Source organism: Pseudomonas sp. H9, assembly GCF_004353925.1.
In the GTDB taxonomy this organism is placed as follows: domain Bacteria; phylum Pseudomonadota; class Gammaproteobacteria; order Pseudomonadales; family Pseudomonadaceae; genus Aquipseudomonas.
The window spans coordinates 1-55,589 of the sequence record NZ_SMOK01000009.1 but is presented as its reverse complement, the minus strand read 5'-3'; the positions used below and the strand labels follow the sequence as shown (position 1 = coordinate 55,589).

The window sequence follows — 55,589 nt, the reverse complement described above, 5'->3', positions numbered from 1 at the left end:
TCAGCGAAACATCGCGCTGATCGATTCTTCGTTGCTGATGCGGCGAACCGCTTCAGCGACAACCGGTGCGATATCCAGTTGACGGATACGGTCACAGGCTTGTGCAGCTGCGGACAACGGGATGGTATTGGTAACCACCAGTTCGTCCAGCACGGAGTTCTCGATATTCTCGATCGCCCGACCCGACAGGACAGGGTGCGTGCAGTAGGCGTAAACCTTGGCAGCGCCGTGTTCTTTCAGGGCCTTTGCCGCGTGGCACAGGGTGCCGGCGGTATCGACCATGTCGTCGACGAGAATACAGGTACGTCCTTCGACGTCGCCGATGATATGCATCACTTCGGAGTGATTAGCCTTTTCACGGCGTTTGTCGATGATACCCAGATCGACGCCCAGGGACTTGGCAACAGCACGTGCACGCACGACGCCGCCGATGTCCGGGGACACGATCATGAGGTTCTCGAAACGCTGGTCTTCGATGTCATCCACCAGAACGGGGGAGCCGTAGATGTTATCTACCGGAATATCGAAGAAACCCTGGATTTGGTCAGCGTGCAGGTCGACGGTGAGAACACGGTCGATACCTACGACGGTGAGCATGTCAGCGACGACTTTGGCGCTGATAGCTACACGCGCCGAACGCGGACGGCGATCCTGGCGGGCATATCCGAAGTAAGGAATCACGGCGGTGATTCGGGACGCAGAGGAGCGGCGGAAGGCGTCAGCCATCACAACCAGTTCCATCAGATTATCGTTGGTTGGCGCGCAAGTCGGCTGAATAATGAAAACATCTTTACCACGAACATTTTCATTGATCTCAGTGCTGATTTCGCCGTCGGAGAATTTACCGACAGAGACGTCACCGAGAGGGATATGCAGCTGACGTACGACACGCCGAGCCAGATCGGGGTTAGCGTTCCCCGTAAAGACCATCATCTTGGACACGCGCAGTACCTGAAGGCTGAGGGTATACCTGGATGAGTATAGGAAAATGGCAGGGGCGGCTGGATTCGAACCAACGCATGGCAGGATCAAAACCTGCTGCCTTACCGCTTGGCGACGCCCCTGTATCTGTTGCTGCGAGTACCCAGTACTCGATTCCTAGAGCAGACTTTGCAGCTTGCGATGCAACATCGAGATGTTGCTTCCTTTTGCTACAAACCCTGATTGGGTATCTGCAAGAAGGGCCAAAACTTTATCAGCTTCAGCTTTGCTTGGGAAGGCCCCAAACACACAACTTCCAGTTCCGGTTAGCCTAGCGTCAGTGAATTTGTTTAGCAAATTCAGTGAGTTACGTACTTCTGGGTAACTCTGCTCTACTACCGGTTGGCAGTCATTTCGACTGTTTCCCTTGGGAACGGGGCGCATCTTAAGGGGCAAAGAATCACGTGTCAACTGCGGATGCGAAAAAATTTCTGCTGTACTAACAGATACTTGCGGGACCAGCACGACATACCAGGGTTCTTCGGGGTCTGCCGGGGTGAGGATTTCGCCTACGCCCTCGGCAAATGCCGCATGGCCGCGAACGAACACCGGGACGTCTGCGCCCAGGCTCAAGCCCAGCTCAGCCAGTTGGTCTTCGCTGCAGCCCAGTTGCCACAGATGGTTAAGGCCGAGCAGGGTAGTGGCGGCATCCGAACTGCCGCCGCCAATGCCGCCACCCATGGGCAAGACTTTCTTCAACCAGATGTCGGCGCCTTGCTTGCAGCCGGTCAGGGCTTGCAGTTTGCGGGCGGCTTTGACGATCAGGTTGCTGTCATGGGGGACGCTTTCGATCTCGGTATGCAGGCGGATTTCACCGTCTTGGCGTACGGCGAAAGACAGCTCGTCGCCGTAGTCGAGAAACTGGAACAAGGTTTCCAGCAGGTGGTAGCCGTCTGCGCGGCGGCCGAGAATATGCAGCATCAAATTGAGTTTGGCTGGAGCCGGCAGGGTCAACGTACTCATCTCAGTGCCCCAGCTGGCGTGGCTGCCAGTCTTTGACCACCAGGGTCACGTCAATGTTCTGCCCGTGCAGTTTCAGACGTTCCGGCAACCAATAGCCATTCTGCTCGGTATAACTCAAGTACTGTACGTCCCAGCCATCTTGCTTGAGGCTGGCCAGGCGGCTGTCGCTGCCCAGGGTCAGTTGGCTCTTGCTGTCGGGGGCCGGCAGGCCGCGGACCCACCAGACCAGATGCGAAACCGGCAACTCCCAGCCCAGTTGCTCTTCCAGCAGGGCTTCGGGGTTTTTCGCCTCGTAGCGGCCCTGATTGGCGACCTCCAGCACGACACCTCCCGGGCGACCGGTCAGGCGAGCAGCGCCACGGCCCAACGGCCCGGCCAGGCGAATATCGTAGTAGTCCTGACGTTGCAGCCAGAAGAGCGTGCCGCTGCCCGAATCTTTAGGGGCGCGGATTCCTACTTTGCCGTTGATCTGCCAGCCATCAAGGCTGCTCAACTGTTGTTTGTGTGCCCGCCACAGTTGTGGGCTGCCCTCGCCCTGAAGGGCTTCACGGGAGCCAAAGCCGGCGCAACCGGCAAGCAGGGCGATCAGGGTGAAGGTGATGCAGTGGCGCAAAAACATAGGCTTAAAGAGTCTCGGATCCGGTCAGGCGCAATACGGTGTTGCGCAGGATGGGGCTGTCAGGTTGCGCTTCGATGGCCTTGGCCCAGATCTGGCGGGCCTCGCGGCGCTTGCCATTGGCCCACAGCACTTCGCCCAGGTGAGCGGCGACTTCATGGTCGGGGAAGCGCTCCAGGGCCTGGCGCAGCAGGCGCTCAGCTTCGTCGAGATTACCCAGGCGGAAGTTCACCCAGCCCAGGCTGTCGAGCACGGCAGGGTCGTCGGGGTTGATCTGGTGAGCCCTTTCGATCAGATCCTTGGCTTCGGCATAGCGCGTGGTGCGGTCGGCCAGGGTGTAGCCCAGGGCGTTGAGGGCCATGGCGTTTTCCGGCTCGCGGGCGATGATGCTGCGCAGATCTTTTTCCATCTGGGCCAGGTCATTGCGCTTTTCGGCAAGCATGGCACGGGTGTACAGCAGGTTGTTGTCGTCGGGGTATTGCTTGAGGGCCTGCTCCAGCACTTGCAGGGCTTGCGCATCTTTATCGTTGTTGCTCAGCGCTTCGGCTTCGATCAGGTACAGCTGAATGGCGTAGTCGGGCTGAGTGTCGCGGGCCAGCGCCAGGCGCCGGGAGGCTTCGGCGCTGCGGCCATTGGCAACGAGGATATCGGCCTGGCGCAATTGTGCAGGCAGGTATTCATTGCCCGGGCCGACCAGGGCGTATTCCTCCAGGGCTGCCTGTGGCTGGTTGCGTTCTTCAAGAATGCGGCCCAGGTTCAGGTGCGCGGCGTCGACGTGGCTGTCACGCTCGATGAGTTCCTGCAGGTAACCGGTCGCTTCGTCCCAGTTCTTGGTTTCCAGGCAGATCAGCGCCAGGGAATAACGCAGTTCGTCGTCATCCGGGTACTGCTCAAGCAAGGTGGAAAACTCGATTTTGGCCTCGTCGAGACGATCTTGCTCCACCAGGGTGCGGGCGTAGGTCAAGCGCAGGCGCTTGTCGTCCGGGTTCTGGCGGATGGTTTTCTGTAATAGGGGCAGGGCTTCTTCGCCGCGGCCGACGCTTTGCAACAAGCGAGCGCGCAACAGCACCGGGGCAATTTCGCCTTCTTCAGGCGGATGCTGTTCCAGTAGCGTCAACGCGGCGTTGGCATCGCCATCCTGCTGCAGGAGCAGCGCTTTGCCGAACACCAGCTGGTTGTTGTTCGGGTACTTCTTCAGCAGTCGATCGAAGCTCTTCTGTAAGCCGTCGCGGGTGTCCTGGTCGGTTTCGGCGGCCGACAGGGCAAGGAAATCGAAATGGGTGTCGCCCTTACCCTGGAGCACTTTCTCCATGTAGACCATCGACTCATCGTAGCGGCCACCGCGAGCCAGCTGGATGGCCGCAGCGCGCTGGGCGTCGAGGTTGTCGGGGTCGTTCTTTGCCCAGATCAGCGCGGTGTCCAGGGCCGGTTGATCGGCGCCCAGGTACTCGGCAATGCGGTAGGCACGTTCGGAAACGCCGGCATCCTGGGTTTTGATCGCCTCGGTGACGTAGTTGTCCAGGGCGATATCGAAGCGGTTGCGCTGGCCGGCCAGTTCAGCGCTCAACAGGTTGAACACGGTTTCCTGGCTGAATGATCCATAGACCACAGGCTTTTCCGGCTGCTTTTGTGCAGCATCGAGCGCAGGCGTCTGGGCATCCGTTGAGTCGGGGGCCAAGGTCTGGCAGCCCTGGAGCAGGGCCAAGGCAAGGAACAACGCGTAGGATCTATTCATAATCAGGATTTGGGCGGCTTACCAGCGGTCGGATCATCATGACACAAGCGCCGGGGCAAACCCATAAGCGAAGGTCTCGGTAGAGGAAGACTATAGAGACAATAGCGAGCGGTGGTTGTTCTGAAACCTGTGAAGTAGGACAATTATCGGCTTCTCGTCATAATCAGCGATCTTGCATGGCCTTTCTTGCCCTCGGTATCAACCATAAGACTGCCTCGGTAGACGTACGCGAGCGCGTGGCGTTTACCCCAGAGCAGCTGGTAGACGCCTTGCAGCAGCTCTGCCGACTGACCGCCAGCCGTGAGGCGGCGATCCTTTCGACCTGTAACCGCAGTGAACTCTATATAGAGCAGGACCACCTGGCAGCGGAGTCCATTCTGCGCTGGCTGGCTGAGTATCATCAGTTGAGCCTGGATGAGCTGCGTGCCAGTGCCTACATCCACGAAGACCACGACGCGGTTCGGCACATGATGCGCGTAGCCTCAGGGCTCGACTCGCTGGTGCTCGGTGAGCCGCAGATCCTCGGGCAGATGAAGTCTGCCTACGCCGTGGCGCGCGAAGCCGGCACCATAGGCCCGCTGCTTGGTCGTCTGTTCCAGGCGACCTTCAGTGCCGCCAAGCAGGTGCGCACAGATACTGCCATCGGCGAAAACCCAGTGTCGGTGGCGTTTGCGGCGGTCAGCCTGGCCAAGCAGATCTTCAGCGATCTGGGCCGTAGTCAGGCCTTGCTGATCGGCGCTGGTGAAACCATTACCTTGGTAGCGCGGCACCTGCACGAGCAGGGGGTTCGGCGTATTGTGGTGGCCAACCGCACGCTGGAGCGGGCCAGCACCCTGGCTGAACAATTTGGCGCTCATGCGGTGTTGTTGGCTGACATTCCGCAGGAACTGGTCAACAGCGATATCGTCATCAGTTCCACGGCCAGCCAGTTGCCGATCCTCGGCAAGGGCGCTGTGGAGAGTGCGCTGAAGCAACGCCGCCACAAACCGATTTTCATGGTCGATATCGCCGTACCCCGGGACATCGAGCCCGAGGTCGGCGAGTTGGACGACGTGTACCTTTATACCGTCGACGACCTGCACGATGTCGTGGCAGAAAACCTCAAGAGTCGTCAGGGCGCAGCCCAGGCGGCTGAAGAGTTGGTGTCGGTAGGCGCCGAAGACTTCATGCAGCGCCTGCGTGAGCTGGCGGCGGTGGATGTGCTCAAGGCCTATCGCCAACAGAGCGAGCGCCTGCGCGACGAAGAGTTGCAAAAGGCCCAGCGGCTGCTGGCCAACGGTAATAGCGCTGAAGAGGTGCTGGTACAACTGGCTCGCGGGCTGACCAACAAATTGCTTCACGCACCCAGTGTGCAACTGAAAAAGCTCTCTGCCGAAGGCCGCCTCGATGCGCTGGCCATGGCTCAGGAACTCTTTGCCCTCAATGAGGGTTCGACGGATAAAACCCCGCAATGAAAGCGTCGCTGCTCAATAAGCTGGACACCCTCCAGGACCGATTCGAGGAATTGACCGCCCTTTTGGGGGATGCCGAAGTCATTTCCGACCAGACTCGCTTCCGTGCCTATTCCCGTGAATATGCCGAGGTCGAGCCCGTTGCTGCGGCTTACGCCCAGTGGCGCAAAGTGCAGGACGACCTGGCAGGCGCCCAGGCGCTGCTCAAAGACAGCGATCCTGATCTGCGCGAAATGGCCGTCGAGGAAGTGCGCGAAGCCAAAGAACAGTTGGCCGAGATGGAGAACCAGCTGCAGCGCATGCTGCTGCCGAAAGATCCCAACGACGGGCGTAACGTGTTCCTGGAGATCCGTGCCGGCACCGGTGGTGACGAGGCAGCGATTTTCTCCGGCGACCTGTTTCGCATGTACTCGCGTTATGCCGAGCGACGCGGCTGGCGCCTGGAAATCCTCTCGGAAAACGAAGGTGAGCATGGCGGCTACAAGGAGATCATCGCCCGGGTCGAGGGTGATCATGTCTATGGCAAGCTGAAGTTCGAGTCGGGCGCCCACCGTGTCCAGCGCGTGCCGGAAACCGAATCGCAGGGGCGTATCCATACCTCGGCCTGTACTGTTGCGGTACTGCCCGAGCCTGATGAACAGGTGGCCATCGAGATCAACCCGGCAGACCTGCGTGTGGATACTTACCGTGCCTCTGGTGCCGGTGGTCAGCACGTCAACAAAACCGACTCGGCCATCCGCATTACCCACTTGCCTACCGGTATCGTGGTGGAGTGCCAGGAAGAGCGTTCCCAGCACAAGAACCGCGCCCGGGCGATGTCCTGGCTGTCGGCCAAGCTTAACGACATGCAAACCAGTGCCGCGCAGAATGCAATGGCCAGCGAGCGCAAGCTGCTGGTGGGGTCGGGTGACCGCTCCGAGCGGATTCGCACCTACAACTATCCACAGGGGCGGGTGACCGATCACCGTATCAACCTGACCTTGTATTCCCTGGATGATGTGCTGGCCGGTGGTGTCGATGCGGTGATCGAGCCGCTGCTGGCCGAGTATCAGGCTGACCAACTGGCTGCACTGGGTGAGTAAATGACGATTATCGCCAGCCTGCTTCGCGCTGCGGAGCTACCGGATTCGCCCACGGCACGCCTGGACGTGGAGCTGCTTCTGGCGGCCGCCATCGGTAAGTCGCGCAGTTACCTGCACACCTGGCCTGAGCGCATTGTCAGCAGCGAGGCGGCGTTGGTCTTCGCCGAGTACCTGCAACGGCGCCGTAGCGGTGAACCGGTGGCCTACATTCTGGGGCAGCAAGGTTTCTGGAAGCTGGACCTGGAAGTGGCACCGCATACACTGATTCCGCGCCCGGACACGGAGCTGCTGGTTGAAACTGCCCTGGAATTATTGCAGCCCGGCCCGGCCCGCGTGCTGGACCTGGGCACCGGAACCGGAGCGATCGCCTTGGCGTTGGCCAGTGAGCGGCCCCAGTGGCAGGTCATGGCGGTGGATCGCGTGCTTGAAGCGGTAGCCTTGGCCGAGCGCAATCGCCAGCGCCTGCAACTGGAAAACGTTCAGGTGCGCAGCAGTCACTGGTTCGATTCGCTCAAGGGCGAGCGTTACGAGCTGATTATCAGTAATCCGCCGTACATCGCCGCCGAAGACCCTCACCTGGTGGCCGGTGATGTGCGCTTTGAGCCCAGCAGCGCCTTGGTGGCCGGTGCCGATGGTCTCGACGACCTGCGTACTATCATCCGCCAGGCACCTGAGCATCTACAGCCCGGCGGCTGGTTGCTGCTTGAGCATGGCTATGATCAGGCTGAAGCAGTGCGGGCATTGCTGACGCAGAGCGCTTTCGAGCAGGTCGAGAGCCGCATCGATCTGGGTGGTCATGAACGTATCAGCCTGGGGCGACTGCCGTGCTAAGTGATCAGGAACTGTTGCGCTACAGCCGGCAGATTCTGCTGGCTCAGGTCGATATCGATGGTCAACTGCGGCTCAAAGACAGCCGCGTATTGATCGTCGGGCTTGGTGGCCTCGGTTCGCCGGTAGCCTTGTACCTGGCGGCAGCTGGGGTGGGTGAGTTGCATCTGGCAGACTTCGATACCGTCGACCTGACCAACCTGCAGCGACAGGTGTTGCATGACACCGCTTCAGTTGGCCTGAGCAAGGTCGACTCGGCATTGGCTCGCTTGCAGGCGATCAACCCTGAGGTTCGCTTGCTGGCCCACCGCAGTGCCCTGGATGAAGACTCCCTGGCTGCCGCTGTGCAGGCGGTGGATTTGGTGCTCGACTGTACTGACAATTTCGCCACCCGCGAGGCGGTCAATGCCGCTTGCGTGGCGCTGGGCAAACCCTTGGTCAGTGGTGCGGCGATCCGCCTGGAAGGGCAGTTGTCAGTGTTTGATCCGCGTCGGCCGGAAAGTCCGTGTTACCACTGCCTGTATGGTCATGGCAGTGAAGCCGAGCTGACCTGCAGCGAAGCAGGTGTTGTCGGGCCTCTGGTGGGTTTGGTGGGCAGCTTGCAGGCACTGGAAGCGCTTAAGTTGCTGGCCGGCTTTGGTGAGCCACTGGTCGGGCGCTTGTTGCTGATTGATGCGTTGGGCAGCCGCTTTCGAGAATTGCGCGTCAAGCGTGACCCAGGCTGCGACGTCTGTGGAGGGCGGGATGACTGATCGCGCGGCAGCGCCGATCGGCGTGTTTGATTCCGGCGTGGGTGGTTTGTCGGTGTTGGCAGAGATTCAGCGCTTGTTGCCCAATGAATCGCTGCTGTATTTCGGCGACTGCGGGCATATCCCCTACGGCGAGAAAACCCCAGCGTTCATCCGTCAGCGTTGCCGCCAGGTTGCCGAGTTTTTCCGTGAGCAAGGCGCCAAGGCCATGGTGCTGGCGTGCAACACTGCAACGGTCGCAGCGGTTGCTGATCTGCGTGAACAGTATCCGGAGTGGCCCCTGGTCGGCATGGAGCCTGCGGTAAAGCCGGCTGCTGCTGCGACACGCAGTGGCGTGGTCGGCGTACTGGCGACCACCGGTACACTGCAGAGTGCCAAATTCGCGGCGTTGCTCGACCGTTTTGCCAGCGACGTCAGCGTCGTGACGCAGCCGTGTCCTGGGCTTGTCGAGTGCATCGAAGCGGGTGATCTGGGCAGTCCGACCCTGCAAGCGTTGCTTGAGGGGTATGTGAAGCCTCTGCTGGACGCCGGTTGTGACACCTTGATTCTGGGCTGCACGCATTACCCTTTCCTCAAGCCGCTGTTGGCACAAATGGTGCCGCCGTCGATCGCCATCATTGATACCGGCGCAGCGGTCGCCCGGCAGTTGCAACGGCTGTTGAGTGAGCGCGATCTACTGTCTTCTGGCCCAGCACGCGAAGCACAATTTTGGACGAGTGCCAGTCCCGATCATTTGCGAAAGATACTTCCAATGTTGTGGAATAAATCTGACAGTGTGCGAAGCTTCACAGAGTAGTCCGTGTAATAAACACGCACATCCTGATGAACTTACACGGTTGCACAGATTTCTATAATTCTGTCCAATGAGGCAGAAGAACCAACATTAGCATTAGGAAAAAGGACGTTTCTCATGAAGAAACTGCTTTGTTTGGCTGCTGTTGCAGCCGTGACCCTGGGGCAATCTTTCGCAACTCAAGCAGCCGATGTCTCTTTTTCTGTCGGTCAGACCAGTGACTCGACCATGACCTATCGTTTAGGTTTGCAATCAAACTGGGATGTCAGTTGGTGGCAAACTAGCACCGGCCGGCTTACCGGTTATTGGGATGCGGGTTACACCTATTGGGACGGTGACGATACGGCAAGTAACCACAGCCTTTCCTTTGCTCCGGTATTTGTCTACGAATTTGCCGGAGAGTCGGTCAAGCCCTATATCGAGGCGGGTATCGGAGTCGCGGCGTTTTCTAGCACCGAGCTTGAAGACAACGACTTGGGATCATCTTTCCAATTTGAAGACCGGATTGGTTTCGGTCTGCGTTTTGCCGGTGGGCATGAAGTCGGCGTACGTGCCATCCATTATTCCAATGCCGGTTTGCAAACGCCTAACGACGGCGCAGAAAGTTACGCTATTCATTACCGCATGCCGTTGTAAACCTGTCCGGCCCTGCATCGATTGCAGGGCCGGGTGATCAACTGGGCAAAGGCCAGAGCAAGTTCAGGTGCATCGCCTCGAGTAGCAGGTGGGGAGGGCGTGCAGGCAGGTGATCGAGAATGACCTCTGCCGCAGTGTGTGCGCTCCAGTACTCCAGAATGACCGTTTCCTGCACGAGCGGGTCGTTCAGGCGCTGAGGGGCAACAATCGTCAGGTCGATTGCATCGGTAGCGAGTGTGGCGCGCTGGTATTCGAACAGCTTCATCAGGCTGTTGTCCGCCGTCTCCGGCTGATTGGGCTTGAACAATTGCAGCGAAGAATAGCGACTGAGCACTGCAAGTACTTGCGGTGAACTACCGCGCTGCAAGAGCGGTATGGCAGTTTCAAGGCAGTTGCGTGAAATGCTGAGATTAGTGCGGGCAATACCTTCAAAAACAGCGCTGGCCGACGAATCGGATGGCAGGTAGTCACATGCCCCGGCATTTATGATCAGGTAGTCAATTGCGCCCCAATGTTCTGTGACTTGTCTGGCTGCTTCCACTGCTTGCAGTGGATCGGTCAGATCACCGTCGAGCACTTTTAATCTTGGGTGATATTGCTGGTACAGACTGAGAAGTGCATCACAGTTTCGGCCGCTGGCGGTTACCAGTGCGCCTTGCTCCAGCAATTGTTCAACAAACGCCAACCCTAGACCGCTGCTAGCCCCGGTAATCCATATGCGTTTGGCGGTGAAGATGTTCAAGTGGCGAATCCTTAAGCTGCCGCGAGGACAAATTCTTAAAGGCAATCAAGGCGCGTTCGCGACTGCTGCCGAGGTCCACAATAGGTTGTGGATAATTACTTGTAGCAAAAAGATCTCCGGTTGGCATAGGGCCGTGAACAGTTTTTTTATCAAATGCCGCTAATTCTGGCAGCCAAGTCTTGATAAAGCGGCCTTCGGCGTCAAAGCGTCGCGACTGACTTATTGGGTTGAATAGCCTGAAATAGGGGACGGCGTCGGTGCCGGTGGAGGCGCTCCACTGCCAGCCACCGTTGTTGGCTGCCAGATCTCCATCTATCAGGTGGCGCATGAAAAAGCGCTCGCCTTCACGCCAGTCAATCAGCAGGTTCTTGGTTAAGAACATTGCCACGACCATCCGTAGCCGATTGTGCATCCAGCCAGTGGCCAGTAGTTGACGCATTGCCGCGTCGATAATGGGAAAGCCGGTTCGGCCCTCTTGCCAGGCTTTGAGCTCTTCAGGGGCGTAGCGCCAGGGCAGTGCCTCGGTCTCCTGACGGAAGGCGCGGTGCTGCGATACGCGCGGGTAGCCGTTGAGTATGTGTTTGTAGAACTCCCGCCAGAGCAGTTCGTTGATCCAGGTAACTAGCCCGGCGCTGCCACTGTCGAACTCGCCATGGTTGTGCGCCAAGGCCCGGTGCAGGCACTGGCGTGGGGAAAGCACGCCTGCTGCGAGGTAGGGGGAGAGCTGGCTGGTGCCCGCGGTGGCAGGAATGTCTCGTTGCTGCTGATAGTCATCCACGGCTTCATCGATAAAGCGCTGCAGGCGCGCGTGGGCCTCGTCTTCACCGGCCGGCCATAGCTCACGCAGGCTGTCGGTGGGAGGCGCGAAACCAGGCACATGGCTGGGAATCTCGTCGCTGCGAATGGCCAGCGATGCCTGAGGGGCCGGTGTGCGTTGCAGGCTTGGCAGGCCGAGGTGCAAGCGCTCGTAACACACTTTGCGAAATTGACTGAAAACCTGAAAGTAGCCCCCGCTGCGGGTCAGGATGCTGCCCGGTTTGAACAGCAGCTGATCCAGGTAGCAATGCACGGCAATGCCTGCCTGCGTCAGCGCATCGCTGACGGCGTGGTCGCGGCGCTGTTCGTTGACGCCGTATTCTTCGTTCAGGTGCAGTGCCTGCACCTGATACTCACGGCAAATGTGCATCAGTACCTCGGGTGCCTGGTCCCAGGTGTCGGCCTCTCGAATCAGCAGAGGAATTTTGAGTGTGGCAAGTTGCGCCTTCAGGGCGTTCAGGTTGCGTAACCAGAAATCGATTTTGCATGGGGCGTCATCATGGCTGCGCCATTGGCTTGCGCTCACCAGCCAGACAGCCAGGGTTGGCCCTTGCTCGCAGGCAGCAGTCAGCGCGGTATTGTCGTGTACACGCAGGTCGCTGCGCAGCCAGATCAGTTGCATGGTGTTCCCCAGTCAAACAACGCTAATGTTTATGGCGGCCGCGTTTACAGCAGATGCAAACGCTGTAGGCCGTTGAGCACATCAACCGGGGAGTCGAACAGATACAGGTCAGCGTGTGATCCTGCTTCGAGTGCGTCCCGGTGAATGCTGACGGCGTTGCCACTCACGAGCTTCGGAATATCAATACTGGCCAGGCTTAGCTGCAGCTGGCGCAGGTTGACGGTTTGGCCAAGGCACAGCAGCAACGCCCGTGGTTGTATGCGTGCCACCGCGATCGACAGCTCATTGGCCGCCGGTACCCAGTCCAGCACTTGCACTTGGCAACCGCCATCGCTCACCAGCCAGGCACAGAGCCATAGTTGCGGGTCGAAGGCCATTTGTGTGCCGTTCACCACCAGCAGCGGTGCGCCGTTGAGCTGGTGATTGTTGTGATAAACCCTGGCGCCAAGCTTGCTGCGTAGCCAGGAATAGAAAAACACCCGTTCCAGATGCGCCGCGAACTGCTGCTGCCAGCGCCGCTCCAGATCATTCAGCAGTGGCATCAGCAATTGGTCACAGAGGGTGGCTGCAGGGTAGAGCGCCATAGCCTGGTTGAGCTTCTGTTCGAGCCTGGCTTCGGCAAGGTTGGCGATGGCGTCGATCAAGTGTCGGCGTGCCATCGACCATTCGTTGTCGGTTGATACAGTGGTTTCGCAGGGGGCGTTATCGAGCAATCCCTTGACCTGGCCCACTGCAACGCCGAGGTTCAGCCAGTGCAGGATGTTTCGAATGCGCTGAACGTCGGCGGGGCTGTACAGGCGGTGGCCCTTGCCGGTGCGCTGCGGGACGATGAGGCCATAGCGCCGCTCCCAGGCGCGCAGGGTGACCGGGTTGACGCCAGTCTGCTGTGTCACCTCACGAATCGGTATCAACTGCTCAGATTGCATTGCGCAGGCTCAGGCTTTCAGGGTGCGGCTGCAGGTAGACCTGTTGCAGCACGTAGGCATCCGGGTGGCTGCGCAAATGGTGTTTGAGCAGCGTCAGTGGCACTACCAGAGGCACGATACCCGCGTGGTACTGATTGATCAGTTGGCGGATTTCCTGCCGGTCTTCGTCGCTCAGGGCATTACGCAAGTAACCGCTCAGGTGCAGCAGCACATTGCTGTGGTTGCCGCGGCTGGCGCAGCGCCGCAGGGCGGCCATCAGCTGGCTGAAGTAGCGTGGGCCAAGCGTTTGTGGATCGTCGTCACGGGTCATGCCGCCCAAGAGTTTGCCTAGCACGCGGTACTGCTGTGGGTTGTTGGCCATCAATTGATACTTGTAGCGGGCATGGAAGGCGATCAGCGCGCCGCGGCTGAGGCCTTCAGTCAATAGCCGTTGCCAGTCGGTATAGGCATAGACGCGCGTAATGAAGTTTTCCCGCAGTACCGGGTCGCATAGGCGGCCTTCTTCTTCGACTGGCAAGTCGGGGCGTTGCTGGCAAAAGGCTGCGGCGTACAGGCCGCGGCCGCCTTCGTGGGCGGGGTAGCCGTTGGCCTGGTAGACCTTGACCCGCTCCAGCCCGCAAGAGGGTGACTTTTGCATGAAGATATAGCCGCTGATGTCTTGAAGGTCTGCGGCCATCTGCTGCCCGTAAGCGCGTAGTGGGCCGGACAGGTCCAGTGCCGGGTCATGAGTGCCAACTGCATGCGGTGCGGCGGGGTCGCCGATCAGGCGGATGGGCGCACGTGGGACCCCAAGGCCAATGGCGACTTCCGGGCACACTGGGACAAAGTCGACGTGCTGACTGAGTAGTTCGTTACACAGGCGGGAGGCCTTGTGCCCGCCGTTGTAGCGGACCTCGGCGCCGATCAGGCAGGCGCTGACTGCAATTCTGGGCTTGCGGATGGCGGCAGAGGTGTCCATGGCGAGCTCCAAATAATCTTGTACAAAGAAAAATAAATGTACATGACTATCATAGGGCTCATCTTGTACAAGTCAATTGGCTTGTACAGGTTGTGGGGTAATCATTCCAGATGTTCAAGCAATCGCCGCGCTGCTTCCTGGCCACTGAGCCAGGCGCCTTCGACGCGTCCGGACAGGCACCAGTCGCCACAGGCATAGAGACCCAGATCGGCGTCTGCCAGTGCGCCCCACTCATGGTTGCTGGCGGGGCGGGCATACAGCCAACGATGGGCGAGGGAAAAATTCGGTGCGGGCACGACGCAGCCGACCAGCTCGGCGAAGTCGCCCCAGAGCTGCTCGATCACTGCCTCTTTGGGCAGGTCGATGTGCTGCTTGCTCCAGCTGGACGTGGCATGCAGTACCCAAGTGTCCATGTGCTCATCGCGCCCTGGCTTGCTACGGTTGCACGCCAGCCAGTCGAGCGAACTGTCCTGCACAAAACAGCCTTGCATGGGTGTGTCCAGTGGCGTGTCAAAGGCCAGGGCAATGGCCCAGGTAGGGTCCATCTGTACACTCGCTGCGGTGGCTGCAAGTTTGGGGGTGGCGGCCAGCAATTGCGTGGCCTGGGGCGCCGGTACCGCGACAATCACCCGGCTGTAGGGGCCGTGGCTGCAGCCTTCGGTGTCTTGCAGGTGCCAGTAGTGTTTGCCGCGAAACACTTCGGCGATCCTGCAGGTGAAATTGACGGTCAGATCTTTGAGCAGGCCGCGGGTGATGGCACTCATGCGTGGTACGCCGACCCAACGGGTTTGCTCGTCAGGTGATGGGCTCAGTACGCCGTTCTGGTAGTTGTACAGCTGTGGTTTCCACTCTGCCACCCAGCCAGCGGTGACCCATTGCTGAACCTGGTCGACGAAGCGTCGGTCTCGGGCGGTGAAGTATTGGGCACCCAGATCCAGGGCGCCGGCATCACTGCGTTTACTGGCCATGCGACCACCGCTGCCGTGCCCTTTGTCGAACAAATGCACGGCCTGCCCGGCTTTTTGCAACGCCTGAGCCGCTGACAGGCCGGCGATGCCGGCACCGATGATTGCGATAGGTACAGTCATGATGGCCTCTTCGAACCTGGCTGATTACAGACTACGCTGTCAGTCAAACCTATACAACTTGTTAGTTGCGTATAAGATGCTTCCGTTAGCTGCTGTAGGTTGACCTATGTTTATCCGAGAGCGTTCGGTCAAAAAAGTGCCTTGATCTTAAAAATAGACCAGGGTGAGCCATGTGAGGACACAGCCATGCATATATTGCTGACCGGCGGTACGGGTTTGATAGGCCAACACCTTTGTCAGCATTGGTTGGCGCAAGGCCATCGTCTGACCGTCTGGAGTCGACGGCCTGAGCAGGTGGGTAAACTGTGTGGCGCTGGCGTTCGTGGGGTCGCTCGTCTTGAGTCGCTGAGTGAGGACGAGCCGGTCGATGCGGTGATCAACCTCGCGGGTGCACCTATTGCAGATCGTCCCTGGAGCAGTCGGCGTCGGGCGGTGCTGTGGAGCAGTCGGATTACGCTCACCGAGCAACTGCTGGCATGGCTTGAAAGCCGTCAGCAGCGGCCTGAAGTGCTGATCTCCGGGTCAGCAGTTGGCTGGTACGGTGACGGTGGTGAGCGCGAGCTGACCGAGGCCTCGCAGCCAGTCAAAGAAGACTTCGCCAGCCAGCTGTGCATTGCCTGGGAAGAAACCGCTCAACAAGCACAAGCCTTGGGGATTCGTGTGGTACTGGTGCGCACGGGGTTGGTGCTTTCCAGTGAGGGCGGCTTTTTGTCGCGCCTGCGTTTGCCTTTCAAACTGGGCCTGGGCGGGCCGATTGGCGATGGTCGGCAATGGATGCCGTGGGTCCATATAGAGGACGAGATCGCCCTGATTGATTTTCTCTTGCAGCACAAGGACGCCAGCGGTCCTTATAATGCCTGCGCCCCGGAGCCGGTGCGCAACCGTGAGTTTGCCAGGCACCTGGGGCGCGCCCTGCATCGTCCTGCATTCATGCCGCTGCCGGCATTGGTGCTCAAGACCGGCCTGGGCGAGTTGTCGACCCTGTTGTTGGGGGGCCAGCGGGCACGCCCGGTGCGCTTGCTTGCTGCGGGTTTCACCTTCCGCTTCAATGATCTGCAATCGGCGCTGGATGACTTATCCAGGCGCCTCTGAAATAGGACGTTGCATGACCGATCACGCTCTGCTGCTGGTCAACCTGGGTTCGCCGGCCTCCACCTCGGTGGCCGATGTACGCCGTTACCTGAATCAGTTTCTGATGGATCCTTACGTGATCGACTTGCCATGGCCGGTGCGCCGCTTGTTGGTGTCGTTGATTCTGATCAAGCGTCCTGAGCAGTCGGCCCATGCCTATGCCTCGATCTGGTGGGATGAAGGCTCGCCGCTGGTGGTGCTGACCCGGCGCTTGCAGGCAGCCATGCGTGAGCATTGGCAACACGGGCCAGTGGAAATCGCCATGCGCTACGGTGAGCCGTCATTGCCGACGGTGCTACAGCGCCTGGCCGCACAGGGTGTACGTAAAGTCACGTTGGCGCCGCTTTATCCACAGTTCGCCGACAGCACGGTGACCACGGTAGTCGAGCAAGCCCGACAGGTGCTGGCTGAGCAGAAGCTGCCCCTGGAGCTGGCGGTATTGCAGCCATTCTATGACCGGCCGGAGTACATCGATGCTCTGGTGGAAAGCGCCCGGCCTTACCTTGAGCAGGACTACGACCATCTTTTGCTGAGTTTCCACGGTTTGCCCGAGCGGCATCTGAAGAAGCTCGACCCTACCGGCAACCATGATTTTCAGGCCAATGACTGCTGTCGGGATGCTTCGCCCGAAATGCTTGCGGTGTGTTATCGCGGCCAATGCTTGCGCACGGCTCAAGCCTTCGCGAAAAAAATGGGCATACCCGATGGCAAGTGGTCGGTGTCGTTCCAGTCGCGGCTGGGGCGGGCAAAATGGATTGAGCCTTATACCGAAACCCGCCTGGACGAGCTTGGCCAATCCGGTGTGAAGAAGCTGCTGGTGATGTGCCCGGCGTTTGTCGCCGACTGCATCGAGACGCTGGAAGAGATCGGTGATCGTGGGCGTGAGCAGTTTGTGGCGGCAGGCGGAGAGGAGCTGGTGCTGGTGCCGTGCCTGAATGATCACCCGCAGTGGGTGCAGGCGTTGAAGGGCATGTGCGAGCAGGTTTGAAGCATTGATCGCGGGGCAAGTCCGCTCCCACAGATAGTCACTGTGGGAGCGGACTTGCCCCGCGATGCATTCAGTCCTGAGCCTTATGCTTCCAGCTGTCGTTACCCGGTAGCAGCAAGTTCAAGGCAATCGCAACGATGGCGCACAGCGCGATACCCTTCAGGCCCCAATCGTCTGGACCCGTGCCGGTACCAACCAGCACACCGCCGATACCGAATACCAGCGTTACCGAGACAATCACCAGGTTGCGCGCTTCGCCCAGGTCGATCTTGTGGCGGATCATGGTGTTCATGCCCACCGCTGCAATCGAGCCAAACAGCAAGCACAGAATGCCGCCCATGACCGGTACAGGAATGCTCTGTAGCAATGCCCCGAACTTGCCGATGAAAGCCAGGGTAATGGCAAAAATCGCCGCCCAGGTCATGATCTTCGGGTTGTAGTTCTTGGTCAGCATCACCGCGCCCGTCACTTCGGCGTACGTGGTGTTGGGTGGGCCACCAAACAGGCCAGCTGTGGTCGTGGCGATACCATCTCCGAGCAGGGTGCGATGCAGGCCTGGTTTTTTCAGGTAGTCCCGACCGGTCACGCTACCGACCGCGATGACGCCACCGATATGTTCGATAGCGGGCGCCAGGGCGACAGGCACGATGAACAGGATCGCTTGCCAGTTAAATGCCGGTGCCGTGAAGTGCGGCAGGGCCAACCAGGGCGCGGCGGCAATTTTGGCGGTATCGACCACGCCAAAGTAGAACGACAGGCCAAACCCGACCAGCACACCGGCAATGATCGGTACCAGGCGGAAGATGCCTTTACCGAACACCGCGACGACCAGGGTAGTGATCAGCGCGGGCATGGAGATCATCATCGCGGTGCTGTAAGGCAGTAGCTCGGTGCCGTCACCGGCCTTGCCCATCGCCATGTTGGCGGCAATGGGGGCCATCGCCAGACCGATGGAAATGATCACCGGGCCGATCACCACCGGGGGCAGCAAACGGTCGATAAAACCGGTGCCCTTGATCTTCACGGCAAGGCCGAGGAAGGTGTAGACGAAGCCGGCGGCCATCACCCCGCCCATGGTCTCGGCCAGGCCGAACTGGCCTTTGGCGAGAATGATCGGGGTAATGAAGGCGAAGCTCGAAGCGAGGAACACCGGTACCTGGCGACCGGTCACGACCTGGAACAGCAGAGTTCCCAAGCCCGCGGTGAACAGCGCGACATTCGGGTCGAGGCCGGTGATCAACGGCATCAGCACCAGCGCGCCAAAGGCTACAAAGAGCATCTGCGCGCCGGAGACGACCTGACGCCAAAGCGGGTCGTTGAACTCATCCTGCATGTTCAGGCGTCCTTCTGTTTGGTGCCGAAAATTTTATCGCCGGCATCGCCCAGGCCTGGAATGATGTAACCGTGCTCGTTCAGGCACTGGTCAATCGAGGCGGTGTAGATCTGCACATCCGGGTGCGCTTTCTCGACCACGGCAATGCCTTCTGGTGCGGCAACCAGGACCATCGCGCGAATATCTTTACAGCCGGCTTTCTTGAGCAGATCAATGGTGGCTACCATCGAGCCGCCGGTGGCCAGCATCGGGTCGATGATCAGCGCCAGGCGCTCGTCGATTTCCGGGGCGAGTTTTTCCAGGTAGGTATGGGCTTCGAGGGTTTCCTCGTTGCGGGCAACACCGACGGCGCTGACCTTGGCGCCCGGGATCAGGCTGAGCACGCCGTCGAGCATGCCGATACCGGCACGCAGAATCGGGACTACAGTAATCTTCTTACCGGCGATTTTCTCGACCTGGACCTTGCCGCACCAGCCGTCGATCTCGTAAGTTTCGAGCGGCAGGTCTTTAGTGGCCTCGTAGGTCAGGAGCGTGCCGACTTCTTGGGCGAGTTCGCGGAAATTCTTGGTGCTGATATCGGCGCGGCGCATCAGGCCGAGCTTGTGACGGATCAGCGGATGGCGGATCTCACGGGTAGGCATAGGGAAAGCTCCGGGGGCGGGCAAAAAAACCGCGGTAGATTAATCTATTCAGCCGTGTGTGTCCTATAGGCATTCTGGACGTTAGTCCATAAATGCTTGATCTGACGCCTTCGGATGCGTACCTTTGCCCGCTTTTCTAATTTGCAGCCCCCTGGAGAGCGCCATGTCCGCTGATCTCGAGCATATCCGTCAAGTCATGCGAGAGGCTGACTGCCTGTACAACGAAGCCGAAGTAGAGGCCGCCATTGCCCGTGTTGGTGCACAAATCAGCGAAGTTCTCGCCGAGCGCAACCCGGTGGTGTTCTGTGTGATGAACGGTGGTCTGATTTTCGCCGGCAAGCTGCTCACCCACCTGCAATTCCCGCTGGAGTCCTCTTACCTGCATGCGACCCGTTACCGCAATCAGACCAGCGGCGGCGATCTGTTCTGGAAAGCCAAGCCGGAAGTTTCGTTCATCGACCGCGATGTGTTGATCATTGACGACATTCTCGACGAAGGCCACACCCTCAGCGCCATCATCGACTTCTGCAAGCACGCAGGTGCTCGCGCTGTGCACACCGCCGTGTTGATCGACAAAGACCACGACCGCAAGGCCAGTGCAGAGCTGAAGGCCGACTTCTGTGGCCTGAGCTGTGTTGACCGCTATGTGTTTGGTTATGGCATGGATTACAAGGGCTACTGGCGCAATGCCAATGGCATCTTTGCCGTCAAAGGGCTTTAAGTTTATGCGCCAGCCCGGATTTCTCGACCAATCGTTGTTTACCGAGCTGGCCAGCAAGGCAGCAGCCAACCCGCGCGGCCGCCAGCACCATAACTTCCATGACATGGAAGAGCCTTGTCACCGCATGGCGGTGGGGCTCCAGCCGTCTACCTACATCCCGCCGCACCGGCATTTGTCGGCTGACAAAGCCGAGTGCCTGATCGTACTGCGTGGAAAGCTGGGGCTGCTGATCTTTGATGAGGCTGGCGCGGTAGTCGACAAGCGCGTGCTGGAAGCCGGGGGCGATTGCCTGGGCGTGGACCTGGCACCGGGGATTTTTCATGGCCTGGTGGTACTGGAAGCGGACAGCATGATGTTCGAGTGTAAATCCGGCCCGTATCGCCCGGTGGGCGAGGGGGAGTTGGCCAACTGGGCGCCGCGCGAAGGTGAGGCAGGGGTAGCCGACTATCAAGCCTGGATGCGCGCGCAGTTCGACGACTGCGAATAACCCCTTACCTGTGGGAGCGGCGGTGCGGCGATCCGACTTGCCCCGCGATCGCAATCTCACTGACAGACCGTAATCGCGGGGCAAGCCCGCTCCCACAGAGTGCGCCGTGCTAAAGTGCCAGGTCGCCTCAAGGAGCCTGTCATGCGCGCCATTGTTCCCCTTCTTTTGCTATTGAGCATGCCCTTGGCTGCTGCGCCGTTGCACAGTCAATTCCTGCCCCCCGATGACCTGTCATTGCGCCAGGAAGCCCCTGAGGGCCAGCAGTTGTTGCAGGTCACCGATTATTCCGTGGTGGTGGGTAACCAGCGTCAATCCAATCAACAGCCGATTCCGGTGACCTCACCCTTGCTGCTGCGCCTGAAAGGCAAGCCCTTGAGCAAAGGGGCAACCATCAGCCAAGTGGTGATCAGTTTCGATGCCGAGAGCAAGAGCCTGAAAAAACCGGTCTACGACGACAAGCGCAAGGTGTTGAGCCTGAACTACCCGAGCAGTCAGTACCCGGTGATTCTCGACCTGCTGCGCAACAACACCGTTTATGTGCAATTCCTCAGCTACGGCAATGGCCATATCTGGGCCGATCTGCACACCGGGACCGTACGCGCGCGTTGAGCGTCGGTGCTGGGCGGGGGTAAACTGCCCGCCCGTGAAAATGTCCGTGATGGTTCAGTTGGAGTCGGCAATGCGTAAAGACAAGAAGCAAGTGATTGGGGATGAGATCAGTGACGAGTACGTCAAATCTTTCCTGCAGTTCGAACCGGCGGATGCCACTTCACCTTCGCTGCATAAGCTGATCAAAGCTTATCGTGGCCTGCGCATCGATGACTTCGAGCGTTTTGTCGGTTTCTTCGTTGAGGCCGGGCTGGACGTCGACGGTAAAGATGAACACGGCAAAACCTTTGTCGACCAGATTCGTGACCAGCGCAATGCGGCTGAGTACATCGAGATCATCGACAAAGCGCGTGGCTGATTCACAGCACACATAAAAAAACGCCCCGAAGGGCGTTTTTTTTTGCCGGTGCGTTACGCGTAGTGCTGCGCCGGGCTGCTTTCGACCAGGCCCAGGACCTCGTCATTGTGCACGCTGATCTTGTGATACAGCGCAGCATCGGCCGCCAGGACCTTTTCCCGGGCCGGGAAAATTTCCTTGAGCTTGGCAGCCCAGGCACCCTTGGTTTGCTCTGGGAAGCAGCGCTCGATCAGCTCAAGCATGATCGACACCGTGACCGAAGCACCAGGGGAGGCGCCCAGCAGGGCGGCCAGGGTACCGTCTTTGGCAGCTACCAGTTCGGTACCGAACTGCAGCACGCCACCTTTTTTCGGGTCTTTCTTGATGATCTGTACGCGCTGGCCCGCTACTTCCAGGCGCCAGTCTTCGGCTTTCGCCTCAGGGTAGAAGCGACGCAGGGACTCGAGGCGCTGCTCCATCGACTGCATCACTTCGCTGACCAGGTACTTGGTCAGGTCCATGTTGTCGCGGGCCACGGCGAGCATCGGGCCGAGGTTGCCCATGCGCACCGACAGCGGCAGGTCGAGGAACGAGCCATGCTTGAGGAACTTGGTGGTGAAACCAGCGTATGGGCCGAACAGCAGCGAGGTTTTGCCATCGACAACGCGGGTGTCCAGGTGCGGCACCGACATCGGTGGCGAACCTACCGCGGCCTGGCTGTAGACCTTGGCCTGGTGCTTTTTCACCACTTCAGGGTTGTCGCAACGCAGCCACTGCCCGCTGACCGGGAAGCCACCAAAGCCTTTGCTCTCTTCGATACCCGATTGCTGCAGCAGCGGCAGTGCCGCGCCACCAGCGCCGAGGAATACGAAGCGGGCGTTGACTTCACGGCTGCTGCCGCTGTTGACGTCCTTGATGCTGACGGTCCAGCCGCTGCCGTTACGGCGCAGGCCAGTTACGCGCTTGCAGTACTTGACCTGGGCATCCGGCGCGCTGGCCAAATGCTTGAGCAGTTTGTTGGTCAGGGCACCAAAGTTAACGTCGGTACCTTTCAAAACGCGGGTGGCGGCGATTTTCTGGTCGGCAGGGCGACCGGGCATCATCAGCGGCATCCACTCGTTCATCACCGACTTGTCTTCGGTGTATTCCATCTCGGCGAAGGCGTGGTGCTGCTTGAGCAGCTCGAAACGCTTCTTCAGGAAGTCGACGCCTTTTTCGCCTTCAACATAGCTCAGGTGCGGCACAGGGTTGATGAACGCCCGTGGCGAGCTGAGCGCACCTTTTTTGCTCAGGTAAGCCCAGAACTGCCGGGATACCTCGAACTGAGTGTTGATGTGGACCGCTTTTTTGATGTCGATGCTGCCGTCGGCGGCCTGCGGCGTGTAGTTCAGTTCACACAGCCCGGCATGGCCGGTCCCGGCGTTGTTCCACGGGTTGGAACTTTCCGCGGCACCCGAATCCATCAACTCGACGACTTCCAGCTTGATTGCCGGGTCGAGTTCCTTGAGCAGTACGGCCAGGGTGGCACTCATGATGCCTGCCCCTACCAGTACTACATCGACTGCTTCGTTCTGCGCCATTAACGCGTCTCCAAAATCTACAGCACCAAATTGACAGCATAGGATCCCTGGCTTGGCCAGGATCGCCATGTCCGATATTTCGCAGTTTTTGCAACTTCAGCGGACACCGCCAACCGGGCTTTGCGTTGCCTATGAACGCATTTTAAGGCCGATGCGGCAATTCGACTTATGGTCAAGGTGTCCGTCGTGCGTTATGGACCGGCCTCAGGCACTCATCCTGGATGAGCACAGTTGCCAGCTGTTCAGGGCTGTTCGGGACACTTTTGGTGCTTTTGCACATGCCAGACTGTTCATTGCTCGCCACACTCTCGTGAAGTTGTGAAAACCCGTTTTTTCACGCTCTTTTGGAGTCGTGAACCTCAAAATGGACTGCGCGATGGCAGACCGGCAGGTTCAGGCAGAGCAGAGGGCCGAGAATTACTGGCACGCTTGCTGGTGCAAGACCTGTGTGGAAGGCTCTCTGTGGGCGGTGCGGGGGATGCCGATGGTGAACATTGGCGGTGCTGCGAGGCCCGATCAGGAGACGTCCTTATAATCGGGGGGAGATTATAACGATGTCTCGGGCAGAAATGATCTTTATTAACGACTTTTATTGATGCACGGTTCAGGCGGTCAGGCTGCGCTGCACCCAGTTATTGCGGGGGAGTGGGCAAACACGGGCGTTGGCGGGCAGCGGGCGATTGAGCCAGGCCAGGCGTATTTCGTTGATTTCCACCCAGTTGCCAGCTTCGGGTTTGTTGGCGCATTGCTTGAAAGCCAGGCAATGGCCCTGGGTGTCGAGCCGTGCGAAGTGACGTGTGGGGCGGCGGGTGAACAGTGAAGTCCAGAACCAGGACATGGCGTGTTCCTCATTGGGTGTTCTGGGCGCCAGCATAGCCTCAAGGTGATGAAACCATTGTGACAGCGAACCGACAGCGCTCGCGCCTGTCTTATTCGCTAATGGCACGGCGATGGCTGGGCTGCGTACTGCTGGTTATACTGGCGGCCTTTGCTGCCTATTCTGGAGAGATGAGCATGTTGCAACGTTTGTTGTTCGGTTTGATCGCGGTGACCAGCCTGACGCTGGTCGGTTGTGCCCACAGCCCGCAACAACTCAGCCCGCAACCAAAACTCACCGCCCAGCTGGCTCCGGTGGGGCATGGCCAGCCGGTAGTGGTCCGGGTGGTTGATGGTCGTGCTTCGCAAACCCTGGGCACCCGCGGTGGCCTGTACCCTGAAACCAGCGCTATCACCGTTACTGGCAACGACATCATGCCCAAGGTGCAAGCTCAGGCTGAAGCCGCAGTACGCCTGCTGGGCTTCACCCCGACGCCAAACGCCTATAACGCGCCTCAGCTGACGGTGACCCTGGCCGAGCTGAAGTACCAGTCGCCCAAAGAAGGCATGTACGTGACTGAAGCCACCATTGGTGCGACTTTCAAAGCAGACGTGTCCAACGCCAACCGCCGTTACAGCGGTCGTTATGGTGCCTCGCTGGACCAGCGCTTCGGCATGGCGCCGAACCAGGAAACCAACACCAAGCTGGTGAGTGATGTGCTGAGCGACGCCCTGACCCGTCTGTTCAAAGACCAGGCGATCGGCCAGATCCTCGGCGAGTAATCCCTGCTGCCCCACGATTGCGGTCTGTCTGACACATCGCATCGCGGGGCAAGCCCGCTCCTACATTTGGTCGAAAAGGGCAGGACTTGCAGCGCTGCTTGGGTAGAATGCCCGCAGTCATGACTTAGAGGTTCTGTAATGTCGCTGCAAATGCTCTGGGGGCTGATCGCCGCCCATCCGGCCAAGCTGATCAACCTGTTGGCCTTGGTGATTACCTGTCCCGGTGGTCTGCTGTTGCACAGTGCCCGGCGGCGTGAAGCGCAGGCGTTGGCGGGGGCGCCAAGCGATGAAGCGGTGGTCGATGGGATGACCCAGCGTATCAACCGGTTTTACTACATTCTCGGTTTTGCCTTCCTGGCGCTGGCCTTGCTGTTGTCCTGGTTCAGTACCTGGGTTTGATTCCAGTCGCGGGGCAAGCCCGCTCCCACCGCTGGGAGCGGGCTTGCCCCGCGATGCTTTAAAGCGCCAACCCCGCCTTGACCCGATACTGATTGCGCACTGGCGTCGCATACTGCTGCACCAGGTAAGGGCGCTGTTCGACCGGGCAGGCATCCAGGCGACGTTGCCATTCAGCCTGGGCCTTGGCCAGCTCGTCGGCCGGGAATACCTTGGCCGCCGCTGGCACGTCCAACGCAGGGTCTGCATCAGCCCATTGCGCATAGGCCAGGTAGTGCACCGGGAACAGCCGGTAGCCCGCCAGAATCTGCCGATCGATCTCCGCCGCCAGTTGCTTGGTGTCTTCGAAGAACGCCGTTACCGGCGGGGCGAAGTTGATGTGCACCCGACCTTTATAGCCAGTGATGCCCTGGGCGATGCTGATGTCGTCTTCACCGGGCGCTTTGGTGTAGCTGCCGGTGGTGGCGCGGATATACAACTCGCGGGCCTTGGCCTGATCGCACGGGTCGTACTCATAGCTGATCGACACCGGGCTCAGGTGCAGTGACTGGATCACCGCACCGAAAGGCTCGTCTTTGCGGCTCATGTGGAACATTTTCAGGATCGCCGAATCGGTGCGATCGTCACCATCTTTGGCGCGGCCTTCAGCCTGGGCAATCCAGATGGACTGACCGTCGTTGCGGATCGAATGGTTGATGTAGGCCGAGAGCAGTTGGTAGGCCGCAAGCTTCTCGCGTCGACCGCTGATTGAGCGGTGAACAATGAAGCTCTTGTTCAGGCGCATCATGTCGCTGACGAACGGTTTTTGCAGCAGGTTGTCGCCAATGGCGATCCGCGGCGTCGGCAGGCCGGCGTGGTAGACCGCGTAGTTGACGAACGCCGGGTCCATGACGATGTCACGGTGGTTGGCCAGAAACAGGTAGGCGGTGCCGGACTTGAGCAACTCGACGCCGGTGTAGGTCACACCGTCGGTGGCGCGCTCAATGGTATGGTCGACGTAGTACTCGACTTTGTCCTGCAGAGTCGAAACGCAGCTGACACCAGCAAACTCTTTGCGTAGGCGCCGGGCGATCAGGGGCTTCAACAGCCAGCCAAAGGCTCCGGCCATGCGCGGGAAACGGAAGTGGGTGAGGATATCGAGGAATGCCGGGTCGCTGAGCAGGCGTGCCAGAACGGCAGGGACCTCAGCGTCGTCGTACGGTCGGATGGCATCGAATTCGCCCATCATGCTCTCTTGTTGGAAACGGCTAGGGTAATAGGTAGGGCCGGGTTTCGAAAAACGGCTCGAACACGCTCAGGTCCTGTAAATAGACCGGCAATTATACGCATAAGTCACTCCGGAGGCCGCGATGCTGGAAACTGCGATCTACGATTGCCCTTACTGTGGTGAAGAAGTCGAGACGACAGTAGACCTGTCTGCAGGCGATCAGGAATACATCGAAGACTGTCAGGTCTGCTGCAAGCCCATCAGGTTTGTGCTGCAGGTGCATGGTGACGAATGGATGCTGGACGTTTATGGCGAGAATGACTGATGCAGCGTATCTATGAACCGGAAAGCCTGCTGGAGGCCGAAATGCTGATGGGCATGCTCGACAGCGAAGGTATTCAGGTTCATCTAATTGGCCGAGACCTGATGGGGGCGATCGGCGACTTGCCGATGCAGGGCCTGTTGGGCTTGGCGGTTGCCGATGAACAGGCTGAGTACGCACGCCAGCTGATCGCCGCGTACAATGCAGCCCAGCCCTTGGCTGGCGACGAACCGGAGCACATTCCGGGCACCCTGATTTGCTAGGTTTTTATCCCCCATGTGTGGACGTTACGCGCTGTTTCGCTGGTCTCCGGCCTTTGCTGCATTACCGGGATTCCCGGCTGATCAGCAGGCTCAATGGAATATTTCGCCTGGTGCGTCGGTCCTGATCCAGCGTCAGGAACAGGGGCAACTGACGTTGGCGCGGGCCCGCTGGGGGTTGACCCCGGCCTGGCTGACTGACTTGTCACGCACACCGGCCCATGCCCGCGCTGAAACGCTGGCCGAGCAACCGATGTTTCGGGAAGCGTTGCGCCTGCGGCGTTGCCTGATGCCGGCCAACGGTTTCTACGAATGGCGCGGTAGCGTGCGCAAACGCCCTTACTGGCTGACGCCGGGAGAGGGTTCGTCGTTGTTCTTTGCTGCCATCTGGGAAGCCTATCCGGTGCAGGATCAGGTCTGGTTGAGTACCGCAGTGGTAACTCAGGCGGCGATGAACCAGCGCAGGCCGCTGATTTTAGACGCTGCAGGCCAAGAGGCTTGGCTTAACCCCGAAACCCCCATGGCTCAACTGTATGAGCTGCTGGCCAGCAGTCAGGCGACGTTGCGCGAGCGGGTGCTGGCCAATTTCGTCAATGATCCGAAACTCAATGGGCCGGAGTGTTTGACTCCGGCGTGAATGCATCGCGGGGCAAGCCCGCTCCCACCGATGGTCACTGTGGGAGCGGGCTTGCCCCGCGATTAATTCATCACACCCTGAACTGATTGATCAGACGCCGCTGTTGCTCAGCAAGCTTGGTCAATTCCGCACTGGCAGTACTCGACTCATCTGCACCGCCTGCCACTTCGTTGGCCACCTGACCAATGTTGATTACATTGCGGTTGATGTCTTCGGCAACGGCACTTTGCTCTTCGGCAGCGCTGGCGATCTGGGTGTTCATGTCGTTGATCACCGATACCGCCTGAGTGATGCTTTCCAGTGCCTCGGCGGCGCGAGCGGCCTGTTGCACGCTGTCGTCAGTCTTGCCCTGGCTGTCTTCCATGACCCGCACCACATCGCGGGTGCCCTGTTGCAGTTGCTGGATCATCTGCTGAATTTCTTCGGTCGCCTGCTGGGTCTTTTGCGCCAGGTTGCGCACTTCGTCGGCCACCACGGCAAAGCCTCGGCCTTGTTCGCCAGCACGTGCGGCTTCAATAGCGGCATTGAGTGCCAGTAGGTTGGTTTGCTCGGCGATGGCGCGAATGGCAATCAGGATCGCATTGATGTTCTCGCTGTCGCGGGCCAGGTTTTGTACCACGCCGACCGCCCGGCCAATCTCTTCGGCCAGGGCGCTGATCGAATCGGACGTGTTGCGTACGATCTGCAGGCCTTGATGGGCGGCCTGATCGGCGTTGTTGGCCGCCTGCGCGGCATGGGTGGCATTGCGCGCCACGTCTTGCGCGGTGGCGGTCATTTCGTGCACAGCGGTGGCCACCAGGTCGATCTCGGCCATTTGCTTGTGCACACCCTGGTTGGTACGAATCGCGATGTCGGCGGTATGCTCCGAGGAGTCGCTGACTTTTTGCACCGAGGCCACCACCTGGCTGATCATTGCCTGTAGTTTGGCCAGGAAGGTGTTGAAGCCTTTGGCGATCGAGCCCAGCTCATCGGCACGGTCACTGCTCAGGCGGCGGGTCAGGTCGCCTTCACCCTGAGCGATATCATCGAGCATGGCCACCATCTGGCGCAGCGGGCGGGCGATACCGTGAGCCAGCAACCAGATCACCAGCAGGCCGAGGGCGGCGATGGCCAGGCCCATGAGCGTCATGCCGGTGAGGTCGGTGCTGCGTTGCGCGCTGAGTTCGTTTTGCAGTTGGTTGACGTCGGCCATCACCGCGCTCAGTGGCAACTCCAGCAACAAGGTCCAGCGGGCATCGGTGTTACCGATTTTGAACGGCAGGTACAGCTCGATGCGCCCGGCGTCGTTGTTAACTTGATAACGCAGGTTTTCGCCGCTGAGCTGGCTCAGGGTGGTGGCAACGCCGCCATCCAGAACGTCGCTGGCTTTCTCGCCAAACTTACTCGGGTCTTTGGTGAAAGCAACCAGGCGGCCATTGCCGGAGACCAGCGCCAGCTCGCCCGCGCCTTCGTAGAGTTGCTGGTCGGCAGTGTTGAGCAGTTCCTGAATGAAGTTTACCGACAGGTCGGCACCGGCGATCCCCTGAAACTGGCCATCGATCAGGATCGGCTCAACGAAAGAGGCGAGCATCACCACCTTGTCGCCCACCTTGTAAGGCGCGGGATCGATCACACAGGCTTTTTTCGATTCGCGTGAGCACAGGTAGTACTCGCTGGCGCGCACGCCGGTGGCGAGGATGGTCTGGTCATTGACGTCGGCGAGTTTATCCAGGCCGAGGCTGCCGTCGTCGTTACGGAACCACCAGGGCAGGAAGCGCCCGTTGGCGCTGTCGATACCGGTGATGGAGGAGCCGACGAAGTGGCTGTCATCGTGGTCCAGCGCGTTGGCTTCCCAGCCCAGGTAGGTACCGAGGATCAACGGGTTGGTCACGGCGGTTTGTTTGAGCAAGGCGATCAGTTGTTCGCGCTCGATCTTGAGCAATGGATTGCCGTTGGCGTCTTGCATGCCCAGCATCGCATTGCTGGTGGCCAGTCCGCGAGCGATCAGCAATGGCGCTTCCAGGCCTCTCTGGATTTCACTGACCTGAGTGCGGGCGAGGGCGGTCAGGCGTTGTTCGATCACGGCCTCGAACTGTTGCTGGGTGCGGGTTTGCACCAGTTCCTGGGTCCGCTGGCCGGAATACACAGCGTAGAGCACCAGGGCGGCAACTATACTCAGGACAATGGCCCCGGCCAGGGCTGCAACGGAAAACTGGATCGACCTGAACTTCATGAAGGGCTCCAAGCACAATAAACGTCATCTGCCATGCGTTATCGGCTCGGGCGCGGCAAAGCATGAGCGCCGTCTGGATAAATCTTCGTTCAGGGTGTAGCGGGCTCAACCGAGTCGGCCTAGGATACCCGGCATGTTCGAATGGAGTGTTTTCATGCGTAAGTTATTTGTTGTCAGCGCCCTCAGTGCCAGCATTCTGCTAGCCGGTTGCCAGGCAGTGAACACCACCAGCGGCGGTGCCGTGGGTGTCGAGCGTAAGCAATATATGTTCAGCATGTTGTCGAGCGACGAAGTCAACCAGATGTACGCTCAGTCGTATCAGCAAACCGTGGGCGAAGCGTCGAGCAAAGGTGTGCTCGACAAGACCAGTGCTGATGCCAAGCGGGTACAAGTCATTGCTGACCGGCTGATTGCCCAGGCGCCGAACTTCCGCCCGGATGCGGCGCAGTGGAACTGGGAGGTCAACCTGATCAAGAGCGACGAGCTCAACGCCAACTGCGGCCCTGGCGGCAAGATCTTTTTCTACACCGGGCTGATCGACAAGCTCAAACTGACCGATGACGAGATCGCAGCGGTGATGGGCCATGAAATTGCCCACGCCCTGCGTGAACACGGTCGTGAGGCGATGTCCAAGGCCTACGGTATCGAGATGGCCCGTCAAGGTGCAGGCGCCTTGCTGGGGCTGGGCCAGGACAGCATGGCGCTGGCCGACACCGTGGTGCAGTACGGCATGACCCTGCCCAACAGCCGCGCCAACGAGAATGAAGCTGACTTGATCGGCCTGGAACTGGCCGCGCGTGCAGGCTACAACCCGAATGCGGCGATCACCCTGTGGGACAAGATGGCGGCCGCTTCCGGTGGTTCACAACCTGAGTTCATGAGCACTCACCCGGCGTCCGACAGCCGTCAGGCTTCGTTGCGGGCGGCGATTCCGAAGGTGATGCCGCTGTACGAGCGCGCTAAAAAGTAACGCTTTGATCGCGGGGCAAGCCCGCTCCCACAGAGTCTGCGCACCTCCAGTGGGAGCGGGCTTGCCCCGCGATCGTTATCAGCCTATCCAGCCGCTGACTTCCATCGCCGAATACACCGCCACAGCCGCCAGTACAAAGAACGCGGCCGAAGCCAGGCGACGGATCAGGGTCAGCGGCAGCTTCTCGGCGGCGAAGTTGCCCGCCAGCACCACCGGTACGTTGGCAATCAACATGCCCAGGGTGGTGCCGATAATCACCATGATCAGGTGCGGGTACTGAGCTGCGAGCATCACTGTGGCGACCTGGGTCTTGTCACCAATTTCGGCAATGAAGAACGCAATCAGCGTGGTCAGGAACGGACCAAAGCGGCGGGCCGTGCTGGCTTCGTCATCGTCCATTTTGTCTGGAATAAGTGTCCACAAAGCGGTGGCAGCAAAGCTGGCTGCGAGAATCCAGTGCAAGGTGGCGGCGGAGAAGAACGTGCTGACCCAGGCGCCGACAGCGCCGGCTGCTGCATGGTTGGCCAGGGTCGCGGCGATGATGCCGGCGATGATCGGCCAAGGCTTGCGGAAGCGGGCGGCAAGAATGAGCGCGAGCAATTGGGTCTTGTCGCCAATTTCGGCGAGGGCCACGATTGCGGTCGGGACGAGCAATGATTCCAGCATCAGGATTCCTACGGGGGCGGGTCGACACGGCTATGACACGTACAACCTTCCCGCCCCGGGTAAGGTGTGCGTGTCATAGGTCTTGTCAAACCCTGGGTCCGTCTGTGCGGACCGTGGGTCGCACGCGCCATGGTCTGTGGACCAAGTATGTTGACGCGTACCGGGCGAGCTGGGCGCTCGCGGGAGACTACTCCCCTAGGACGGAGCGGATTCTGCCTAGGCAAATCCGTTTCGGCAAGCCTTGTTTTTAACCGCGTGTTGCCTGGTAGATCTTGAAACCTTGTGCTTCGGCACGCACCGAACAGTTGCCCAACGCGCCTTCGATCAGCGGTTGGTAGCGCAGGAAGCTGTTGGCAACCAATCGCAGTTCACCACCTTTTTTCAGATGATCGGCTGATTTTTTCAGCAGATTTTCCGAAGCCTGGTAGTTGGTGTGCACGCCGGTATGGAACGGCGGATTGCTCAGGATCACCTCAAGACCACGCGGGGCAGCATCGATGCCGTCGCCGCAGATCACCTCGCCTTGCAAACCATTGGCCGCCAGGGTCAAGCGGCTGCTGGCTACAGCAAAGGCATCGACATCCAGCAGGGTGACTTGGCTTTGTGGGTAGCGCCGCTTGATGGTGGCGCCCAGCACGCCCGCGCCACAACCGAAGTCGAGGACATGGCCGACCGGCAGGTGCTCAAGGTGTTCGAGCAGCAGAGCGGTGCCGCGATCCAGACGGCCGTGGCTGAATACGCCAGGCAAGCTGACGATCTGTAGGGGGCCGTCGGCCAGTGGCAGTTCAAAGCGCTCGGCCAGACTTTCCAGAGGTTTAGCCTCTGGCGCGTGCTCTACGGTGACTTGCCACAGCTGGCAATGGCGTGCGCTGTCGAGTTTGCGCGGCTTGCCGAAGGCATGCAGTTGTTTCGCTGCACCTTCGATGCCTCCACGCTTTTCACCGACCAGAAACAGCTCGCGCCCGGCCAGGCGTGAAGCCAGGGCATTGAGCAGGTAATTGGCCAGGTCGCGGGACTTGGGCAGGAACAGAACCGCCGCTTCGAAACGTTGCGCCGGTGCCTCTACGCCAAAGTGGCTGCGACCGGCAAAGCGTGCCTCGACAGCCGCCTGATCGCCCGCATGCCAGCACCAGCCGTGCGCTGCTGGTAGCTTGCCGAGCAGGTCGTCGGCAGGCAGGCCGGCGAGTAACACCGAGCCCTGGAAAAGCTCGGCCTGACGAAGCAACACTTCACTGCGCGGGTCCATGGGGGCGGCTCCTGAAAAAGTGGCGCAGTTTATCAGAGCCGGATGGGCGTTAGCTGACCTGTCTGCGCGGGCTGCCGGCAAAAAACGCCTCGGCGTTCTCGCTCAACTGCTCGACGATGCGCTGGCGCGATTCCACCGCGCCCCAGGCGCTGTGAGGGGTTACGATCAGGCGCGGGATGTCGGCCGCCAGCAACGGGTTGCCTTGCACCGGTGGTTCAACACTCAGTACGTCGGTGGCGGCACCGCCCAGATGGCCGGCACGCAGGCAGTCGGCCAGTGCTTGTTCGTCGATCAGGCCGCCGCGGGCGGTATTGATGACAAAGGCCCCCGGCTTGAGCAGGGCCAGTTCCTGGGCGCCGATAACGTTGCGGGTGTGTTCATTGAGCGGGCAGTGCAGGGTCAAGGCGTCTACCTGGGGCAGCAGTTCATCCAGTGGCAGGCGGTCTTCGCGTGGTGGGCGTCCGGGGAGTTGCCCCAGCAGGACGCGCATGCCAAAGGCTTCAGCCAGGCGCGCGACGGCACCACCCAGCTCGCCATGACCAAGCATGCCAAGGGTCTTGCCTTCCAGTTCGACAATCGGAAAGTCCAGCAGACAGAACTGTTTGGCCTTCGCCCATTGGCCCTTGGCTACGGCGTGCTGATAGTCCGGCAGGCGTGTGGCCAGCGCCAGAAGCAAGGCCAGGGTGTGCTGAGCGACCGACGGTGTGCCATAGCCCTGACAGTTGCTGACCACCACGCCTTGGGCGCGTGCTGCTTGCAGGTCAACGTTGTTGGTGCCGGTGGCTGCCACCAGGATCAGTTTCAGATTGGGGCAGGCCGCGAGGGTGTTGGCGTCGATCATGACCTTGTTGCTGATGGCCACGGTTGCACCTAGTAAGCGCTCGGTGATCTGCTCAGGCGCGGTAGCCGAATACAGTTGCAGCTCATCGAAGCAGCCACGCAGGCGATCAAGGCTGAGGTCGCCCAGGTCCAGGGAGTGATGATCGAGGAAAACGGCGCGGCGAAGGGCGGACATGGAAGCTCCATTGAGTGATGGTCGGACTCAGGTCGGATAGGTAAAGCAATCGTAACGGGTCTGCTCCAGGCTGGCCTCGAACGCCAGCAGGTTCTGGTGTTGCTGCTGCAGGTCGGCCATTTGTGCCAGCAATTGCGCTTTCCTGCTGGCGACGGCTTGCAGGATGCGCGACAGCGGCAGGTTGCCGGGGCCGTTCTCGCTGACCATTGCCTGCATCTGCTTGAGGCTGAAACCAAGCTTTTGTGCGCACTTGATCAGGCTCACCAGCGCCACACTCTGTTCATCATAGATGCGGTAGCTGCCCAGGCGCCGGGGTTCGGGCAACAGGCCGATCTTCTCGTAGTGACGTATGCACTTGATCGTCACGCCCGACAACTGCGCCGCTTTGCCGATATACATCGAACGTCCTTTTTAGCTGGCGCTGGCCAGCATGCGTGCCCGGCGCAACCAGGTATCGCGCTGGGCCGTGTTTGAGCTGATAACGGGTCCAAACGTTAACGTCTTTTTTGGCTTGATTCCACAAAAGCTCAGGGTGGTGCGTCGCATCTGTTCCAAGCCTGGCATGCGGTAGACCCAGCGGTAATACCAGGGCGGAGTGTCCATGCACACTAGAAGGTCTGCACTGCGGCCTTTGAGCAGTTGCTCGGGGAAGGGTGAGTTGCGGCGGTACTTGAAGGCGAATCCGGGCAGCAGCACCCGGTCGAGAAAGCCTTTGAGCAGCGCCGGAATGCCGCCCCACCAGATCGGGAACACAAACACCAGGTGTTCTGCCCAATGGATCAGCCCTTGAGCGTGCAGCAGGTCGGGCTCCAATGTTTGTTGCTGCTGATAGCCTTCGCGCAGCACCGGGTCAAAGTTCAAGGCGCCAAGTTCGAGTACCTGGACATCATGGCCGCGCGCACGGGCGCCACTGACGTAGGTGCTGCTTAAGGCCGCACAAAAGCTCTGGTTCGAAGGGTGACCGAGGATCACTAGAATACGTTTGCTCATTGTTGGTCTGCCGGGCATAAACAGCGCTCAGGCTAGAGGGTGCCCCTAGGGGGAGAGTCAAGCGCCAGAGGTTGTTACTTGGTATGTCTAAGGCGTACTGTGTTCTCCTTCCGATTTCATCTTTTGCCGCAAGGAGCCCCCATGTATTGGGCTGAATTTCTCACCGTTGCCTTGATCCATTTGCTTGCTGTGGCCAGCCCCGGCCCTGATTTCGCTGTTGTGGTGCGCGAGAGTGTTACCCATGGGCGTCGCGCCGGTACTTGGACGGCCTTTGGTGTGGGCTCGGCGATTTTCCTGCATGTGGGTTACTCGCTGCTGGGCATCGGTCTGATCGTGTCGCAGTCGATTGTGCTGTTCAACGCCCTCAAGTGGCTGGCGGCGGCGTACCTGTTGTACATCGGCTTCAAGGCGCTGCGTGCCGGCCCCGCCGCACCGGGTAGCGATGCGATACAAGCTTCGTCGGTCGAGCGCACGCCACGTGCTGCCTTCGTCGCCGGCTTTATGACCAACGGCCTGAACCCCAAGGCGACGCTGTTCTTCCTGTCGCTGTTCACCGTGGTAATCAATCCGCATACGCCGTTGGCGGTCCAGGCCGGTTACGGTGTGTACCTGGCCGTTGCTACTGGCCTGTGGTTCTGCCTGGTAGCCATGCTGTTCAGCCAACAGCGTGTGCGCGCCGGCTTTGCACGCATGGGCCACTGGTTCGACCGCACCATGGGTGCAGTGCTGATTGCCCTGGGCGTGAAGATCGCATTTACCGAAATGCATTAAGTGCAATAAGCCTATAGCCATTTACACCGGCCAAATCATTCCTTCGGCTGATTTGGCCGGCGTTGTGGCGTTCTAGAGTGAGTCATGCCTTGCCCAACTCGTGCACTCTAGAAAAGGGACTCTTATGTTGCAGACTCGTGTCATTGCGCCTGCTGAAGACGCTTATCAGTATCCACTGTTGATCAAGCGCTTGCTGCTGTCTGGCAGCCGCTACGAGAAAACCCGCGAGATCGTCTACCGCGACCAGTTGCGCTACAACTACCTGACACTCAACGAGCGCATCGCGCGTCTGGCTAACGTGCTTACCGAAGCTGGCGTCAAGGCCGGTGACACTGTGGCGGTGATGGACTGGGACAGCCATCGCTACCTGGAATGCATGTTTGCCATCCCGATGATCGGCGCAGTGGTGCATACCATCAACGTGCGCCTGTCGCCGGAGCAGATCCTCTACACCATGAACCATGCTGACGACCGCTTCGTGCTGGTCAACAGCGACTTCGTCGGGCTGTACCAGGCCATTGCCGGGCAACTGACCACGGTGGAGAAAACCCTGCTGCTGACCGACGGCGAGAGCAAGACGGCTGATTTGCCAAATCTGGTCGGCGAATATGAGCAACTGCTGGCTGCGGCAAGCCCTGTCTATGACTTTCCGGACTTCGACGAGAATTCGGTAGCCACGACGTTCTACACCACCGGGACTACCGGTAACCCCAAAGGCGTGTACTTCACTCATCGCCAACTGGTGCTGCACACCCTGGCAGCGGCATCGGTCACCGGCAGTATCGACAGCGTGCGCTTGTTGGGCAGCAACGATGTGTACATGCCGATCACTCCTATGTTCCATGTGCATGCCTGGGGTATTCCGTATGTGGCGACCATGCTGGGGGTCAAGCAGGTGTATCCGGGGCGCTACGAGCCGGAAATGCTTTGTGAGCTGTGGCGCAACGAGAAGGTCACCTTCTCCCACTGTGTGCCAACCATTCTGCAAATGTTGCTCAGCGCTAAAGGCGCGCAGGCACAGGACTTTGGCGGCTGGAAGATCATCATTGGTGGCAGCGCATTGAACCGTGCCCTGTACGAGGCTGCCAAGGCACGTGGCATTCAATTGACCGCCGCTTACGGCATGTCTGAGACCTGCCCGTTGGTGGCCTGTGCCCACCTGAATGACGAGTTGCTAGCCGGCAGTGAGGATGAGTGCATCACCTACCGGATCAAGGCCGGTGTGCCGGTGCCGTTGGTGGAGCCCGCCATTGTCGACAGCGAAGGGCGGTTCCTCCCGAACGACGGTGAGACTCAGGGAGAGCTGGTACTGAGGGCACCGTGGCTGACCATGGGGTATTTCCGTGAGCCGCAAAAAGGTGCCGAGCTATGGCAGGGAGGCTGGCTGCACACCGGAGATGTGGCCACCCTCGACAGCATGGGCGTGATCGACATCCGCGACCGTATCAAGGATGTGATCAAAACCGGCGGTGAGTGGATTTCGTCCCTGGAGCTTGAAGATTTGATCAGCCGCCACCCGGCAGTTCGCGAGGTGGCCGTGGTCGGGGTGGCCGATCCACAGTGGGGCGAGCGACCTTTTGCCCTGCTGGTGGTGCATGAGCAGCAGGCTGTCGATGCCAAAGCACTCAAGGAACACCTCAAGCCATTCGTCGAACTCGGGCACATCAACAAGTGGGCGATCCCCACTCAAATAGCCCTTGTTACTGAAATTCCCAAGACCAGTGTTGGCAAACTCGACAAGAAGCGCATCCGCCTCGACATCACCCAGTGGCAGGCCAGTAACAGCGCCTTCCTCTCGACCCTCTGAGCTGTAGCGGGTCGTGCTCTGCAGAGCACGACCCGCGGTCTAGACACACTTTTGCCTTGTCATCTGACATTTTTCAGCCATGCTTGCCCAGCCAGCAAGTAGCTCTGCTCCTACAGCAGTGCCACATTGGTAAACGTGCAAATCACACTTTAGAGGGATCAAGCACTAATAGCTGCTGGCTATAGTCGGGCCAGGGAATTTTCAGGAATGGGGGCGGCACATGAATGTGCCTGGCCACTTGCTCGACGATCACGGTGCGCTCACACCCGTCGATTGAGGCGTTTCTGCAAAGGACTCACTGCCATAAAAATAAAGAAAGTACATGGAGTAGCGTCGATGACATCAGTAAATCTGTTCTGGCGCCGGGCAAAACTGCCCTTGGCTGTCAGCCTCGCTTCTACGCTCGCCGGTCCTGCATTCGGCGTCAGTTTCAACATCGGTGAAATCGAAGGCTCGTTCGACTCGTCTCTGTCGGTAGGGGCGAGCTGGTCGACGGCCAAACCGAACGAGAACCTGATTGGCGTCAACAACGGCGGTAAGGGTTTGTCGCAAACCTCCGACGACGGCCACCTGAACTTTAAACGCGGTGAGACCTTCTCGAAGATCTTCAAAGGCATTCATGACCTGGAGCTCAAGTACGGCGATACCGGTGTATTTGTCCGTGGCAAATACTGGTACGACTTTGAGCTCAAAGACGAAAGCCGCCCGTTCAAGGACATCAGCGACTCCGGCCGCAAAGAGGGCGCCAAGTCCGCCGGTGGCGAGATTCTCGACGCCTTCGTGTACCACAACTACTCCATTGCCGATCTGCCCGGTTCGGTGCGTCTCGGTAAGCAGGTGGTCAGCTGGGGTGAAAGTACCTTCATTGGCGGCGGTATCAACTCGATCAACCCGATCGACGTTGCTGCATTCCGCCGCCCAGGCTCGGAAGTCAAGGAAGGTCTGATTCCGGTCAACATGTTCTATGTGTCGCAGAGCCTGACCGACAACCTTTCGGCTGAAGCTTTCTACCAGATCGAATGGGACCAGACTGTCGTCGACAACTGCGGTACCTTCTTCTCGCAACCCGACGTGATCGCTGACGGCTGTACCGACAACCTGCGCCTGCTCAACAGCAGCCGTAGCCTGCCGCCGCAGGCACTGGGCTTCCTCGCCAGCCAGGGCGTTGATATCAACCAGGAAGGTGTACTGGTCGACCGTGGTGCGGACCGTGACGCGCGCGACAGCGGCCAGTTCGGCGTGGCCTTTCGCTACATGTTCGAGCCGCTGGACACCGAGTTCGGTGCCTACTTCATGAACTACCACAGCCGTGCGCCGATCTTCAGTGCCACGGGTGCTGATCCGTCGGTCTATGCCGGCCTGCAAAACCTGCCACCTACCTTGCAGCCATTGGCGCCGCTGATTGTTGCCGGTAACTCGAAGTACTTCATCGAGTACCCGGAAGACATCCGCCTGTACGGTTTGAGCTTCTCGACCACCCTGCCTAGCGGTACCGCGTGGAGCGGTGAACTGAGCTACCGCCCGAACGCGCCGGTGCAGCTCAACACCACCGATATTCTCTACTCCGGTGTCACGCCTATTCCGGGGTTGGGCAATGCGTCGCTGCTCAAAGGCATTCCAGGCCAGGACCAGCACGGCTATACCCGTAAGGAAATCACCCAGTTCCAGACCACGCTCACCCACTTCTTCGACCAGGTCATGGGCGCCAGCCGTCTGACGGTGGTCGGTGAAATCGGTGTGACTCACGTCGGTGGCCTGGAGAGCGCGCACAAGATGCGTTATGGCCGTGACCCGGTGTTCGGCCCAGGCCCGCTGGAGCCTACCGGCCCGGTCAACACCTGTGAGTTCCTCAACGGCCGGACCATCACCGGTGCAGGCAACAACGCACCTTCGACCAACCTGTCGCGCAAGTGTGAGAACGATGGTTTCACCACCAGCACTTCCTGGGGTTACCGCGCGCGCGCCATCTGGGACTACAACGACGTGTTCGCTGGGGTCAACCTCAAGCCTAACGTGGCTTGGTCGCATGACGTTTCCGGCTACTCACCGGGCCCTGGTGGCAACTTCGAGGAAGGGCGCAAGGCCATCAGCCTGGGCCTGGACGCTGAATACCAGAACACCTACACCTCCAGCCTGTCGTACACCAACTTCTTCGACGGCAAGTACAGCACCGTGGATGACCGCGATTTCATCGCCCTCAGCTTCGGCGTGAACTTCTAAGAACACGGATTCAGGACGAGCATGAACATGAAAATGACCAAGAATCTGCTGCAAGCCGGTGTGCTGGGCCTGTCGCTGCTGGCCTCCAGCGTCATGGCGGCCGTGTCCGCTGACGAGGCGGCCAAACTCGGCACCACGCTGACGCCAATGGGCGCGGAAAAAGCCGGTAACGCCGATGGTTCGATCAGTGCCTGGAAACCGCTGTCAACCAATGCTGGCGCCGTCGATGCCCGGGGTTTCCTGGCTGATCCTTACCCAAGTGAAAAGCCGCTTTACACCATCACCGCGCAGAACGTCGACCAGTACAAAGACAAGCTGTCGCCGGGCCAGATCGCGATGCTCAAGCGTTACCCTGACAGCTACAAACTTCCGGTATACCCGACCCATCGCGGTTCAACTGTGCCGGATAAGGTATTTGAAGCGATCAAGAAGAACGCCACGACCACAAACCTGGTCGCTGGCGGCAACGGCCTGGAGAACTTCGATACTGCGATCCCGTTCCCGATTCCAAAGAGCGGTATCGAGGTCATCTGGAACCACATCACCCGTTATCGCGGCGGCAGCGTCACCCGCCTGGTAACCCAGGCCACACCGCAAGCCAATGGCTCCTACAGCCTGGTGTATTTCCAGGATCAGTTCGTCTTCCGTGACCGGATGAAGGATTACGATCCGGCCAACCCAGGGAACGTGTTGTTCTACTTCAACCAGGAGGTGACGGCACCTGCGCGCCTGGCGGGTACCGTGTTGCTGGTGCATGAGACCCTCGACCAGGTCAAGGAACCACGTAAAGCGTGGGTCTACAACGCTGGCCAGCGTCGTGTGCGCCAGGCACCACAGGTGTCCTACGACGGTCCGGGTACTGCAGCCGATGGCCTGCGTACCTCTGACAACCTGGACATGTTCAACGGTGCACCGGACCGCTACGACTGGAAGCTGGAAGGCAAGAAAGAGATGTACATTGCCTCCAACAGCTACAAACTCGACGATCCGAAGCTCAAGTACGCCGACATCATCAAGCCGGGGCACATCAACCAGGACTTGAGCCGCTACGAGCTGCGCCGCGTCTGGCACGTGGTTGCTACGCTGAAACCGGGTCAGCGTCATATCTACGCCAAGCGTGACTTCTACATTGACGAAGACACCTGGCAGGCTGCCGTGATCGACCAGTACGATGGTCGTGGTCAACTGTGGCGTGTTTCCGAGGCCCACTCCCAGGACTACTACAACGTCCAGGTACCGTGGTACACCCTGGAAGCCATTTACGACCTGCAGTCGGGCCGTTATCTGGCACTGGGCATGAAGAACGAAGAGAAAAAGGCTTACGACTTCGGCTTCACCGCCAGCAAGGCTGACTTCCAGCCTGCAGCGCTTCGCCAGAAAGGCGTGCGTTAAGTTTCAAACCTCCGTGTGATCTCCTCTGTCCGATACCAGCTTGCTGGTATCGGATTTTTTTATGCGCTCTACTTTGGCTTTGGGAGCGGTGGGAGCGGGCTTGCCCCGCGATTGCAGTTTGTCAGTCACATCGCATCGCGGGGCAAGCCCGCTCCTACCGGGGTTTCTGTTTATACCCCGTCATACAGGATCGGAATTGTTGCTTTTTGTTGTAGTCTTTTTGCCGCAATGCGCGGCAATCATCTTCAAATGTGTGTTTTAAACCGCTAGTCTGGCCAAATCGTACTGCCGAAGAATCTCTAACTAGAACGAGCCGGCCATGACTGATCTGTCCCGTACGCAAGGGTTCGCCAGCCAGGCCATGAGCGTCCTGGAAGGACGCTTCTATCGTCCGCCACTACCTGAAGGGCATGTGCCGCGGGCGCGTTTGTGCCATCGCTTGCGGTCAGGGCTAGGTGGCCGCTTGTTATTGGTCAATGCGCCAGCCGGCTTCGGTAAAAGCTCGCTGGCCGTCGAGTTCTGCCAGAACCTGCCCAATCACTGGAGTAGCCTGTGGCTGGACTTGAGCCGCCGCGACAGCGATCCGGGGCGATTCCTGGAGCGCTTGCTTGAAGGTTTGCAGCAGTATTGCCCGGCGCTGGGCAGCCAGGCACTTGGCCTGCTGAAGATGCGTCAGCGTCATCAACCTTTTGCGTTCGAGGAATGGCTCGACGGCTTGCTCGATGAGCTGGCGCAGCACCTGCGGCCGCACAATCCGTTGTTGCTGGTGCTCGATGACTACCACCTGGCACAGGGCCCGGTACTCGACCGCTGCCTGCAGTTCTTCCTCAACCATTTGCCGCCCGGTCTGGTCTTGTTGGTCACCAGCCGCCTGCGCCCGGACTGGCATCTGGCGCGCCTGCGTCTTTCGCGGCAATTGCTCGAACTCAGCGAACAGGATCTGCGCCTGACTCCCGAAGAGTCGTTGGCAGTATTGGGCCAGCAGCCAAGCGGTCTGCGCGGTCAGGCTCTGGACAATTTGATCCAGCGCAGCGATGGCTGGATTGCCGGGCTGCGCTTCTGGCAACTGGCGGCCAGCGAAGCGGGTGCCGACAGTGTCTTACCCCAGGCGCTGCACGGTGGTGAGGGGCTGATCCGCGATTACCTGCTTGAAGAGGTCATCGATATTCTGCCGGCCGACGTTCAAGGCTTTCTCAACGACACCGCTTGCCAGGAGCGCTTCTGCAGCGACCTGTGTGATGCAATGCGTGAAAGCCACGACAGTGCCGAGATCATTGCTTACTTGCAGGCGCATCAGGTCTTTCTAGTGCCGCTGGATGAACATGGGCGTTGGTACCGTTACCACCATCTGTTTTCCGATCTGCTGCGTAGCCGTCAAACCAGCTTGCCGCTGTCGAGCCTGCACCTGCGTGCCTGTCGCTGGTTCCACAGCCAAGGCTTGCTCGATGAAGCGGTGGAACAGGCCCTGCGTGCAGGGCACCTGGATGTTGCAGCCAACCTGGTACAGAACTTGTCGGAGGAGCAACTGCTTGCCGAGCAGAACGTCGGCATGCTGCTGCGCTGGAAGATGGACCTGCCCGACAGTCTGTTGATCAGCACGCCACGGCTGATTGTCCTGTACAGCTGGGCGTTGGGCCTGGCCGGGCAACTTGATGCGGCCGAAGATCTGGCCAGTCATCTGAGCCGCTTCTTACCGGCGCCGTCAGCAACCGCGCAACGCTCGATGCTGGCGCAATGGTTGGCGCTGAGCGGTGTTATCGCCCGTGGTCGTGGTGACCGCGAACGCACGCGTGCCTACTGCACCGAGGCCCTGCGTAGCCTGCCGCAAAAACGTTATGGCCAACGTCTGGTGTGTTTGTCGACCCTTTCCAATCTGGCCATTGCCGATGCCGACTACTCTCGGGCGCGTAGCTGCAACCGTGAGGCACTGGAGCTGGCTCAACGCATCGGCAACCCACTGTTTGAGGCCTTGGCGCACTATGACCGCGCACGGGTGCTGCATGCGCGCGGCGAAGTGATACGCGCCCTGGAAGAAGTGCAACAAGGCCTGCAGCGATTGCAGGGGTTGTCGGCGCAGCGCTTGTACGCAGTACGCGCACGTCTGACGTTGTATGAGGGTTACCTGTTAGTGGCGCGCCTGGAAACGCAGGCGGGCCGTAGCCGATTGCGTGCAGGTCTGGTCGAGGCGCGTGCGTGTCGTGACATCAGCGTGCTGATCGGACATTGCGTAATCGCTGCGATGGATGGCCGCGAGGGCCGATTTACCGAGGCGTTTACCGAGTTGGCCGAGGCCGAGCGGTTGATGCACATCTGGGATGTCCCGCCGATTTTTTATCTGGCGATGATTACCTTGGTCAAATGCGAGTTATGGCTGGGGCAGGGCCGGATCGACCTGGCCGAGTCCTGGTTATTGCGCCTGGGTCAGACCTATGGCGGCCAAAGGGCCGCTGCTGCACCCGAGTTCCACCCCCTGTTAGGGCTGCACATCGAGCTGCAACAGGCGCTGCTCGAACGAATCCAGGGGCGTCTGGCGCAGGCTGGGCAGCATTTGCAGGCGTTGGTGGAACGCGGTCAGGCAACGGGTGGGCAGCTGCTCTGTGTCATCGCACTGTGCCAATGGGTCGACTTGCTGCTGGCCAACAACAACGAGATGCAGGCCCGTGATTTACTGACATTGGCCCTGGAGGCCGGCCGTGGTGGGACCTTGCACGCGTTCCAGCGATTGTTGCAGGAGCACCCGCAATGGATGCGTGAGCAACTGTTGAACCAGCCGGCGAGCCCGACTCAGGTCAGCCTGTTGGCGTTGCTGCCCGCTGCAGAGGCTGTGGAGGTCTCCAGCGCAAGCTTCGAAGCGTTGAGCGCCCGGGAAAAGTCGGTGCTGGAGTTGATCGCCCAAGGTTGCTCCAACCAGGAAATCAGTGAGCGGTTGTTCATCTCACTGCACACCGTCAAGACCCACGCCAGCCATATCAACAGCAAGCTGGGGGTCGAGCGCAGAACCCAGGCTGTTGCCCGGGCAAAAGCCTTGGGCCTGTTGGCCTGACGACCGACTGCGCGGCCAGCAGGAGAAATTCTGCTGTACTCTCTGGCAGGATCATTCCTGCTAGAGGCCTCGCCCATGTTCCGTGCATGCACCCTGGTGCTCCTTACTTGCGGCTTGTCCACAGGCATCGCGCTGGCGACAGAAGGGCCGTCATTCTCGTGCGAGAAGGCCGAGGGCGTGGCACTGAAGGTGTGCCAGAGCCCACAGCTGAGCAAGCTCGATCGGGAGCTGGCCGTGCTGTACAAGCGTGTGCTGGGGCAAGCCGATAGCGAATCGCAAAAGCAGCTCAAGGCCACCCAGCGTGGTTGGATCAAGGGCCGTGACGAATGTTGGAAAGCCAGCGATGTCGATGCCTGTGTGCTTGAGCAGTACCAGGTGCGCAACGTCGAATTGCAGATCCAGTCTGGTGCGGTTCAGGTGCCAGCAGCGGTGGAGTTCGACTGTAACGACGACAGCAAAACTTTCACTGCTGTGTTTTACAACCAGCTCAATCCCCAGGCGGCAGTGCTCACCTATGGCGACGACCAGACCATTGTCATTGCTCAACCCTCGGGCAGCGGTAGCAAGTACGGCGCCGAAGGTGTCGAGTTCTGGGAACATCAAGGCGAAGCGAAAGTGAAATGGTACGGTACCGAACTGACCTGTCAGGTGGCGCGCTGAGCCATCGCCGATGCCAGACTTTACGACGCGCTGAGGATCGAAGATGATGGCTGCTTGCTATCATTTTAGAGCGCTTCGTCATGACGCAGCTGCTGTACATCGTCGTGCCATGGATTGGCTTGGGGGTATTGTCGATCTTGTGGGTACGTGCGTTGCTGCGCGGGCGTGTGCTTGAGCGGCGGTTACGCGAATGCCGCCAGCACCTGGATACTCTGGGCGGCAGTCAGGCACAGGCCAGTGCCGTGCAGCCCGACGATATTGAACGCTACCGGCGCAGCCAGTATTTCGCCCGTATCGGCACTTGGGATTGGGATATCGATACCGAAAAGCTCTTCTGGTCCGATGCCATCTACCCCATGTTTGGATATCAGGTAGGGGAAATTATCCCCAGCTATGAACGTTTTTGCGCCAGTGTTCATCCGGACGACCGAGCACAGGTGCGGGCCGGCGAATTGCGCTGTATTGCAACGGGTGAAAACCACGACGAAGAGTACCGCGTGGTCTGGCCCGACGGCAGTGTTCGGTGGCTGCGCGAGACGGGCAACGTGGTGTGCAACGCCCAGGGCGTGGCGGTGAAAATGATGGGCGTGGTGCGTGACATCACCGAAGAGAAGGCCTGGGCAAACCAACTGCATAACCTGGCCCACAATGATGTGTTGACCGGTCTGCCCAACCGCTTAGTGTTCGAACAAAGGCTGGCCTTGGCGCTGGAGAAGGCTCGGGTTACCAATACACGGGTTGCGTTGGCCTTTGTCGACCTCAATGATTTCAAAGACATTAATGACCGTCATGGTCACGCCATAGGTGACCAGGTACTGATGTTTGTGGCTAAACGGCTCAAGCAAATGCTGCGCACGGCCGATACTGTAGCCAGGATCGGCGGCGATGAGTTCGTCCTGATCCTTGAAGGGTTCTCACCCGGTATGGCAGTGGAGGAAGAGGTGCGGCTGATTTGCAGCAATGTGATCGAGTCACTGGCCTTTCCCATGATCATTTCCAGTGAGATGTTGCAGGTGGGCACCAGCTTGGGGGTGGCGGTCTATCCCGATCATGCTGCGAGCATGGACACCCTGATTCACCTGGCGGACCTGGCCATGTATGAGGCCAAACGTAGCGGTGACAATCAGGTGCGTCTTGCTGTGACAGGTGTCTGCGCGTAACACCCGCCCTCACGCCAGCTCAGAGTTACCCGCGAAGCCAGCCTGTGATTGTTGCGGTCTGTGCATCCTTTTTTTATTTGTTATGTCAGGTTGCGTGGATGCAGGTCTACAGCCAAAAAAGTTTTCTGATCGTCGACGATTTCTCGGATTTCCGCAGTTCAGCACGCTCGATGCTGCGTGAGTTGGGGGTGCGTGATGTCGATACGGCCGACAGTGGTGAGCAGGCGTTGCGCATGTGTGCGCAGAAGCGCTACGACTTTATCCTTCAGGACTTTCACCTCGGTGACGGCAAGAAGAACGGCCAGCAGGTGCTGGAAGACCTGATCCTCGACAAGTTGATCAGCCATGAGTGTGTGTTCCTCATGGTCACCGCCGAAACCAGTCAGGCAATTGTGCTCAGTGCTCTGGAGCACGAACCGGATGCCTATCTGACCAAACCGTTCAACCGTATCGGCCTGGCGCAACGCCTGGAAAAACTGGTGCAACGCAAGACCTTGCTCAAGCCGATCCTGCAGGCGCTGGATCGCGGCCGTCCGGCTGAGGTGCTGGCCGCTTGCGCTGAGCTGTGCAAGAAAGATCCGCGCTTCGCGCCGTTGTGCCTGCGTTACCGTGCTGATGCGTTAAAGGCTCTGAATCGTTACGACGAGTTGGAAAAGTTCCTCACTACCATCATCTCCAGCCGGGCGACCCCTTGGGCCTATGCGGCCTTGGGCAGCCTGTTGCATAAGCGCAATCAGTTTTCTCAGGCTCAGGGCGTGTACGAGCAAGCCCTCAAAGCCTTCCCGATGATGCCGGGCCTCTACGACGGGTTGGCTGAGGTGTTGGTCGCATTGGGGGAACACAAGCGCGCCCAGGGCGTGCTGGAGGAAGCGGTGCGGTTGTCGCCTCTGGCGGTACGCCGGCAAATGATGCTGGGCAAGCTGGCGCTGGGCAATGATGACTTCGACACCTCGTCGAAAGCCTACCGGCATGCGGTCAACCAAGGGCAGAGTTCGCGTTACAAAGATCCGGAGAGCAATCTGGGCCTGGTCCAGGCGCTGATGAACAAGAATGCCGGGAATGGTCTGGATGCGCGTACGCGGGTCGAGATCAACACGGTGCTCAGTGAGGTGGCCAAGGAGAACGTCGAAGACCAGGGCCTGCAGGTGCGTGCGCGGCTGATGAAAGCGGCCAGTCTGCAGCAGGCCGGTGACGCCGAAACCGCTGCCAAATTGACCGAGCAGGCCATGGCCCGGCTGGACAAGATGGAGCAGTTTTTCTCGGTTGAGGCAGCCTTAGTGGTCGCAAGCCAGCTACAGAAACTCGGCCAGGAATCTGCGGGTACCTCGATCCTGAAAAGCTGTGTCGAAACCTATGGCGACGATCCTAAGGTTATGCAGAGCGTTTCGCGCCTGACCGATGATGCCACCGTGCTCGGCGCGGTGACGGAAGCGGTCGACCTCAACCGTCAAGGTGTACGCAGTTATCAAGGTGGGCAACTCAGTGAAGCGCTGGGGTTGTTCCGCCGTGCCCTGACCCTGCAACCGAAGAACATCAGTATCGCCCTGAACACTGCCCAAGCCTTGTTGCGCATCGGGGGTGAAACACCGCCTGCTGCCATCATGGACGAATGCCGTGCCTGCCTCACTTGCGTGGCCGGAATTCCCGAAAGCGACAGCCGCTACGACCGTTACCGCAAACTGCATATCCGGGCCTTTGGCGCATGAACCAGAACAACCAGGGGCTGGACTTTTCCACGGTGATCGCCTCCACCGTCCACGACATGAAGAACTCGCTGTCCGCCCTGACCCAGGCCCATGGCCAGTGGTTGGCGCGTTTGCCTGAAGCCCTGCGCAGCAGTAGCGAGCAGGGGGTCATGGAGCATGAGTTCACGCACCTCAACGGCATGCTCGTGCAATTGCTGGGGTTGTACAAACTGGGCGTCAACCAACTGCCGATGTGCCCGGATTATCACGAGCTGGACGATTTCATCGAGGCTCAGCTGGCCGCCCAGCAGAACCTGCTCCAGCACCGCGACATCCTGGCTAGCTGGCGTATTGAAACGGCCAGTCCGCTGGGTTTTTTTGATCGTGAACTGGTCAGCTCGGTGGTCGCCAACATTCTCAACAATGCCATTCGCTATGCCGGTCACACACTGCTGATCACGGTCAGCGAAGAGGGTGAGCAGTTGTTGCTGAGCATCAACGATGATGGTCCGGGGTTCTCGGCGCACATGCTTGAGCGTCAGCACGATTATGTGCAGGGCATCGATGCGCAGAGTGGCAGCACCGGCCTGGGCCTGTACTTTGCCGCGCGTATTGCAGCGCTGCATGAGCGCAATGGTGTGAAGGGGCGGATCGAGATTGCCAACGGCGGGCCGCTGGGCGGGGGCTTGTTCCGGCTGTATCTGCCGTGAAAAGCAGGCCGCGGGGCAACGCGATCCGTTGCCCCGCGACGCTGTCAGACGGACGGAATCGCCGCGCCCAGATTCAAACTGCGTTCTTCCCGGCGAATGCTCGCCAGCGGCACGATGACCAGCGCCAAGGTCAGGATCACGGTAACACCAATCCCCCAGGCCGCCAGGCTGAAGCCACCCAGTGAAATCAGGCCACCAGAAATCGCCGGGCCAACCGCCAGACCGAGGCTGAGGAAACTGCTCGCAGCAGCCACGACACGGCCCTCACGGTCTAGCGCTGCTGCCAATCCGGTCAGGTAGCTCAGGGCGTAGAAGTAAGTGACACAAATGGTCATCACACCAATGGTGTACAGCGACTTGGAGTGTTCACCCAGCACGTAGGCCAGGCTGGTTGCGCCCGTCAGCAGGATCGCCAGAATCACCGGGGTGCTCAGGCCAAAGCGTTTGCCAACCATCGCCGCCAGCAGCGGGCCGATCAAGCCAACGACCGATTGCAGGGACAGCAACGCGCCCAGTTCATCACCGCTGTAACCCACCATGGTGCCGATCCGTTCGACGAACGCCCAGCCCATGGTGTCGCGGGCCTGGAAGACGAACATCGCCAGCATCATGCAGATCGCCGGCAGGCTCAACAGCACGTTCCCCGCACCGCCGCGAGCGGCGGCGGTGTGCGCAGAGGTTTCGACCAGCGGTGCACGTTGTTGCATCGCCGGGATGGCCAGCAACATCACCGCCATGGTTGCGGCCATGGCGTAGTAGAGGCCCGGCAGACCGTACAGGGCCATGACTTTGGCGTAGCCGAGCATCACCACGATCATCAACAGCACCGACAGCACGTTCATGTGCCCGGCGATGCGGTCTGGCTGTTTGGCGCTGGAAACGCTGGCATTGCCGCACGCCAGCGCCAGGCCTGCACCGATCCCGGCCACGCAACGCACCGCTGCCAGTGAGTAAAGTTCGGTCATGCTGGCGCTGACCAGGTTGGCGGCGATCGCCAGCAGGGTGCCGAAGATTGCCAGGGTGCGCCGTGGTGCACGACCCATGAGCGGGGCAACCAGCAGCGAGGCCAGCATGGTGAAGATGAATTCGGCCGACATCAGCAGGCCGGCTTGAGCTTCGTTGAGCTTGAGGTCGTTGATGATGGCGCTGATCAAAAACGGCAGCGCCCACAGGCCGAGGAGGCCGACACCGTAGGCAGATGCGGCGGCGGAGAACACCAGGCTCCAGCTTTCAGGCAGAAAATGGCTTATTGTTTTTTTCATCGGGTTAATCCCTGGTTGGCAAGCACGCGGTGCAAAAAAGCGCGCCGTAAGGGCGCGCTCATCGTCTGGTTTTACTGTTGGCTTTCATCCACTGGGGTGCCGTCATCGTATTGCGACAGCCAAGTCACCATGGCGTCGCGATAGCGGGTGAAACCCTTGTAATCGACCAGTTCCTGATCCAGGTCGCGGATCACCCGGTGCATGCGCTTGGCCCACTGTGGCGCGAATTCGGCCAGTTGTTTGAGGCTCACCAGGTAAGTCCGTACCGGGAACAGCACGGCGTTACTGCGTGGCAAACGATGCAGTGGTTGCAGCTCAATACGCAAGTTGACCAGATCACCGGCATTTTCCGGGGTGACAATGGTGCGATCCGGCGCCCAGTCCGGCAGCGTCTCGGCCGAGGTTTCCAGGCGCGGATTAACGGTGATCGACCAGTTGGTGCGGCGCACCGGGTGGCCGGGGCGCAGGCGCAGCAGGAACTTCAGGGCGCGTTGCAGAATGCCCATTTCATGCAGCTTCGGCACCGGGCCGTGGAACTCCATGAAACTCATGCCCAGGTTGAAACGCAGCGAATAGTCGGCGCGCTGGGTGGCCATGCCGGCGCCCATCACCAGCGTTTCGTCGCGTTCTTCCAAGAGGATGAACTCGCCCTGAGCCTGACGGGTGATGTATTCCATCGGGTCCATTGGCAGGGTGCTGGCATCACCGAAGGTGAAGGTCTGGTCGATCTGCAGTGGGCGGTTGATCCAGTGCCACTGGCTGCCGTTCTTCTCCAGGGTGAAGTGCTCGGGGAAGTCCCGCGAGTAGGACTCCATCAGCAGTTCCAGCAAGTCCCATTGGGCTTCCATCATGTGCGGCAGGGCGGCGTAGTGCACGCCCGGCTGCTCGTCCAGGGTTTTAGCGCGGTGATGGCACTCGGAGATGTAGTGCTCGTCGATATCGAACTGAGCACGCAGCGCGCCTTTACCGAAGGGCACATGAGGCTCGACGTTCATCGAGTACATGTACTGATCTTCCGGGTAAGGGAACGGCAGGCGCGTGATGGCTTCACGGCTGTTGCTGTAGGTGTAGTCGTCGGAATAGGTTTCGATTGGCTTGAATACGGTCATGGCGTTCGGTCCTGTTATTAGAGGTCTACGACCAAGCGGCTACCGCAGGTGCGGGATACGCAAGGCATGAATTTGCGTTTGCTGAGCTTGTCTTCTTCGCTGAGCCAGTCGTCGCGGTGGTCCAGCTCGCCTTCGGCTTCCAGCACTTCGGTTTCGCAGTAACCACAGGCACCGCCACGGCACAGGTACGGCACTTTGTAGCCAGCCTGTTCGGCAGCTTCGAGCAGAGACTGATCAGGCGGAACCTCGATGGTCACGCCCTGACGCGCGAGGGTCACGCTGAAGGGCTTACCGTTCGAGCCTTGTTCGACGAAGCGTTCGTAGTGGATGTGGCTGTCGGTCCAGCCCAGCGCGTGGGCGCTGTCCAGGGTGTCGTCGATCATGCTGTCCGGGCCACAGACATAGACATGGCTGCCCAGAGGGCGCGCACTGAGGATTTGCTTGATGTCCATGCGTGCGTCCTGACCCTGTACGTACAGGTGCACGCGCTCGCCATAGCGTGCCTGCAGTTCCAGGCCCAGCGCAGTGTGTTCCGGCCCGCGCACTGCCAGGTGCAGTTCGAAATCGGCTTGCTTGAGGTGCAACTCTTCCATTTGCGAGTACACCGGGGTGATACCCACGCCGCCAGCGATGAAGATGTGCTGACGGGCATGCTTGGCCAGCGGGAACAGGTTGGCCGGTTGCAGGATTTGCAACAGTGCGCCTTCTTCCAGGCAGTCATGCAGGTGACGTGAGCCACCACGGCCGTCACTGACCCGGCGCACGGCAATCTGGTAGGCGCTGGAGTCGTACGGTGAGCCCATCAGCGAGTAGGCGTTGCGGTGAGTCTTGTCACCGTCTTGCACCAGTACCACCACATGGCTGCCGCCGGAGAAGGCGGGCAGGTGCTTGCCGTCCGGGTCCACCAGCGTGAAGCGTTTGATTTCCGGGGTGAGGTTCTCGATGCGGGTAACCCGCACGCTGAGGGTTCCGTTATGGGTGTTCATGTATCGAGCTCCTCGGCAGCTGGCATTTCGCCTGGGACTTCACCGTCGGCCTTGATGCCTTGGAAGGCGGCCAGGCGGCGGGAATAGTGATCGCGTACTACCAGGTCGAGCTGGCAGCCAGGGCAGGTGAACACGCGGTGGGTGACGTTCTCGGTGTAGGTGTCGCAGTGCGCACACCAGACACGACGAACCAGGGTTCCGCTGTGTTCGCGCAGCACTTCGTCACGGTTCAGGTCGACCGCGTTGGCAGCCTGCATGGTGGTGCCGATGAAGCTTTCCGAGCCGCTCAGGTACAGGCGAGTGCCCATGTGTGCGTTGCCCAGCAGGCGACGCAGGCCGTCGATCAGTGCCTGGTTACTGTCGAACACCTGCAGGTCACCGGCTTCGGCCTGACGCAGTGCGTTCAGGTGGTTGTGCCCGGAAAAGCTTTCGGTGGAGTACAACAGGGTGCTGGCCTGGCGCTGCTCTGGGGTCATTTCCTCGATCAGGCGCAACATGGCGGTACCGCCGCTACCCTGACCGACGATCAGGTGGCGCAGGCCGCCTGCCATCGGTTGCAGGCGGTCATAGACCGGGCGGCTCTTGATGCCGGTGATAAGCATGGCATATTACCTATTATTTTATATGTTTATAGTGGGCTAAATCCGCGGTACTCAAGGTGATGTCAGTGCTTGAACATCACGTGGCGGACGCAGGTGTAATCTTCCAGGCCATACATCGACATGTCCTTGCCATAACCCGACTGTTTCATGCCGCCGTGAGGCATTTCGCTGATCAACATGAAGTGGGTGTTCACCCAGGTGCAGCCGTACTGCAGGCGTGCTGCCAGGCGGCTGGCGCGGCCGACATCGCGGGTCCAGACCGAGGAAGCCAGGCCGTAGTCGGAGTCGTTGGCGAAGGCCAGGGCCTGAGCTTCGTCGCTGAACGGGGTGACGCTGACCACCGGGCCGAAGACTTCGCGCTGAACGATTTCATCGTCCTGGCGGGCGTCGGCAAGTACCGTGGGTTCGAAGAAGTAGCCGGGGCCTTCAACGCGCTTGCCACCGGTGATCACGCGAATGTGCGGTTGTGCTTTGGCGCGCTCGACGAAGCCTTCGACGCGTTGCAGGTGATCTTCAGTGATCAACGGGCCGAGTTCGGTTTCCGGGTCGTCTTGCAGGCCATAACGGATGCTGGCGACAGCTTCACCGAGTTTCTTCACGAAGGTGTCGTAGACGCCTAGCTGCACATACAAGCGGCACGCTGCGGTGCAATCCTGGCCGGCGTTGTAGAAACCAAAGGCGCGGATACCTTCCACGGCGGCATCGATATCGGCGTCGTCGAAAATCAACACCGGGGCTTTACCGCCCAGTTCCATGTGCGTGCGTTTCACGCTGCTGGCGGTGTTGGCGACAATCCGCGCACCAGTGGCGACCGAACCGGTCAGCGACACCAGGCGTACCTTAGGGTGCGTAACCAGCGGCTCGCCCACGCTTGGGCCGCGGCCGAAGAGAATGTTGACCACACCGGCTGGGAAGATCTCGGCGATGAATTCTGCAAGCTTCAGGGCGGTCAGGGGTGTTTGCTCGGACGGTTTGAGCACCACGCAGTTGCCGGCCGCCAGCGCCGGGGCAAGCTTCCACGCCACCATCATCAACGGGTAGTTCCACGGCGCGATAGAGGCCACTACACCCAGTGGGTCACGACGAATCATCGAAGTGTGCCCAGGCAGGTACTCACCACCGGCCGAGCCGTTCAGGCAGCGGCTGGCGCCAGCGAAGAAACGGAAGACATCGGCGATTGCCGGGATTTCATCATTCAATGCAGCTTGATACGGCTTGCCGCAATTCTGCGACTCCAGCCGGGCCAGGGTTTGCGCCTGCTCTTCGATACGGTCGGCCAACTTCAACAGCAAGTGGGCGCGATCTTTGGGCGGTGTTTGTGCCCAGGCATCGAACGCCTGATCGGCTGCTTGCACAGCGGCATCAACCTGAGCGCTGCTGGCCTCGGCGATGTCCACCAGCACCGTGCCCAGAGATGGGTTGTAAACGGCGTGACGGGCACCTTCGCCGTCGACCAACTGGCCGTTGATCAGGAGTTTGGTTTGCATGGCGTATCCCTTGGTTGGTCTTATAGGTCGAGAATTGCTGGGCCCACTGCGCTGCGCAGAGGTTGATTTGCCCGCTGATCACAGTAAACATATAAAAACATATCTTAATGTTCGTGCTTTGCCAACTGTCCATCTGTCGCCTTGAAAATGCCTTTTGCAGGGTGTTTTTACCGCTGAAAGGGTGAAAACGACGGTGTCACGGGCCGCTCAATCGCTATAAGATACGAAACTGAACGTTTAGCTGGGCTCTACCTTGGGCCAACACATGCTGACTATGGAGAGCCGATGAGTGCCCTGAATACAGCCCGTAGTACTGCCTTCATCCGGCTGCGCCAGGAAGGGCGCACCGATGAGGTGGCGCGACGCTTGGTTGAAGCTATCGAGTTGGGGCTGTTCGCCGAAGGGCAGCAGCTACCCAGCGAAGCCGAGCTGGCTTTGCAATTGGGCGTCGCCACCGTGACCCTGCGTGAAGCGCTGGTGGTGCTGCGCCAGCGCGGGCTGATCGAAACCCGACGCGGGCGCAATGGCGGCAGTTTTGTCTGTGCGCCCGTGGAGTTGCCTGAGGGCCTGTTGCTGCAGCGATTGCAGGACATGAGCGGGCCGGACCTGCGTGATCTGGGTGATGAGCAAATGGCGATTTCCGGCACCGCTGCACGCTTGGCCGCCCAGCGCGGCTCACGTGAGCAATATGCGCGGATTGCCCAACACATCGAAACGCTGAAACAGGCAACTACACGCCTGGGGCGTCATCGTGCTGATGCCCGTTTTCATATCGAGGTCGCCGCCGCCGCGCAGTCGCTGCGTTTGACCCACGCCGAGATGCGTTTGCAGTCGGAGGTGGGGGAATTGCTCTGGCTGGAGGCTGCCGGTGGTGGCGATGTCACTGTGGTCGAGCAAGAGCACCGTGCCATTCTGCAAGCCTTGCTCAGCAATGACACGGTGCTGGCGGGCGCCTTGGCCGAGGCGCATGTCAGCCGTGGAATCAAGCGGCTGATGAGCTTGCGCCTGGAATTGCTGGCCAGCAGTGAAAACGAGGGTGAAGCAGGCCAGGTGATTGCCTAGACCTTGGTGGGCTTTGCCCGCACCCCCTGACGGATAACAATAAAGCCAATCCTGCGTGAGGTAATACCATGTTTGCCCTGAGCGAAAACGATCCCCTGTGTGCTTGCGCTCGGCAGCTCAACAGCACGCTGGAGAGTATCTTCAGCCAGGTCCGCCAGTTGGTGGATGAGGCCCAAACGCTGTGGGAAAGGGTTCTGGCCGAAGGCCGCCAGCCCACCGCCAAGGACCTGGCGTCGCTGCGGCCAGCGATCGATCAGCAACTGTTGGCGACAGGTGCTTTCGGTTGCGGTGGCGGGGTAATCCTCGAGCCCGGCGTACTGAGCGACCAGCACATGCACCTGGAATGGTGGTACCTCGCGGATGCCGGTAAAACGCTGCCGTTGCGACCCAACTTCGACCGGCGTCGGGAAAATTTCTACGATTACACCGCTGCGCCGTGGTTCAGTCGCCCACGTGAATCCGGTAACAGCAGCGTCGAGGGGCCATACGTCGACCTTTACGGCACCAACATGTACGTGTTGACGTTCACCATGCCCATTTTCGTGCAACAACGCTTCATCGGCGTAGCAGGGCTGGACCTGTCGTTGCACAACGTCGAGCGCATGCTGGTTCGCAGTTTGATGCGCCTTGAGCATGAAGCGGTGCTGATTTCTGCCGATGCTCGGGTGATTGCTTCCAACACCACCAACTGGATGGTAGGTGATCTGGCCCCACGCCTGCTTGACCCTGCACTCAACGAAGGCGAGCGACTGGTCTTGGCCGAGCCTGAAGGTGGGTGGTCGTTGATTCGCCTGCCGAGGCTGCGTAAGGCCGTCTGAAAGGCACCCCCGAACGTCCCTGCCGATTTTTTCTGAATGCCGACCATCGGTCGGCTTTTCCGTGCGCTGCTTGAAGCCATTATCAAAGCGGACTAGTTTTTCGATGTGGGAAAATTTCCCACGCATAGAATTCCTGACAAAACAGATCCATCCCGGTGTGACTCAGCGTTTCTCGCGGTAAATGACCAGGAGACGGAAGATGCAGACTTACGGGCTATTCAAGAAAGCGCTATTGGCTATGGCCATAGGCGGCGTGCTGTCGGCCTCCCTCGTTTTGATTCCCGATTCGATTTCCCATAGTTCCAGCGCCTATGCCAAAGATGGCGGCGGCGGTGGGGGCCATGGCGGAGGTGGCGGCGGTCATGGCGGTGGCGGCGGTGGTGGCGGAGGCGGTCATGGCGGTGGTGGTGGCGGTGGCGGTCATGGCGGTGGTGGCGGTGGCGGCCATGGCGGCGGCGGTGGTCACGGTGGTGGAGGCGGTC

The 55,589-nt window shown here is 59.8% G+C and carries 54 protein-coding genes, 1 tRNA gene, 3 pseudogenes and 1 riboswitch; of the genes and pseudogenes, 30 read left to right on the top strand and 28 right to left on the bottom strand.

Annotation, left to right across the window (positions count from 1 at the left end):
• The 5 genes from E1573_RS07240 to E1573_RS07220 form a co-directional block, all read right to left on the bottom strand.
• Positions 1-942, bottom strand: coding sequence for a ribose-phosphate pyrophosphokinase (locus E1573_RS07240; RefSeq protein WP_009405962.1), 942 nt, complete (start codon positions 940-942; stop codon positions 1-3).
• Positions 943-989: 47 nt separating this feature from the next.
• Positions 990-1,064: transfer RNA gene (locus tag E1573_RS07235), tRNA-Gln, on the bottom strand.
• A 34-nt stretch (positions 1,065-1,098) separates the two neighbouring features.
• Positions 1,099-1,944, bottom strand: a complete 846-nt coding sequence (gene ispE, locus E1573_RS07230) for a 4-(cytidine 5'-diphospho)-2-C-methyl-D-erythritol kinase (protein WP_133212073.1) — start codon at positions 1,942-1,944, stop codon at positions 1,099-1,101.
• Between the two features lies 1 nt (position 1,945).
• Entirely contained in the window at positions 1,946-2,563 is a 618-nt protein-coding gene (gene lolB / locus E1573_RS07225; RefSeq protein ID WP_133212071.1) for a lipoprotein insertase outer membrane protein LolB, read from the bottom strand.
• 4 nt (positions 2,564-2,567) lie between these two features.
• Entirely contained in the window at positions 2,568-4,295 is a 1,728-nt protein-coding gene (locus E1573_RS07220) for a tetratricopeptide repeat protein (RefSeq protein ID WP_133212069.1), read from the bottom strand.
• Between the two features lie 176 nt (positions 4,296-4,471).
• On the opposite strand from E1573_RS07220, the gene hemA reads away from it, so the two are divergent.
• The 6 genes from hemA to E1573_RS07190 all read left to right on the top strand — a co-directional run bounded on the left by hemA (position 4,472) and on the right by E1573_RS07190 (position 9,834).
• Entirely contained in the window at positions 4,472-5,749 is a 1,278-nt protein-coding gene (gene hemA, locus E1573_RS07215) for a glutamyl-tRNA reductase (protein ID WP_133212067.1), read from the top strand.
• Entirely contained in the window at positions 5,746-6,828 is a 1,083-nt protein-coding gene (gene prfA / locus E1573_RS07210; RefSeq protein ID WP_133212065.1) for a peptide chain release factor 1, read from the top strand. Before hemA ends, prfA begins: the two co-directional genes overlap by 4 nt.
• Positions 6,829-7,659: a peptide chain release factor N(5)-glutamine methyltransferase gene (prmC, locus tag E1573_RS07205; protein WP_133212063.1), complete on the top strand. Its 831-nt coding sequence runs from the start codon at positions 6,829-6,831 to the stop codon at positions 7,657-7,659.
• Positions 7,653-8,408 (top strand): molybdopterin-synthase adenylyltransferase MoeB, encoded by a 756-nt coding sequence (locus E1573_RS07200; RefSeq protein ID WP_133212061.1) that lies wholly within the window; start codon positions 7,653-7,655, stop codon positions 8,406-8,408. Before prmC ends, E1573_RS07200 begins: the two co-directional genes overlap by 7 nt.
• A complete protein-coding gene (gene murI / locus E1573_RS07195; protein WP_133212059.1) occupies positions 8,401-9,201 on the top strand; it encodes a glutamate racemase in 801 nt (266 codons plus the stop codon). Before E1573_RS07200 ends, murI begins: the two co-directional genes overlap by 8 nt.
• A gap of 114 nt (positions 9,202-9,315) precedes the next feature.
• Positions 9,316-9,834 carry an acyloxyacyl hydrolase gene (locus E1573_RS07190; protein WP_133212057.1) on the top strand — a complete coding sequence of 173 codons (519 nt, stop codon included), beginning with the start codon at positions 9,316-9,318 and terminating at the stop codon, positions 9,832-9,834.
• A gap of 37 nt (positions 9,835-9,871) precedes the next feature.
• Here the strand turns inward: E1573_RS07190 and E1573_RS07185 are convergent, their stop codons facing one another.
• The 5 genes from E1573_RS07185 to E1573_RS07165 form a co-directional block, all read right to left on the bottom strand.
• Positions 9,872-10,576, bottom strand: a complete 705-nt coding sequence (locus E1573_RS07185; protein ID WP_165957302.1) for an SDR family oxidoreductase — start codon at positions 10,574-10,576, stop codon at positions 9,872-9,874.
• Positions 10,533-12,014: a deoxyribodipyrimidine photo-lyase gene (gene phrB / locus E1573_RS07180; protein ID WP_133212053.1), complete on the bottom strand. Its 1,482-nt coding sequence runs from the start codon at positions 12,012-12,014 to the stop codon at positions 10,533-10,535. The genes E1573_RS07185 and phrB overlap by 44 nt, the downstream gene beginning before the upstream one ends.
• Positions 12,015-12,058: 44 nt before the next feature.
• Positions 12,059-12,940 (bottom strand): MerR family transcriptional regulator, encoded by an 882-nt coding sequence (locus E1573_RS07175; RefSeq protein ID WP_133212051.1) that lies wholly within the window; start codon positions 12,938-12,940, stop codon positions 12,059-12,061.
• Positions 12,930-13,898 carry a DUF523 and DUF1722 domain-containing protein gene (locus tag E1573_RS07170; RefSeq protein ID WP_133212049.1) on the bottom strand — a complete coding sequence of 323 codons (969 nt, stop codon included), beginning with the start codon at positions 13,896-13,898 and terminating at the stop codon, positions 12,930-12,932. The genes E1573_RS07175 and E1573_RS07170 overlap by 11 nt, the downstream gene beginning before the upstream one ends.
• Positions 13,899-13,999: 101 nt before the next feature.
• Positions 14,000-14,986 carry an NAD(P)/FAD-dependent oxidoreductase gene (locus tag E1573_RS07165; protein ID WP_133212047.1) on the bottom strand — a complete coding sequence of 329 codons (987 nt, stop codon included), beginning with the start codon at positions 14,984-14,986 and terminating at the stop codon, positions 14,000-14,002.
• 186 nt (positions 14,987-15,172) lie between these two features.
• Between E1573_RS07165 and E1573_RS07160 the strand changes: the two genes are divergently transcribed.
• Together E1573_RS07160 and hemH are read left to right on the top strand one after the other, a co-directional pair.
• A complete protein-coding gene (locus E1573_RS07160) occupies positions 15,173-16,078 on the top strand; it encodes a TIGR01777 family oxidoreductase (RefSeq protein ID WP_133212045.1) in 906 nt (301 codons plus the stop codon).
• 13 nt (positions 16,079-16,091) lie between these two features.
• The gene (hemH, locus tag E1573_RS07155; protein WP_133212043.1) at positions 16,092-17,105 is read left to right on the top strand and encodes a ferrochelatase; all 1,014 of its coding nucleotides are present in this window, start codon (positions 16,092-16,094) and stop codon (positions 17,103-17,105) included.
• Positions 17,106-17,175: 70 nt separating this feature from the next.
• Here hemH and E1573_RS07150 read toward each other — a convergent pair whose 3' ends face one another.
• Both E1573_RS07150 and upp read right to left on the bottom strand, forming a co-directional pair.
• Entirely contained in the window at positions 17,176-18,438 is a 1,263-nt protein-coding gene (locus E1573_RS07150) for a uracil-xanthine permease family protein (protein ID WP_133212041.1), read from the bottom strand.
• A gap of 2 nt (positions 18,439-18,440) precedes the next feature.
• Positions 18,441-19,079, bottom strand: a complete 639-nt coding sequence (gene upp, locus E1573_RS07145; protein WP_133212039.1) for a uracil phosphoribosyltransferase — start codon at positions 19,077-19,079, stop codon at positions 18,441-18,443.
• A gap of 163 nt (positions 19,080-19,242) precedes the next feature.
• Here upp and E1573_RS07140 point away from each other — a divergent pair, with 163 nt between their 5' ends.
• From E1573_RS07140 to E1573_RS07125, 4 genes are all read left to right on the top strand, one after another.
• A complete protein-coding gene (locus E1573_RS07140; RefSeq protein ID WP_133212037.1) occupies positions 19,243-19,800 on the top strand; it encodes a hypoxanthine-guanine phosphoribosyltransferase in 558 nt (185 codons plus the stop codon).
• Between the two features lie 4 nt (positions 19,801-19,804).
• Positions 19,805-20,287, top strand: a complete 483-nt coding sequence (locus E1573_RS07135; RefSeq protein ID WP_133212035.1) for a WbuC family cupin fold metalloprotein — start codon at positions 19,805-19,807, stop codon at positions 20,285-20,287.
• Between the two features lie 141 nt (positions 20,288-20,428).
• On the top strand, positions 20,429-20,896 hold the full coding sequence (locus E1573_RS07130) for a hypothetical protein (protein ID WP_133212033.1): 468 nt from the start codon (positions 20,429-20,431) through the stop codon (positions 20,894-20,896).
• 70 nt (positions 20,897-20,966) lie between these two features.
• A complete protein-coding gene (locus E1573_RS07125; RefSeq protein WP_133212031.1) occupies positions 20,967-21,254 on the top strand; it encodes a PA4642 family protein in 288 nt (95 codons plus the stop codon).
• Between the two features lie 53 nt (positions 21,255-21,307).
• Here the strand turns inward: E1573_RS07125 and mqo are convergent, their stop codons facing one another.
• Both mqo and E1573_RS07115 read right to left on the bottom strand, forming a co-directional pair.
• The gene (mqo, locus tag E1573_RS07120; protein ID WP_133212029.1) at positions 21,308-22,813 is read right to left on the bottom strand and encodes a malate dehydrogenase (quinone); all 1,506 of its coding nucleotides are present in this window, start codon (positions 22,811-22,813) and stop codon (positions 21,308-21,310) included.
• A gap of 604 nt (positions 22,814-23,417) precedes the next feature.
• Entirely contained in the window at positions 23,418-23,651 is a 234-nt protein-coding gene (locus E1573_RS07115; RefSeq protein ID WP_133212027.1) for a hypothetical protein, read from the bottom strand.
• A 176-nt stretch (positions 23,652-23,827) separates the two neighbouring features.
• Between E1573_RS07115 and E1573_RS07110 the strand changes: the two genes are divergently transcribed.
• Together E1573_RS07110 and E1573_RS07105 are read left to right on the top strand one after the other, a co-directional pair.
• A complete protein-coding gene (locus E1573_RS07110; protein ID WP_133212025.1) occupies positions 23,828-24,412 on the top strand; it encodes a YajG family lipoprotein in 585 nt (194 codons plus the stop codon).
• 138 nt (positions 24,413-24,550) lie between these two features.
• Positions 24,551-24,811, top strand: coding sequence for a hypothetical protein (locus E1573_RS07105; protein ID WP_133212023.1), 261 nt, complete (start codon positions 24,551-24,553; stop codon positions 24,809-24,811).
• A gap of 58 nt (positions 24,812-24,869) precedes the next feature.
• Here the strand turns inward: E1573_RS07105 and E1573_RS07100 are convergent, their stop codons facing one another.
• The gene (locus E1573_RS07100; protein ID WP_165957301.1) at positions 24,870-26,036 is read right to left on the bottom strand and encodes a 1-acyl-sn-glycerol-3-phosphate acyltransferase; all 1,167 of its coding nucleotides are present in this window, start codon (positions 26,034-26,036) and stop codon (positions 24,870-24,872) included.
• Between the two features lie 121 nt (positions 26,037-26,157).
• On the opposite strand from E1573_RS07100, the gene E1573_RS07095 reads away from it, so the two are divergent.
• Genes E1573_RS07095 through E1573_RS07085 form a run of 3 tightly spaced genes read left to right on the top strand, consistent with a single transcriptional unit; the run spans position 26,158 to position 27,234 of the window.
• Entirely contained in the window at positions 26,158-26,340 is a 183-nt protein-coding gene (locus E1573_RS07095; protein WP_133212019.1) for a CPXCG motif-containing cysteine-rich protein, read from the top strand.
• Complete coding sequence (locus E1573_RS07090; RefSeq protein ID WP_133212017.1) at positions 26,340-26,600, top strand: putative signal transducing protein; 261 nt, start codon at positions 26,340-26,342, stop codon at positions 26,598-26,600. Before E1573_RS07095 ends, E1573_RS07090 begins: the two co-directional genes overlap by 1 nt.
• Positions 26,601-26,613: 13 nt before the next feature.
• A complete protein-coding gene (locus E1573_RS07085; protein WP_133212015.1) occupies positions 26,614-27,234 on the top strand; it encodes an SOS response-associated peptidase in 621 nt (206 codons plus the stop codon).
• 70 nt (positions 27,235-27,304) lie between these two features.
• Here the strand turns inward: E1573_RS07085 and E1573_RS27220 are convergent, their stop codons facing one another.
• The 3 genes and pseudogenes from E1573_RS27220 to E1573_RS27210 all read right to left on the bottom strand — a co-directional run.
• Positions 27,305-28,048 (bottom strand): methyl-accepting chemotaxis protein, encoded by a 744-nt coding sequence (locus E1573_RS27220; protein WP_371925138.1) that lies wholly within the window; start codon positions 28,046-28,048, stop codon positions 27,305-27,307.
• Between the two features lie 111 nt (positions 28,049-28,159).
• Positions 28,160-28,354: pseudogene (locus tag E1573_RS27215) on the bottom strand (HAMP domain-containing protein); the annotation flags it as partial.
• 239 nt (positions 28,355-28,593) lie between these two features.
• Positions 28,594-29,446, bottom strand: a pseudogene (locus tag E1573_RS27210) (cache domain-containing protein); the annotation flags it as partial.
• 154 nt (positions 29,447-29,600) lie between these two features.
• On the opposite strand from E1573_RS27210, the gene E1573_RS07075 reads away from it, so the two are divergent.
• Positions 29,601-30,416 (top strand): M48 family metallopeptidase, encoded by an 816-nt coding sequence (locus tag E1573_RS07075; RefSeq protein WP_133212011.1) that lies wholly within the window; start codon positions 29,601-29,603, stop codon positions 30,414-30,416.
• A gap of 78 nt (positions 30,417-30,494) precedes the next feature.
• Here E1573_RS07075 and E1573_RS07070 read toward each other — a convergent pair whose 3' ends face one another.
• The 5 genes from E1573_RS07070 to E1573_RS07050 all read right to left on the bottom strand — a co-directional run bounded on the left by E1573_RS07070 (position 30,495) and on the right by E1573_RS07050 (position 34,333).
• Positions 30,495-31,082 carry a TMEM165/GDT1 family protein gene (locus tag E1573_RS07070; protein ID WP_133212009.1) on the bottom strand — a complete coding sequence of 196 codons (588 nt, stop codon included), beginning with the start codon at positions 31,080-31,082 and terminating at the stop codon, positions 30,495-30,497.
• An 88-nt stretch (positions 31,083-31,170) separates the two neighbouring features.
• Positions 31,171-31,290: riboswitch (yybP-ykoY riboswitch) on the bottom strand.
• A 39-nt stretch (positions 31,291-31,329) separates the two neighbouring features.
• Complete coding sequence (locus tag E1573_RS07065; RefSeq protein WP_133212007.1) at positions 31,330-32,328, bottom strand: class I SAM-dependent methyltransferase; 999 nt, start codon at positions 32,326-32,328, stop codon at positions 31,330-31,332.
• 49 nt (positions 32,329-32,377) lie between these two features.
• Positions 32,378-33,343, bottom strand: coding sequence for a 2-hydroxyacid dehydrogenase (locus E1573_RS07060; protein ID WP_133212005.1), 966 nt, complete (start codon positions 33,341-33,343; stop codon positions 32,378-32,380).
• A 27-nt stretch (positions 33,344-33,370) separates the two neighbouring features.
• Positions 33,371-33,742, bottom strand: coding sequence for a MerR family transcriptional regulator (locus tag E1573_RS07055; RefSeq protein ID WP_133212003.1), 372 nt, complete (start codon positions 33,740-33,742; stop codon positions 33,371-33,373).
• A 12-nt stretch (positions 33,743-33,754) separates the two neighbouring features.
• Positions 33,755-34,333, bottom strand: coding sequence for an NAD(P)H-dependent oxidoreductase (locus E1573_RS07050; protein WP_133212001.1), 579 nt, complete (start codon positions 34,331-34,333; stop codon positions 33,755-33,757).
• Positions 34,334-34,474: 141 nt separating this feature from the next.
• Here E1573_RS07050 and E1573_RS07045 point away from each other — a divergent pair, with 141 nt between their 5' ends.
• From E1573_RS07045 to E1573_RS07005, 9 genes are all read left to right on the top strand, one after another.
• The gene (locus E1573_RS07045; protein ID WP_133211999.1) at positions 34,475-35,104 is read left to right on the top strand and encodes a LysE family translocator; all 630 of its coding nucleotides are present in this window, start codon (positions 34,475-34,477) and stop codon (positions 35,102-35,104) included.
• Positions 35,105-35,228: 124 nt separating this feature from the next.
• Positions 35,229-36,911 (top strand): fatty acid--CoA ligase, encoded by a 1,683-nt coding sequence (locus E1573_RS07040; protein WP_133211997.1) that lies wholly within the window; start codon positions 35,229-35,231, stop codon positions 36,909-36,911.
• A 336-nt stretch (positions 36,912-37,247) separates the two neighbouring features.
• On the top strand, positions 37,248-39,131 hold the full coding sequence (locus tag E1573_RS07035; protein ID WP_133211995.1) for a DUF1302 domain-containing protein: 1,884 nt from the start codon (positions 37,248-37,250) through the stop codon (positions 39,129-39,131).
• 27 nt (positions 39,132-39,158) lie between these two features.
• The gene (locus E1573_RS07030; RefSeq protein ID WP_133211993.1) at positions 39,159-40,523 is read left to right on the top strand and encodes a DUF1329 domain-containing protein; all 1,365 of its coding nucleotides are present in this window, start codon (positions 39,159-39,161) and stop codon (positions 40,521-40,523) included.
• Positions 40,524-40,842: 319 nt separating this feature from the next.
• On the top strand, positions 40,843-43,566 hold the full coding sequence (locus E1573_RS07025) for a LuxR C-terminal-related transcriptional regulator (protein ID WP_133211991.1): 2,724 nt from the start codon (positions 40,843-40,845) through the stop codon (positions 43,564-43,566).
• Between the two features lie 75 nt (positions 43,567-43,641).
• Positions 43,642-44,226 (top strand): MliC family protein, encoded by a 585-nt coding sequence (locus E1573_RS07020; RefSeq protein WP_133211989.1) that lies wholly within the window; start codon positions 43,642-43,644, stop codon positions 44,224-44,226.
• A gap of 80 nt (positions 44,227-44,306) precedes the next feature.
• Positions 44,307-45,386: a sensor domain-containing diguanylate cyclase gene (locus E1573_RS07015; RefSeq protein ID WP_133211987.1), complete on the top strand. Its 1,080-nt coding sequence runs from the start codon at positions 44,307-44,309 to the stop codon at positions 45,384-45,386.
• A 98-nt stretch (positions 45,387-45,484) separates the two neighbouring features.
• Positions 45,485-47,092 (top strand): tetratricopeptide repeat-containing response regulator, encoded by a 1,608-nt coding sequence (locus E1573_RS07010; RefSeq protein WP_133211985.1) that lies wholly within the window; start codon positions 45,485-45,487, stop codon positions 47,090-47,092.
• Positions 47,089-47,781 carry a sensor histidine kinase KdpD gene (locus E1573_RS07005; RefSeq protein ID WP_133211983.1) on the top strand — a complete coding sequence of 231 codons (693 nt, stop codon included), beginning with the start codon at positions 47,089-47,091 and terminating at the stop codon, positions 47,779-47,781. The genes E1573_RS07010 and E1573_RS07005 overlap by 4 nt, the downstream gene beginning before the upstream one ends.
• Positions 47,782-47,825: 44 nt before the next feature.
• Here the strand turns inward: E1573_RS07005 and E1573_RS07000 are convergent, their stop codons facing one another.
• The 5 genes from E1573_RS07000 to E1573_RS06980 form a co-directional block, all read right to left on the bottom strand.
• Complete coding sequence (locus E1573_RS07000) at positions 47,826-49,043, bottom strand: MFS transporter (RefSeq protein ID WP_133211981.1); 1,218 nt, start codon at positions 49,041-49,043, stop codon at positions 47,826-47,828.
• Between the two features lie 71 nt (positions 49,044-49,114).
• Positions 49,115-50,152 carry a DUF3445 domain-containing protein gene (locus tag E1573_RS06995; RefSeq protein ID WP_133211979.1) on the bottom strand — a complete coding sequence of 346 codons (1,038 nt, stop codon included), beginning with the start codon at positions 50,150-50,152 and terminating at the stop codon, positions 49,115-49,117.
• A gap of 17 nt (positions 50,153-50,169) precedes the next feature.
• On the bottom strand, positions 50,170-51,138 hold the full coding sequence (locus E1573_RS06990) for a PDR/VanB family oxidoreductase (RefSeq protein WP_133211977.1): 969 nt from the start codon (positions 51,136-51,138) through the stop codon (positions 50,170-50,172).
• Entirely contained in the window at positions 51,135-51,740 is a 606-nt protein-coding gene (locus tag E1573_RS06985) for a dimethylamine monooxygenase subunit DmmA family protein (RefSeq protein WP_133211975.1), read from the bottom strand. Before E1573_RS06985 ends, E1573_RS06990 begins: the two co-directional genes overlap by 4 nt.
• A 62-nt stretch (positions 51,741-51,802) precedes the next feature.
• Positions 51,803-53,227 carry a gamma-aminobutyraldehyde dehydrogenase gene (locus E1573_RS06980; RefSeq protein WP_133211973.1) on the bottom strand — a complete coding sequence of 475 codons (1,425 nt, stop codon included), beginning with the start codon at positions 53,225-53,227 and terminating at the stop codon, positions 51,803-51,805.
• Positions 53,228-53,512: 285 nt separating this feature from the next.
• Here E1573_RS06980 and E1573_RS06975 point away from each other — a divergent pair, with 285 nt between their 5' ends.
• From E1573_RS06975 to E1573_RS26950, 3 genes and pseudogenes are all read left to right on the top strand, one after another.
• Positions 53,513-54,289 carry a FadR/GntR family transcriptional regulator gene (locus E1573_RS06975; protein WP_133211971.1) on the top strand — a complete coding sequence of 259 codons (777 nt, stop codon included), beginning with the start codon at positions 53,513-53,515 and terminating at the stop codon, positions 54,287-54,289.
• A 68-nt stretch (positions 54,290-54,357) separates the two neighbouring features.
• Positions 54,358-55,107, top strand: a complete 750-nt coding sequence (locus tag E1573_RS06970) for a cache domain-containing protein (RefSeq protein ID WP_133211969.1) — start codon at positions 54,358-54,360, stop codon at positions 55,105-55,107.
• Between the two features lie 199 nt (positions 55,108-55,306).
• Positions 55,307-55,589 (top strand): annotated as a pseudogene (locus E1573_RS26950) (hypothetical protein); the annotation flags it as partial.

Bases quoted from the DNA above. Each gene is read 5' to 3' on its own strand.
- ispE (WP_133212073.1), bottom strand. From the start codon at position 1,944: ATGAGTACGTTGACCCTGCCGGCTCCAGCCAAACTCAATTTGATGCTG.
- lolB (WP_133212071.1), bottom strand. From the start codon at position 2,563: ATGTTTTTGCGCCACTGCATCACCTTCACCCTGATCGCCCTGCTTGCC.
- E1573_RS07220 (WP_133212069.1), bottom strand. From the start codon at position 4,295: ATGAATAGATCCTACGCGTTGTTCCTTGCCTTGGCCCTGCTCCAGGGC.
- hemA (WP_133212067.1), top strand. From the start codon at position 4,472: ATGGCCTTTCTTGCCCTCGGTATCAACCATAAGACTGCCTCGGTAGAC.
- prfA (WP_133212065.1), top strand. From the start codon at position 5,746: ATGAAAGCGTCGCTGCTCAATAAGCTGGACACCCTCCAGGACCGATTC.
- prmC (WP_133212063.1), top strand. From the start codon at position 6,829: ATGACGATTATCGCCAGCCTGCTTCGCGCTGCGGAGCTACCGGATTCG.
- murI (WP_133212059.1), top strand. From the start codon at position 8,401: ATGACTGATCGCGCGGCAGCGCCGATCGGCGTGTTTGATTCCGGCGTG.
- E1573_RS07190 (WP_133212057.1), top strand. From the start codon at position 9,316: ATGAAGAAACTGCTTTGTTTGGCTGCTGTTGCAGCCGTGACCCTGGGG.
- phrB (WP_133212053.1), bottom strand. From the start codon at position 12,014: ATGCAACTGATCTGGCTGCGCAGCGACCTGCGTGTACACGACAATACC.
- E1573_RS07175 (WP_133212051.1), bottom strand. From the start codon at position 12,940: ATGCAATCTGAGCAGTTGATACCGATTCGTGAGGTGACACAGCAGACT.
- E1573_RS07170 (WP_133212049.1), bottom strand. From the start codon at position 13,898: ATGGACACCTCTGCCGCCATCCGCAAGCCCAGAATTGCAGTCAGCGCC.
- E1573_RS07165 (WP_133212047.1), bottom strand. From the start codon at position 14,986: ATGACTGTACCTATCGCAATCATCGGTGCCGGCATCGCCGGCCTGTCA.
- E1573_RS07160 (WP_133212045.1), top strand. From the start codon at position 15,173: ATGCATATATTGCTGACCGGCGGTACGGGTTTGATAGGCCAACACCTT.
- hemH (WP_133212043.1), top strand. From the start codon at position 16,092: ATGACCGATCACGCTCTGCTGCTGGTCAACCTGGGTTCGCCGGCCTCC.
- E1573_RS07150 (WP_133212041.1), bottom strand. From the start codon at position 18,438: ATGCAGGATGAGTTCAACGACCCGCTTTGGCGTCAGGTCGTCTCCGGC.
- upp (WP_133212039.1), bottom strand. From the start codon at position 19,079: ATGCCTACCCGTGAGATCCGCCATCCGCTGATCCGTCACAAGCTCGGC.
- E1573_RS07140 (WP_133212037.1), top strand. From the start codon at position 19,243: ATGTCCGCTGATCTCGAGCATATCCGTCAAGTCATGCGAGAGGCTGAC.
- E1573_RS07135 (WP_133212035.1), top strand. From the start codon at position 19,805: ATGCGCCAGCCCGGATTTCTCGACCAATCGTTGTTTACCGAGCTGGCC.
- E1573_RS07130 (WP_133212033.1), top strand. From the start codon at position 20,429: ATGCGCGCCATTGTTCCCCTTCTTTTGCTATTGAGCATGCCCTTGGCT.
- E1573_RS07125 (WP_133212031.1), top strand. From the start codon at position 20,967: ATGCGTAAAGACAAGAAGCAAGTGATTGGGGATGAGATCAGTGACGAG.
- mqo (WP_133212029.1), bottom strand. From the start codon at position 22,813: ATGGCGCAGAACGAAGCAGTCGATGTAGTACTGGTAGGGGCAGGCATC.
- E1573_RS07115 (WP_133212027.1), bottom strand. From the start codon at position 23,651: ATGTCCTGGTTCTGGACTTCACTGTTCACCCGCCGCCCCACACGTCAC.
- E1573_RS07110 (WP_133212025.1), top strand. From the start codon at position 23,828: ATGTTGCAACGTTTGTTGTTCGGTTTGATCGCGGTGACCAGCCTGACG.
- E1573_RS07105 (WP_133212023.1), top strand. From the start codon at position 24,551: ATGTCGCTGCAAATGCTCTGGGGGCTGATCGCCGCCCATCCGGCCAAG.
- E1573_RS07100 (WP_165957301.1), bottom strand. From the start codon at position 26,036: ATGATGGGCGAATTCGATGCCATCCGACCGTACGACGACGCTGAGGTC.
- E1573_RS07095 (WP_133212019.1), top strand. From the start codon at position 26,158: ATGCTGGAAACTGCGATCTACGATTGCCCTTACTGTGGTGAAGAAGTC.
- E1573_RS07090 (WP_133212017.1), top strand. From the start codon at position 26,340: ATGCAGCGTATCTATGAACCGGAAAGCCTGCTGGAGGCCGAAATGCTG.
- E1573_RS07085 (WP_133212015.1), top strand. From the start codon at position 26,614: ATGTGTGGACGTTACGCGCTGTTTCGCTGGTCTCCGGCCTTTGCTGCA.
- E1573_RS27220 (WP_371925138.1), bottom strand. From the start codon at position 28,048: ATGGCCGAGATCGACCTGGTGGCCACCGCTGTGCACGAAATGACCGCC.
- E1573_RS07075 (WP_133212011.1), top strand. From the start codon at position 29,601: ATGCGTAAGTTATTTGTTGTCAGCGCCCTCAGTGCCAGCATTCTGCTA.
- E1573_RS07070 (WP_133212009.1), bottom strand. From the start codon at position 31,082: ATGCTGGAATCATTGCTCGTCCCGACCGCAATCGTGGCCCTCGCCGAA.
- E1573_RS07065 (WP_133212007.1), bottom strand. From the start codon at position 32,328: ATGGACCCGCGCAGTGAAGTGTTGCTTCGTCAGGCCGAGCTTTTCCAG.
- E1573_RS07060 (WP_133212005.1), bottom strand. From the start codon at position 33,343: ATGTCCGCCCTTCGCCGCGCCGTTTTCCTCGATCATCACTCCCTGGAC.
- E1573_RS07055 (WP_133212003.1), bottom strand. From the start codon at position 33,742: ATGTATATCGGCAAAGCGGCGCAGTTGTCGGGCGTGACGATCAAGTGC.
- E1573_RS07050 (WP_133212001.1), bottom strand. From the start codon at position 34,333: ATGAGCAAACGTATTCTAGTGATCCTCGGTCACCCTTCGAACCAGAGC.
- E1573_RS07045 (WP_133211999.1), top strand. From the start codon at position 34,475: ATGTATTGGGCTGAATTTCTCACCGTTGCCTTGATCCATTTGCTTGCT.
- E1573_RS07040 (WP_133211997.1), top strand. From the start codon at position 35,229: ATGTTGCAGACTCGTGTCATTGCGCCTGCTGAAGACGCTTATCAGTAT.
- E1573_RS07035 (WP_133211995.1), top strand. From the start codon at position 37,248: ATGACATCAGTAAATCTGTTCTGGCGCCGGGCAAAACTGCCCTTGGCT.
- E1573_RS07030 (WP_133211993.1), top strand. From the start codon at position 39,159: ATGAAAATGACCAAGAATCTGCTGCAAGCCGGTGTGCTGGGCCTGTCG.
- E1573_RS07025 (WP_133211991.1), top strand. From the start codon at position 40,843: ATGACTGATCTGTCCCGTACGCAAGGGTTCGCCAGCCAGGCCATGAGC.
- E1573_RS07020 (WP_133211989.1), top strand. From the start codon at position 43,642: ATGTTCCGTGCATGCACCCTGGTGCTCCTTACTTGCGGCTTGTCCACA.
- E1573_RS07015 (WP_133211987.1), top strand. From the start codon at position 44,307: ATGACGCAGCTGCTGTACATCGTCGTGCCATGGATTGGCTTGGGGGTA.
- E1573_RS07010 (WP_133211985.1), top strand. From the start codon at position 45,485: ATGCAGGTCTACAGCCAAAAAAGTTTTCTGATCGTCGACGATTTCTCG.
- E1573_RS07005 (WP_133211983.1), top strand. From the start codon at position 47,089: ATGAACCAGAACAACCAGGGGCTGGACTTTTCCACGGTGATCGCCTCC.
- E1573_RS07000 (WP_133211981.1), bottom strand. From the start codon at position 49,043: ATGAAAAAAACAATAAGCCATTTTCTGCCTGAAAGCTGGAGCCTGGTG.
- E1573_RS06995 (WP_133211979.1), bottom strand. From the start codon at position 50,152: ATGACCGTATTCAAGCCAATCGAAACCTATTCCGACGACTACACCTAC.
- E1573_RS06990 (WP_133211977.1), bottom strand. From the start codon at position 51,138: ATGAACACCCATAACGGAACCCTCAGCGTGCGGGTTACCCGCATCGAG.
- E1573_RS06985 (WP_133211975.1), bottom strand. From the start codon at position 51,740: ATGCTTATCACCGGCATCAAGAGCCGCCCGGTCTATGACCGCCTGCAA.
- E1573_RS06980 (WP_133211973.1), bottom strand. From the start codon at position 53,227: ATGCAAACCAAACTCCTGATCAACGGCCAGTTGGTCGACGGCGAAGGT.
- E1573_RS06975 (WP_133211971.1), top strand. From the start codon at position 53,513: ATGAGTGCCCTGAATACAGCCCGTAGTACTGCCTTCATCCGGCTGCGC.
- E1573_RS06970 (WP_133211969.1), top strand. From the start codon at position 54,358: ATGTTTGCCCTGAGCGAAAACGATCCCCTGTGTGCTTGCGCTCGGCAG.